The organism is Arthrobacter sp. SAFR-179, assembly GCF_059414945.1.
This window is the reverse complement of sequence record NZ_JBPFDM010000004.1, coordinates 113,999-168,661: the sequence shown is the minus strand read 5'-3', so window position 1 is coordinate 168,661 and position 54,663 is coordinate 113,999. Positions and strand designations below refer to the sequence as shown.

The 54,663-nt window shown below is 61.4% G+C and carries 59 protein-coding genes (2 of these 59 only partly in view); 21 read left to right on the top strand and 38 right to left on the bottom strand.

Annotation, left to right across the window (positions count from 1 at the left end):
• The 7 genes from ACR65K_RS09565 to ACR65K_RS09535 form a co-directional block, all read right to left on the bottom strand.
• Positions 1-865, bottom strand: partial view of a serine hydrolase domain-containing protein gene (locus ACR65K_RS09565; RefSeq protein WP_440152467.1) — the 5' portion only. 302 nt of this gene lie to the left of the window's left edge; 865 of the gene's 1,167 nt are visible here — the first part of the coding sequence; its start codon is at positions 863-865; the stop codon falls past the left edge of the window.
• A 24-nt stretch (positions 866-889) separates the two neighbouring features.
• Complete coding sequence (locus tag ACR65K_RS09560; RefSeq protein WP_440152466.1) at positions 890-1,876, bottom strand: alpha/beta hydrolase; 987 nt, start codon at positions 1,874-1,876, stop codon at positions 890-892.
• A 29-nt stretch (positions 1,877-1,905) separates the two neighbouring features.
• Entirely contained in the window at positions 1,906-4,386 is a 2,481-nt protein-coding gene (locus tag ACR65K_RS09555; RefSeq protein WP_440152464.1) for a beta-glucosidase family protein, read from the bottom strand.
• Between the two features lie 44 nt (positions 4,387-4,430).
• On the bottom strand, positions 4,431-5,291 hold the full coding sequence (locus ACR65K_RS09550; RefSeq protein WP_440152463.1) for an ATP-binding cassette domain-containing protein: 861 nt from the start codon (positions 5,289-5,291) through the stop codon (positions 4,431-4,433).
• Complete coding sequence (locus ACR65K_RS09545; RefSeq protein WP_440152461.1) at positions 5,288-7,135, bottom strand: dipeptide/oligopeptide/nickel ABC transporter permease/ATP-binding protein; 1,848 nt, start codon at positions 7,133-7,135, stop codon at positions 5,288-5,290. The genes ACR65K_RS09550 and ACR65K_RS09545 overlap by 4 nt, the downstream gene beginning before the upstream one ends.
• Positions 7,132-8,073 carry an ABC transporter permease gene (locus ACR65K_RS09540; RefSeq protein WP_440152460.1) on the bottom strand — a complete coding sequence of 314 codons (942 nt, stop codon included), beginning with the start codon at positions 8,071-8,073 and terminating at the stop codon, positions 7,132-7,134. Before ACR65K_RS09540 ends, ACR65K_RS09545 begins: the two co-directional genes overlap by 4 nt.
• A gap of 70 nt (positions 8,074-8,143) precedes the next feature.
• Positions 8,144-9,661 (bottom strand): ABC transporter substrate-binding protein, encoded by a 1,518-nt coding sequence (locus ACR65K_RS09535; protein ID WP_440152458.1) that lies wholly within the window; start codon positions 9,659-9,661, stop codon positions 8,144-8,146.
• Positions 9,662-9,844: 183 nt separating this feature from the next.
• Between ACR65K_RS09535 and ACR65K_RS09530 the strand changes: the two genes are divergently transcribed.
• Positions 9,845-10,483, top strand: coding sequence for a TetR/AcrR family transcriptional regulator (locus ACR65K_RS09530; RefSeq protein ID WP_440152456.1), 639 nt, complete (start codon positions 9,845-9,847; stop codon positions 10,481-10,483).
• A 43-nt stretch (positions 10,484-10,526) separates the two neighbouring features.
• Here the strand turns inward: ACR65K_RS09530 and ACR65K_RS09525 are convergent, their stop codons facing one another.
• From ACR65K_RS09525 to ACR65K_RS09490, 8 genes are all read right to left on the bottom strand, one after another.
• A complete protein-coding gene (locus tag ACR65K_RS09525) occupies positions 10,527-11,336 on the bottom strand; it encodes an alpha/beta fold hydrolase (RefSeq protein ID WP_440152454.1) in 810 nt (269 codons plus the stop codon).
• A gap of 131 nt (positions 11,337-11,467) precedes the next feature.
• Positions 11,468-12,223: an SDR family NAD(P)-dependent oxidoreductase gene (locus ACR65K_RS09520; RefSeq protein ID WP_440152452.1), complete on the bottom strand. Its 756-nt coding sequence runs from the start codon at positions 12,221-12,223 to the stop codon at positions 11,468-11,470.
• A 25-nt stretch (positions 12,224-12,248) separates the two neighbouring features.
• The gene (locus ACR65K_RS09515) at positions 12,249-13,265 is read right to left on the bottom strand and encodes a cyclase family protein (protein ID WP_440152451.1); all 1,017 of its coding nucleotides are present in this window, start codon (positions 13,263-13,265) and stop codon (positions 12,249-12,251) included.
• A 7-nt stretch (positions 13,266-13,272) separates the two neighbouring features.
• Positions 13,273-13,731, bottom strand: coding sequence for a VOC family protein (locus tag ACR65K_RS09510; RefSeq protein ID WP_255175269.1), 459 nt, complete (start codon positions 13,729-13,731; stop codon positions 13,273-13,275).
• A 53-nt stretch (positions 13,732-13,784) separates the two neighbouring features.
• Positions 13,785-14,942 (bottom strand): mandelate racemase/muconate lactonizing enzyme family protein, encoded by a 1,158-nt coding sequence (locus ACR65K_RS09505; RefSeq protein ID WP_440152448.1) that lies wholly within the window; start codon positions 14,940-14,942, stop codon positions 13,785-13,787.
• A gap of 36 nt (positions 14,943-14,978) precedes the next feature.
• Positions 14,979-16,340 carry an MFS transporter gene (locus tag ACR65K_RS09500; RefSeq protein ID WP_440152447.1) on the bottom strand — a complete coding sequence of 454 codons (1,362 nt, stop codon included), beginning with the start codon at positions 16,338-16,340 and terminating at the stop codon, positions 14,979-14,981.
• Positions 16,341-16,720: 380 nt separating this feature from the next.
• The gene (locus ACR65K_RS09495) at positions 16,721-17,776 is read right to left on the bottom strand and encodes a zinc-dependent alcohol dehydrogenase (RefSeq protein ID WP_440152628.1); all 1,056 of its coding nucleotides are present in this window, start codon (positions 17,774-17,776) and stop codon (positions 16,721-16,723) included.
• A 249-nt stretch (positions 17,777-18,025) separates the two neighbouring features.
• Entirely contained in the window at positions 18,026-18,943 is a 918-nt protein-coding gene (locus ACR65K_RS09490) for a LysR substrate-binding domain-containing protein (RefSeq protein WP_440152446.1), read from the bottom strand.
• A 176-nt stretch (positions 18,944-19,119) separates the two neighbouring features.
• Between ACR65K_RS09490 and ACR65K_RS09485 the strand changes: the two genes are divergently transcribed.
• From ACR65K_RS09485 to ACR65K_RS09445, 9 genes are all read left to right on the top strand, one after another.
• Positions 19,120-19,830, top strand: coding sequence for an SDR family oxidoreductase (locus tag ACR65K_RS09485; RefSeq protein ID WP_440152445.1), 711 nt, complete (start codon positions 19,120-19,122; stop codon positions 19,828-19,830).
• Between the two features lie 162 nt (positions 19,831-19,992).
• On the top strand, positions 19,993-21,195 hold the full coding sequence (locus ACR65K_RS09480; protein ID WP_440152444.1) for a thiolase family protein: 1,203 nt from the start codon (positions 19,993-19,995) through the stop codon (positions 21,193-21,195).
• 3 nt (positions 21,196-21,198) lie between these two features.
• On the top strand, positions 21,199-21,888 hold the full coding sequence (locus tag ACR65K_RS09475) for a 3-oxoacid CoA-transferase subunit A (RefSeq protein ID WP_440152442.1): 690 nt from the start codon (positions 21,199-21,201) through the stop codon (positions 21,886-21,888).
• 1 nt (position 21,889) lies between these two features.
• Positions 21,890-22,582, top strand: a complete 693-nt coding sequence (locus tag ACR65K_RS09470; protein ID WP_440152440.1) for a 3-oxoacid CoA-transferase subunit B — start codon at positions 21,890-21,892, stop codon at positions 22,580-22,582.
• Between the two features lie 700 nt (positions 22,583-23,282).
• Entirely contained in the window at positions 23,283-23,597 is a 315-nt protein-coding gene (locus tag ACR65K_RS09465) for a nucleoside triphosphate pyrophosphohydrolase family protein (protein WP_440152439.1), read from the top strand.
• Entirely contained in the window at positions 23,594-26,683 is a 3,090-nt protein-coding gene (locus ACR65K_RS09460; RefSeq protein ID WP_440152437.1) for an AAA family ATPase, read from the top strand. Before ACR65K_RS09465 ends, ACR65K_RS09460 begins: the two co-directional genes overlap by 4 nt.
• Positions 26,684-26,704: 21 nt before the next feature.
• Positions 26,705-27,235, top strand: coding sequence for a hypothetical protein (locus ACR65K_RS09455; RefSeq protein WP_440152436.1), 531 nt, complete (start codon positions 26,705-26,707; stop codon positions 27,233-27,235).
• 65 nt (positions 27,236-27,300) lie between these two features.
• Positions 27,301-27,585, top strand: a complete 285-nt coding sequence (locus ACR65K_RS09450) for a hypothetical protein (RefSeq protein WP_440152434.1) — start codon at positions 27,301-27,303, stop codon at positions 27,583-27,585.
• A 78-nt stretch (positions 27,586-27,663) separates the two neighbouring features.
• Positions 27,664-27,807 (top strand): hypothetical protein, encoded by a 144-nt coding sequence (locus ACR65K_RS09445; protein WP_440152432.1) that lies wholly within the window; start codon positions 27,664-27,666, stop codon positions 27,805-27,807.
• A gap of 179 nt (positions 27,808-27,986) precedes the next feature.
• On the opposite strand, the gene ACR65K_RS09440 is transcribed toward ACR65K_RS09445, so the two are convergent.
• From ACR65K_RS09440 to ACR65K_RS09405, 8 genes are all read right to left on the bottom strand, one after another.
• Positions 27,987-28,490: a single-stranded DNA-binding protein gene (locus ACR65K_RS09440; RefSeq protein WP_440152431.1), complete on the bottom strand. Its 504-nt coding sequence runs from the start codon at positions 28,488-28,490 to the stop codon at positions 27,987-27,989.
• Positions 28,491-28,547: 57 nt separating this feature from the next.
• Positions 28,548-29,630, bottom strand: a complete 1,083-nt coding sequence (locus tag ACR65K_RS09435; protein ID WP_440152429.1) for an ArdC-like ssDNA-binding domain-containing protein — start codon at positions 29,628-29,630, stop codon at positions 28,548-28,550.
• Positions 29,631-29,792: 162 nt separating this feature from the next.
• Positions 29,793-30,305 carry a hypothetical protein gene (locus ACR65K_RS09430; protein ID WP_440152427.1) on the bottom strand — a complete coding sequence of 171 codons (513 nt, stop codon included), beginning with the start codon at positions 30,303-30,305 and terminating at the stop codon, positions 29,793-29,795.
• A complete protein-coding gene (locus ACR65K_RS09425; RefSeq protein WP_440152426.1) occupies positions 30,292-31,920 on the bottom strand; it encodes a type IV secretory system conjugative DNA transfer family protein in 1,629 nt (542 codons plus the stop codon). Before ACR65K_RS09425 ends, ACR65K_RS09430 begins: the two co-directional genes overlap by 14 nt.
• A gap of 191 nt (positions 31,921-32,111) precedes the next feature.
• Entirely contained in the window at positions 32,112-33,557 is a 1,446-nt protein-coding gene (locus ACR65K_RS09420) for a putative type IV secretion/conjugal transfer ATPase (RefSeq protein WP_440152424.1), read from the bottom strand.
• Positions 33,554-35,047 (bottom strand): SCO6880 family protein, encoded by a 1,494-nt coding sequence (locus ACR65K_RS09415; protein ID WP_440152423.1) that lies wholly within the window; start codon positions 35,045-35,047, stop codon positions 33,554-33,556. Before ACR65K_RS09415 ends, ACR65K_RS09420 begins: the two co-directional genes overlap by 4 nt.
• Complete coding sequence (locus ACR65K_RS09410; RefSeq protein ID WP_440152421.1) at positions 35,040-36,401, bottom strand: type IV secretion system protein; 1,362 nt, start codon at positions 36,399-36,401, stop codon at positions 35,040-35,042. The genes ACR65K_RS09415 and ACR65K_RS09410 overlap by 8 nt, the downstream gene beginning before the upstream one ends.
• Positions 36,402-36,404: 3 nt before the next feature.
• Complete coding sequence (locus ACR65K_RS09405) at positions 36,405-36,692, bottom strand: hypothetical protein (RefSeq protein WP_141181334.1); 288 nt, start codon at positions 36,690-36,692, stop codon at positions 36,405-36,407.
• A 280-nt stretch (positions 36,693-36,972) separates the two neighbouring features.
• Between ACR65K_RS09405 and ACR65K_RS09400 the strand changes: the two genes are divergently transcribed.
• Complete coding sequence (locus tag ACR65K_RS09400) at positions 36,973-37,149, top strand: hypothetical protein (RefSeq protein WP_440152420.1); 177 nt, start codon at positions 36,973-36,975, stop codon at positions 37,147-37,149.
• A gap of 344 nt (positions 37,150-37,493) precedes the next feature.
• Here ACR65K_RS09400 and ACR65K_RS09395 read toward each other — a convergent pair whose 3' ends face one another.
• Positions 37,494-38,012, bottom strand: coding sequence for a helix-turn-helix domain-containing protein (locus ACR65K_RS09395; RefSeq protein WP_440152627.1), 519 nt, complete (start codon positions 38,010-38,012; stop codon positions 37,494-37,496).
• Complete coding sequence (locus tag ACR65K_RS09390) at positions 38,012-38,152, bottom strand: hypothetical protein (RefSeq protein ID WP_440152419.1); 141 nt, start codon at positions 38,150-38,152, stop codon at positions 38,012-38,014. The genes ACR65K_RS09395 and ACR65K_RS09390 overlap by 1 nt, the downstream gene beginning before the upstream one ends.
• 154 nt (positions 38,153-38,306) lie before the next feature.
• On the opposite strand from ACR65K_RS09390, the gene ACR65K_RS09385 reads away from it, so the two are divergent.
• Entirely contained in the window at positions 38,307-38,915 is a 609-nt protein-coding gene (locus tag ACR65K_RS09385; RefSeq protein WP_440152418.1) for a hypothetical protein, read from the top strand.
• A 2-nt stretch (positions 38,916-38,917) separates the two neighbouring features.
• Positions 38,918-39,070: a hypothetical protein gene (locus tag ACR65K_RS09380; protein ID WP_440152417.1), complete on the top strand. Its 153-nt coding sequence runs from the start codon at positions 38,918-38,920 to the stop codon at positions 39,068-39,070.
• Positions 39,071-39,286: 216 nt separating this feature from the next.
• On the opposite strand, the gene ACR65K_RS09375 is transcribed toward ACR65K_RS09380, so the two are convergent.
• Entirely contained in the window at positions 39,287-40,009 is a 723-nt protein-coding gene (locus ACR65K_RS09375) for a phage tail family protein (RefSeq protein WP_440152416.1), read from the bottom strand.
• 650 nt (positions 40,010-40,659) lie between these two features.
• Between ACR65K_RS09375 and ACR65K_RS09370 the strand changes: the two genes are divergently transcribed.
• Positions 40,660-41,160, top strand: coding sequence for a hypothetical protein (locus tag ACR65K_RS09370; protein WP_440152415.1), 501 nt, complete (start codon positions 40,660-40,662; stop codon positions 41,158-41,160).
• 404 nt (positions 41,161-41,564) lie between these two features.
• Here the strand turns inward: ACR65K_RS09370 and ACR65K_RS09365 are convergent, their stop codons facing one another.
• Positions 41,565-41,783: a hypothetical protein gene (locus tag ACR65K_RS09365; RefSeq protein WP_440152414.1), complete on the bottom strand. Its 219-nt coding sequence runs from the start codon at positions 41,781-41,783 to the stop codon at positions 41,565-41,567.
• Between the two features lie 111 nt (positions 41,784-41,894).
• On the opposite strand from ACR65K_RS09365, the gene ACR65K_RS09360 reads away from it, so the two are divergent.
• The 4 genes from ACR65K_RS09360 to ACR65K_RS09345 all read left to right on the top strand — a co-directional run bounded on the left by ACR65K_RS09360 (position 41,895) and on the right by ACR65K_RS09345 (position 43,299).
• Positions 41,895-42,098, top strand: coding sequence for a hypothetical protein (locus ACR65K_RS09360; protein WP_440152413.1), 204 nt, complete (start codon positions 41,895-41,897; stop codon positions 42,096-42,098).
• Positions 42,079-42,342: a helix-turn-helix domain-containing protein gene (locus tag ACR65K_RS09355; RefSeq protein WP_440152412.1), complete on the top strand. Its 264-nt coding sequence runs from the start codon at positions 42,079-42,081 to the stop codon at positions 42,340-42,342. Before ACR65K_RS09360 ends, ACR65K_RS09355 begins: the two co-directional genes overlap by 20 nt.
• Positions 42,343-42,353: 11 nt before the next feature.
• Positions 42,354-42,812: a hypothetical protein gene (locus ACR65K_RS09350; RefSeq protein ID WP_440152411.1), complete on the top strand. Its 459-nt coding sequence runs from the start codon at positions 42,354-42,356 to the stop codon at positions 42,810-42,812.
• Positions 42,813-42,981: 169 nt separating this feature from the next.
• Positions 42,982-43,299: a hypothetical protein gene (locus ACR65K_RS09345; RefSeq protein ID WP_440152410.1), complete on the top strand. Its 318-nt coding sequence runs from the start codon at positions 42,982-42,984 to the stop codon at positions 43,297-43,299.
• 843 nt (positions 43,300-44,142) lie between these two features.
• Here ACR65K_RS09345 and ACR65K_RS09340 read toward each other — a convergent pair.
• The 6 genes from ACR65K_RS09340 to ACR65K_RS09315 form a co-directional block, all read right to left on the bottom strand.
• On the bottom strand, positions 44,143-44,907 hold the full coding sequence (locus ACR65K_RS09340; protein WP_440152409.1) for a hypothetical protein: 765 nt from the start codon (positions 44,905-44,907) through the stop codon (positions 44,143-44,145).
• Positions 44,904-45,377: a hypothetical protein gene (locus ACR65K_RS09335; protein WP_440152408.1), complete on the bottom strand. Its 474-nt coding sequence runs from the start codon at positions 45,375-45,377 to the stop codon at positions 44,904-44,906. Before ACR65K_RS09335 ends, ACR65K_RS09340 begins: the two co-directional genes overlap by 4 nt.
• Before the next feature lie 319 nt (positions 45,378-45,696).
• Complete coding sequence (locus ACR65K_RS09330; RefSeq protein WP_440152406.1) at positions 45,697-45,984, bottom strand: helix-turn-helix domain-containing protein; 288 nt, start codon at positions 45,982-45,984, stop codon at positions 45,697-45,699.
• A gap of 321 nt (positions 45,985-46,305) precedes the next feature.
• Entirely contained in the window at positions 46,306-46,557 is a 252-nt protein-coding gene (locus ACR65K_RS09325; RefSeq protein ID WP_440152405.1) for a hypothetical protein, read from the bottom strand.
• 206 nt (positions 46,558-46,763) lie between these two features.
• Positions 46,764-47,597 carry a C40 family peptidase gene (locus ACR65K_RS09320; protein ID WP_440152404.1) on the bottom strand — a complete coding sequence of 278 codons (834 nt, stop codon included), beginning with the start codon at positions 47,595-47,597 and terminating at the stop codon, positions 46,764-46,766.
• A gap of 1,018 nt (positions 47,598-48,615) precedes the next feature.
• A complete protein-coding gene (locus ACR65K_RS09315; RefSeq protein ID WP_440152402.1) occupies positions 48,616-49,515 on the bottom strand; it encodes an RNA polymerase sigma factor in 900 nt (299 codons plus the stop codon).
• A 184-nt stretch (positions 49,516-49,699) separates the two neighbouring features.
• Between ACR65K_RS09315 and ACR65K_RS09310 the strand changes: the two genes are divergently transcribed.
• On the top strand, positions 49,700-50,029 hold the full coding sequence (locus ACR65K_RS09310) for an ArsR/SmtB family transcription factor (protein ID WP_440152401.1): 330 nt from the start codon (positions 49,700-49,702) through the stop codon (positions 50,027-50,029).
• 12 nt (positions 50,030-50,041) lie between these two features.
• Here the strand turns inward: ACR65K_RS09310 and ACR65K_RS09305 are convergent, their stop codons facing one another.
• The gene (locus tag ACR65K_RS09305; RefSeq protein ID WP_440152399.1) at positions 50,042-50,548 is read right to left on the bottom strand and encodes a hypothetical protein; all 507 of its coding nucleotides are present in this window, start codon (positions 50,546-50,548) and stop codon (positions 50,042-50,044) included.
• 80 nt (positions 50,549-50,628) lie between these two features.
• Here ACR65K_RS09305 and ACR65K_RS09300 point away from each other — a divergent pair, with 80 nt between their 5' ends.
• The gene (locus ACR65K_RS09300; RefSeq protein WP_440152398.1) at positions 50,629-51,045 is read left to right on the top strand and encodes an ArsR/SmtB family transcription factor; all 417 of its coding nucleotides are present in this window, start codon (positions 50,629-50,631) and stop codon (positions 51,043-51,045) included.
• Between the two features lie 41 nt (positions 51,046-51,086).
• Here ACR65K_RS09300 and ACR65K_RS09295 read toward each other — a convergent pair whose 3' ends face one another.
• From ACR65K_RS09295 to ACR65K_RS09285, 3 genes are read right to left on the bottom strand one after another with little or no spacing between them, the layout of a single operon-like run.
• On the bottom strand, positions 51,087-51,527 hold the full coding sequence (locus ACR65K_RS09295; protein WP_440152397.1) for a hypothetical protein: 441 nt from the start codon (positions 51,525-51,527) through the stop codon (positions 51,087-51,089).
• Entirely contained in the window at positions 51,517-52,554 is a 1,038-nt protein-coding gene (locus tag ACR65K_RS09290; RefSeq protein WP_440152395.1) for a hypothetical protein, read from the bottom strand. The genes ACR65K_RS09295 and ACR65K_RS09290 overlap by 11 nt, the downstream gene beginning before the upstream one ends.
• On the bottom strand, positions 52,551-53,039 hold the full coding sequence (locus ACR65K_RS09285; protein WP_440152394.1) for a hypothetical protein: 489 nt from the start codon (positions 53,037-53,039) through the stop codon (positions 52,551-52,553). Before ACR65K_RS09285 ends, ACR65K_RS09290 begins: the two co-directional genes overlap by 4 nt.
• Before the next feature lie 249 nt (positions 53,040-53,288).
• Here ACR65K_RS09285 and ACR65K_RS09280 point away from each other — a divergent pair, with 249 nt between their 5' ends.
• Positions 53,289-54,395 carry an alpha/beta hydrolase family protein gene (locus ACR65K_RS09280; protein ID WP_440152393.1) on the top strand — a complete coding sequence of 369 codons (1,107 nt, stop codon included), beginning with the start codon at positions 53,289-53,291 and terminating at the stop codon, positions 54,393-54,395.
• A gap of 47 nt (positions 54,396-54,442) precedes the next feature.
• On the opposite strand, the gene ACR65K_RS09275 is transcribed toward ACR65K_RS09280, so the two are convergent.
• Positions 54,443-54,663: the 3' portion of a hypothetical protein gene (locus ACR65K_RS09275; protein WP_440152391.1), read on the bottom strand. The gene runs 64 nt beyond the window's last position; the window shows 221 of its 285 coding nt (coding positions 65-285); its start codon lies off the right edge, out of view — the gene reads right to left on this strand; the stop codon is at positions 54,443-54,445.

Sequence of the window (54,663 nt, the reverse complement as noted above, 5' to 3'; positions counted from 1 at the left end):
CCCCCGTCAGGCCAATGGCTGCTGCGTAAACCTGCGCCAGCCCCCTTGCCGATCCGATACCGCCAACTGCGGCAGGGCCAGCCCCCCGCACTTCGCGGCGATTGGGTGAGTAGGGACCCAGGTTTGGCGGTACACGGCTGTTGACACCGTTGAACATCAGGGCGCCAAGACCATCCGGCGACATCTGGCTTGCGGACATGATTTCAAGCTGTTCGGTCGTAGGTTGCGCGGGACGTACTGCTTCGAACCGATCCTCTTCTGATTCCGGCAGGCCGAGCCAAAAGTCAATGTCCCGGGGTGCGCGGACAGTGTTCTCATAGAGTTCCTGCAAGGTCAGGCCCGTAATCCGCCGCACCAGTTCCTCGATGACGGATCCGATGGTGAGGCCGTGATAACCGAAGCTTGATCCCGGGCGCCAGTACGGCCGTTGCGCCGCGAGTTTGGGGGCCGCGCGGCGGGAGTCCAGTATGTCCGCGGTTTCCAGCCCCGCGTCCACGTTGATCAGTCCAGCCTGGTGCGACAAGAGCTCGCGGACAAGCACCCGTTCTTTTCCGTTGGCGCCAAATTCCGGCCAATAGTGAACCACCGTTTGATCAAGGTCCAGCTGCCCTGAGCTGACCAGCGTCGCCAGGGCTACTGCGGCGACGCCTTTTGTCGCCGAGAACGTTCTCGTCAACGTGTCGCGTTCCAGGCCGTCCCCACCGACCAGATCAACCACGAGGTGGTCCTTCCAGTACACGGCCAGCTGGGCGCTGTAGTTGGGGTCCTCGGCGAGATAGGCATCCAACTGGGCCCGTACGTCCTCGAACCGGGGAGCGACGGTGCCGGTGGACTGGTTTTTGGCAGGAGCCGTGACGGCTGACATATGGTGCGGACCTTTCCTTGGAAACTAGTGGTGGACCGGCGAATGGCTGCCCGGTGCTGCCGTCCGGGCGGCACCGCTGAGCCAGGCGAGCATTTGCTCAACGGAGTGTTTGGCTGGTCCTGTGTGGGGATGGTCCAGGTGTCCGTGCATGCTGTCGGGTTCCATCTCCATGCGGACTGGCACTCCTGCGGCTTCCAGTTGGGCTGCGAAGAGTTCCCCTGAGGCGCGCAGCGTGTCGGATTCGGAATTGATGATGTAGACGGGGGGAAAACCCTTGACGTCGCCCTCCCCGGCGAACGCATGCGCGTCCTTAAACGTGTCCTCACTGCCGGCGAAATTCAGGTTGATGTCCCGGATGAAGTCCGGCCCGAAGGCAAGGTCAGCGGGAACGCCGGCCATCTTCCCGCGTAGATCCTCGTTGAGCGGGGGAAGCTCGGCGTGGACGAGAGGGTATGCGAGCAGCAAGGAAGCAGGCATCTGCCCGGATTCGTCCCTCAGCCGTCCCGTCAGCGCGGCAGTCAGCGCGGCGCCGGCGCTTGCCCCGCCAAGGTGAAGGTCTCGCACAGTCCGTAACCCCAGAGATTCAAGATTCTCACTTGCCCAGCGCCAACCGGCGAGTACGTCGTTTGACGGGGCCGGATACTTCACGCCGTGAAGGGCCTTGCGATAGTCCAGTGACAGCACTGACGTTCCGTGCGAGGCGAGGTAGAGGCTGACCCAGTGCGCCTCGGGCATGTCCAGGTCGCCGGCAATGAAGGCCCCACCGTGGACCCAGACGAGGCCAGCCAGGGCTTCGCCGGGACAACGGTACAGGCGTCCGGGGACCCGGCCCTCGGGGGTCGGGACATCAATGTCGACTGCAGATACAGCGGCCAACTCCGGATAGATGGACACAAGTGACTGGTGGTCTGTGTCAGTTCTGGGGTCCGGGAAGGGCCCGTTCAGCTCCAGGCCGCGGATCAGCTGGCCGGCCATTGATGTACTCGAGATTTGCGTGCCTGTATCGGCCATGTCTTTGTCGTTCCTTTTCTTGAGGGGCCCTAGTCCTGGACAAGTTCCAGCGTTGCCTGCAGCGGGAGTTCGTTGACGGAGGTGCCGATGCGGAGGGTGTACATGCCCGGCTCGTAGGTCCAGCCGTTGTTCCAGTACGCAAAGAGCCGGGTGGGGACGTCCACACTGGCTGTAACGGTTTCGCCGGCCTCTGCCCATACAGGAACGGAGGCGACAAACCATCGGATAGGGCGGTCGACGGCGGAGTCTGGCCTTTCCGCGTACACCTGCACGACGTTCTTGCCGGCGCGGGCGCCGCTATTCGTAAGTGCGATGGTGACTGGAAGAGCTGTATCCGCCGTGGCTGTGGCCGGGGCATCCACGGAATCCAGGTTCCAGTGCGTGTAGCCAAGCCCGTACCCGAATTCGTATGCCGGCGTCCTTTCGGCCTTGAGCCAGGCACGGTAGCCGATATGGATCCCTTCGTCGTAGGTGAGGGTCCCGTCGGCCTCGGGCGTGACATTGATGACGGGCACGTCCTCCTGGCGTGCGGGCCATGTGGTGGGCAGTCGGCCGCCGGGCTCGGCTTCCCCCGTCAGGATGTCGGCAAGTGCATGGCCGAACTCTTGACCGCCGAAGTAGCCGATCAAGGTCGCCGCTACTTCGTCGCGCCAAGGCATCAGGACAGGAGAACCGGAGTTCACGATAACGACAGTGCGGGGGTTGGCAGCGGCCACGGCGTGGACCAAACGGTCCTGCGTGCCGGGGAGTTCGAGGGAGGAACGGTCGTATCCCTCGGACTCAACGCGGGAATTGGTGCCCACTACGACGACCGCAACGTCGGCAGCGCGCGCAGCTTCCACCGCTGCGGTAATGAGGCCGTTGGGGTCCGCATTGTCGGCTTCGGTACCAATCGTGATTCCGAGCGTGTTCGATAGTGCCCCTGCCGTCTTGCTGGTGAGTTCTACCCGTATGTTGAGTGGGGTGCCCTCGACCACGTCCACCGGAACCGAGGCTGCTGGCGGCGCGAGCAATGCCGCCCCCAGGTCCGTTCCAACAGCTTCAACCTTGGCGTCATGGACAAGTACGCCATTCACGAAAATACGGCCATGCCCCACGCTGGAGAAGCCGAGCCGAATGGTGCCGGTCTCGTGCGGTGTGTAGATGGTGTGGAACTGAACCGTCGATGCTGTCGAGATGGGTGCGTCTCCTCCGAACCAGACCAGCGATGTAGAGCGTCGGTCCTCGGCGAAGAGCTCGTGACCGTTGGCGTCCAAAAAGCGAACTCTGATGCCGGGGGCTCCGGTGACCGGATTGGTGATTTGTTCCAGGGGGAATTCCGCGATCCCTTCCTGCACTACCGCTCCCACGGTGTAACTGACGTTGTCTGGACCGAAAGCAGCGCGGATCCCGTCCAGGGGCGTGACTATTCTTTCGGGAACCACCGTGGCGGAGCCGCCGCCCTGCGTGCGGGCGTAGCGGGCGTTGTGTCCGATGACCGAGACCTTTCGGACCGCGGTTGGATCCAGTGGAAGCAGGCCGTCGTTTTTCACCATCACGGTACCGGCAATAGAGGCTTCCCGGGCGAACGCGACAAGGTCCTCCCGGTCCGCGGGTTCGGGCCGGACGGCCTCGAAGCCTTCGAGGGCACCCACCCGGGCGGCGAGCTGCAGGATCCGCAACACCTTCCGCTCGATCGCGGATTCCGGAATCCGGCCGGCTTTCACCGCCGCGACGAGGGCTTCACCCCAGGGGCCATCCGGCCCCGGCATAACGAGGTCCTGGGAAGCGGCGGCACTGTCGATGCTGCGGACTGCAGTCCAGTCGCTGATGACCACGCCGTCGAAGCCCCATTCGCTGTTCAGGGGGGTTTCCAGAAGGTCGTTTTCGGTCGCGGTGATGCCGTTAATGGAGTTGTACGCACTCATCACCAGCCACGCTTTCGATTCAACGATGGCCTTTTCGAATGCGAGAAGATAAAGCTCCCGCAGTGGCCGGTCCCCCACCTTTACATCGACGGTGAACCTGTCAGTTTCAGAATCGTTGGCCACGTAGTGCTTGGGGGTGGCGCCCACACCATTGCGCTGCACACCTGACACGTAGGCGGCCGCCAGCTCGGCTGTCAGCACCGGGTCTTCACTGAATGCTTCGAAGTGCCTTCCCCCCAGCGGGGAACGGTGCAGATTGATCGTCGGCCCCAGGACCACGTCCACTCCCTTGCGCCGGGCTTCAACAGCCGACGCGGCCCCAAGCCGGTCGGCGATGGCCGGATCCCACGAGGAGCTGATGGCGGCAGCTGATGGAAAGTTCATGGACGGCTCACGCTCGTCCCAGACTTCACCGCGGACGCCCGTCGGACCGTCTGAGAAGAGCATGCGCCGCAGCCCGATCTTTTCGAGTGGCCAGGTAGTCCAGAAATCACGTCCCGTCAGCAGTTGGATCTTTTCCGCAAGTGTCAGTTCAGCCATCAGGGACTTCAGTCGTGCGTCGGTGCTGTGGTCGGTTTTTGCTGCGTCGGTGAGGAGTTCCATGGTGGCTTTCTTGGCTGTTCTTGCGTTGATGTTCTTGCTGTTTTTCAGGCTACGCCGGCCTGGAGGTCCTGCTGATGCTGGAGTTCCAGGAGGCGTACTCTGTCGGCCCGGTGTTTGGCCTGCCGGTCGGGATCGGGAATCGGAGCGGCCATGAACAGCCGCTGCGTGTAGGGGTGTTCAGGTGCCCCGGTGACCTGATCGCCGTCGCCCCATTCGACGATCTCGCCGTGGTACATCACGGCAACGCGGTGGCTGAGGTGCCGCACCACGGCGAGGTCGTGGGAGACGAAGAGGTAGGCGACACCGGTGCGTTCCTGGATCTCGATGAAGAGTTCCATGACGCGGGCCTGCGTGGAGAGGTCCAGGGCGGAGACGGGCTCGTCGCAGACGATGAGCTTTGGATCCAGGGCGAGGGCCCTGGCGATGGCGACGCGCTGGCGCTGTCCGCCGGAGAATTCCCGCGGCAGCCGGTGCGCGGCGCCGTGCGGCAGCCGGACCTGGTCCAGCAGTTCGGCCACGCGCTGGTTGGCCGCCTTGCGGTCCACTTTGCGGACGGTGAGCGGTTCGGTGAGGATCTGCTCGATGGTCATGGAGGGGTTCAGCGATGTGTACGGGTCCTGGAAAACCACCTGGATCTCGTTGCTGAGTTCCTTGCGCTGGGCGCGGGTGGCCTTGGAGATCTCCTCGCCGCGGTATTTGATGCTGCCGCCGGTAACGGGCGCCAGCCCCAGCACGGCGCGGCCCAAGGTGGTCTTGCCCGAGCCGGACTCCCCTACGAGGCCCACAGTCTCACCCGGGCGGATGTCAAGGGAAACGCCCTTGAGCGCCTTGAACGGTTCCTTCCGGAAGCCCTTGAGCGGATATTCGACGACGACGTCCTTGACGTCGAGCAGGGTGTCGGTCATGACGTCACTCCTTTCAATTCCTGGGGCTTGGCTAGCTGCGCTGTGCCGGTGGCCGGGATGTACTGCCCGCGGGGGGTGGTGTCTTCGAGGATCGCGTCTAGCAGCTGGCGGGTGTACGGGTGCTGGGCATCGTTGAAGATGGCCCGGACAGGACCGGTTTCCACGACGCGGCCGGTCTGCATCACGGAGACGCGGTCGCAGAGGTCGGCCACTACCCCGAAGTTGTGGGTCACCAGGATGACGCCCATGTTCAGTTCGTCCTGGAGCTCGCGGAGCAGGTTCAGGACTTCAGCCTGCACAGTGACGTCCAAAGCGGTGGTGGGTTCGTCGGCGATCAGCAGATCCGGATTGCAGGACACGGCGCCGGCGATCAGGACGCGCTGGGCCATGCCGCCGGAGATCTGGTGCGGGTACGAGTTGAAGGTCCGTTCCGGGTGGGGGATGCCGACCTTCGCCAGCAGCGCCAGGGCACGTTTCCGGGCTTCAGCCTTGGAGATGCCCAGGCACACCCGCATGGGTTCCATTAACTGGCTGCCGATGGTGAACGCGCCGTCCAGGTTGGACATGGGTTCCTGCGGGATGTACGCGATGCGCTTCCCTCGAACCTTGGTCATCTCCTTCTCGGAGAGGTGCGCCAGATCCTTGCCCTCAAAGAAAATGGAACCACCTGTGATGCGCCCATCCTGGGGCAGGAGCCGCAGGATGGAGAACGCCGTCTGTGTCTTGCCGGAACCAGACTCGCCGACCAGGCCGTGCACCTCACCGCGCCGGACTGTCAGGCCCACGTGGTTCACCACGTGGGTGGTAGACCCGTCGGGCTGGTCGTAGCCGACTTCGAGGTCCGTGACTTCCAGCAGCAATTCGCCCGTGTCTGTGCCCGGCTCTTCAGAATGGACGACGGCGGCGTCTCCGCGCTTCCCGGCGGCACCTTCAGCGTCGGCTGCTGCAGCCGCTGCCGCGGCCTTGCGGCCCTTCTTCACCGGACCGCTGCTGCGCTCCAGCTCGTCGCGCATGGCGTTGGCCAGCAATGTCAGGGCGATGCAGACAAGACCGATGACCAGGGCCGGCCACAGCACCAGCGTGGGTGCTTTGAAGATGTTGATGAAGCCGTCGTTGAGCATGCTGCCCCACGTGGGCATGCTCCGATCGCCCAGCCCCAGGAATTCCAGTCCGGCCTGGATGGCGATGGCGATGCCCAGGACCATGGCTGACTGGATGATGACCGGTGCCCGGACCACGGTGAGGATGTGGCGGCCGATGATCCTGAAGTCGCTTAAGCCGGAGACCCGTGCCGCGTCCACATAAAGTTCGTTGCGGACTGCGGTGACGGACGCATAGACAAGCCGGAAGAAAGCCGGCGACAGCAGCACACCGAAGATCATCATGGACAACCACATGGAGGGACCAACTACTGCGCGGGCCGCCAGCAGGACTACCATGCCCGGCAGGGCCATCAACAGTCCGGTGAGCCAGGACGAGACCGCATCGAACCAGCCGCCGTAGTACCCGGCGATGAGCCCAGCCGTGACGCCGATGACCAGCGCCACGGCGAGAGCCACCACGGCGCCGGCGAGGCTGAACTGGCCGGCGAAGAGCAGGCGGCTGAAGACATCGCGTCCGGCGCTGTCGGCTCCCAGCAGATGCCCGGATCCGGCCTTGGCCAGCACATCCTTGAGGGTGGCCTCGTTGGGATCGTGCGTTGCCAGCACTGGGGCCAGGAGGGAGGCCAGTGCCACCAGGAACAGGACAAGCAGCGATGCCGCACCTGTCGGGTGTGTCACGAGCTTGCGGAAGAGGGAAATCTTGGCTGCCGTGGTGGGCAGTGCGGGAGGAGCGTCGATCATGACAGCCGAACTTTCGGATTGAGCCAGCCCTGGGCCAGGTCGATGATGAGGTTGACGGTCACCACGATGGCAGCGGTTGCAAGCACGACTCCCATCACGACCGGGATGTCACCCTGGCCGGTGGCGGCGACGGTGATCTGTCCGAGGCCGGGCAGAGCAAAGATCTGTTCCACGATGACGGCGCCCCCCAGCAGTCCAATGAACTGCACGGCAAGTACAGCCAAGGCCGGTCCGCCCGCGTTGCGCAGCACGTGCTTATAGACAACGCGGTTGAAGGACAATCCGCGGGCGCGCAGCGTGCGAACGTAGTCCTTGCGGAGCGCATCAATCAGTGAACCGCGGATCTGCTGCACCACGGCGGCGATGCATCCGATGGAGAGGGCGATGATCGGCAAGGTGACCGTCGCCGCCCAGCCGCCAAACGACGTCGTAATGGGTACATACCCTGTGGCCTTGAACCACTTGAGGTTGAGCGCGAACAGGGAGACCAGACCCAGCGCGATCAGGAACCCGGGGATAGCGAAGCCGAGGACGCCCACGAACTGGACTATGCGGTCGATCCAGCCGCGGCGGACTGCTGCCCAAACAGCCACGACTACCGAGATAAAGGCAGCGACGATGGTGGCGCCGAGGACGAGGGAAAGCGTGACCCAAACCCTGCTGCTGACACCGGTGCTGACGAGCTGGCCATTGAACCAGGAGTGGCCGAGGTCGCCGGTGACGGCTCCGGTTATCCAGTCCCAGTACTGGACAACGAGGGGACGGTCGAGACCCAGCTGGCTTGCCTTCATGGCAACCTGGGCGTCCGTGGCGGTGGGGCCCACGATGCGGCGGGCGATGTCGCCGCTCCCTGCGTATAGCAGCAGGTAGGCGACCGTGGTGATGACGAACAGCAGGAGGACGCCGGAAACCAGGCGCTTCAGCACGAATCGGTACATTCAAAAAATCCTTTGAAAACGTTGCTGAGGTTGCCGGACCGGGCAATGTCGCCGGTCCGGCAACCCTCCGCTACGAAGCGGGTGTGAACGACCAGATGTAGGGGTAAACGTTGCCGGTCTGAAGTTCGACCTTGGTCTTCGCGTCAGTTACGAAACTGTTCTGCGGGCGGTACCAGGGGGCAAACCAAGCCTGCTCCACGATGTACTTGTTCAATTCCTTCGCTGCCGACTTCTGCTCGTCCCCGGAACCCAGGTGGATCTTGTTGATGAGTTGGTCAACCGTCGGATCCTCGTACTTGTAGGGATTCCAGGCCGCATTTGGGGCAATCTTCATGTTGATGAGCTGCCAGTCCGACTGTTGCTCAAGAATCATGTAACTAGCGGCGTACTTTGCAGCCAGGAGATCGGCAATGAAGTTGTTGCCGGCATCGACCGTCTCCACTGTGACTCCCACTTCCTTGAGCTGCTGGGTGATCAAGGTGAAGATTGAGCTATTGACCAGGGGTGTGGACGGCATTTGCAGGGTAAAACCGTTCGCGTACCCGGCGTCGGCCAGAAGCTTTTTGGCCTTCGCAGGGTCATAGGCGTAGCGGGAGTCCAGGGAAGCGTCGTAAGCGTCCGAGGATGGCGGGAACACCTGGGTGGTGGTTGAACCGCGGCCCTGGTTCACAGCATCCAGCAGCGCTTTTGTGTCGAAGGCGTAGTTCAGCGCCTGACGGACGCGGACGTCCTTGAGGGCGGGGTTGGTCTTACCGGCGCGGTCGAACAAGATCAGCCCAGTCCAGTTGCCCTCGAAGGAGTTGTTTTTGTAGCCCGCTGCTTCAGCCTCCTGGATCATCGAAATATCGATGAGGGAGCCGTTGAGCGTTCCGGCCTTGACGGCATTGAGGAGTGACGTCTGTTCCGGGTAGACGTTCAGCACCATGTTGTCGTAATGGACCAGGCCTTTGTTCCAGTAGTCAGGATTGCTCTTGTACGAGTATGAGTTCCCGGTGACTGTGGCTGCGGTATCCAGGATGTAGGGGCCGGATCCGACAGGTTTGGTGGCGATGTCCGCGTTCCCGAAGGATGACGGGCTCTGCATGAACGATGCATCCTTGGACAGGTAGCCGAGGAATGCGGGGTCTGGGGCCGAGAGGGTCAGTTCCAGGGTCGTGCTGTCCACAGCAGTGGCTGTCTTGAGTGCTGCCAGGAACTGGGCGTCTGCCGACGTTCCGGCCTTGAATCGCTCCAGGTTTTGTTTTGCTGCGTCCGCGTTGAAGGGGGTGCCGTCGGTGAATTTGACGTCGTCGCGGAGTTTCAGGGTCAGGACGGTTTTGTCGTCGTTGTACTTCCACTCGGTTGCCAGCATGGGTACCAGCTTTCCGCCAGGTTCCATGCGGAGCAGGGTGTCGTACACGGCCTGGTAGAAAGGCGAAACGTTCGCAAAGTCGGAGTCGGCAGCAGCAAAAGATTTCGGCGCCATGAGGGTGCCCAGAGTGAGCGTTTGCGAGGAGTGCTCCGCAGTGCTTTCCCCACCTCCACCGCAGCCAGTGAGGCTCAGGGCAACGGCGGCAGCAAGTGCGGCCATGCGTGTAGGTCGGAACATCATTGGTCCCTTTCACGGTCAGTGGCGTCCACCATGGACAGCCATTGAAAGAGACCTTAACACGAAAACAGACCAGATGGTATGTTTTCGCTGTCGCTATCGATATTTCGCCAAATGTGACGCGCCGCACAGCCATTGACGTCCGCCCCGGCGTGCCTTGTCCAAGGTTGTTAGAGTTTCAAGATGACTGAAACAGCGACCACTGCCGCCGCACGTGGACCGCGGCGCGGCCGGCCGCGCGGAACTTACGCCAAGACGGAAGCGCGTCGGCAGGAAATTCTGACGGCGGCCTTTGAGGTTTTTTCCACGGCCGGCTATCGGGCAGGATCGATTCAGGACATTGCTGACAAGATCGGTCTGACGAAGACGGGCCTCCTCCACCATTTCCCGAGCAAAGAGGCCCTTCTCGAGGCCGTTCTGACCCTTCGTGATGAAGACTCGTGGTCGGCTGCCGGAATCGTCACCGACAACGGTATGGAAACGCTGAATGGCATTGTTCGGCTCGTGCACAACAACACCACTGTGCCGGGACTTGTTGCCTTGCATTGTGTGTTGTCGGCCGAATCAACAGACCCCACACACCCCGCCCACGAGTACTTCCAGCGACGTTACGACTGGGTGCGGGAAGTTGGTGGGCAGGCCTTCTCGGATTTGGAACGGCAGGGTAAGTTGCGGCACGGGGTAACGCCCGGGGCAGCCGCACGGCAACTGGTGGCACTCATGGACGGGCTGCAGGTGCAGTGGTTGCTGGACAACGAGTCCGTGGACATGGCCGGTGAGTTAAAGAACTTCCTGGGTTCCATCACTACCGAAGAGTTTTAGTGCCCCCGGCAGGAACGCATTCCTGCCGGGGAACCACACCGTTTTACAGGGCTGCCCTCAAGAAAGTGAGCAGCTCGCGGTTGAACTCTTCCGGCTCGTTCCAATGGGGGCAGTGCCCGCTGTTTTCGAAAACGGAAAGGGAAGATTTGGGCATGTTCTCTGCCAGCCACTGCATGCCTTCAAGCGGGAAAGACGGCGAGAAGCGGCCCGTGGCTACCCAGGACGGAACATTCACAGTCGGTGCAACGTCCCGCCAGTCTGCTGTGAAGTGATCCACCAGGAGCGGAAGTACAGCGCCATCGGGAAATTGCGTGAGGCCGCCCACTTCGGAAAAGAGTTGCGCTACGTGGGGCGGCGCTGGAGGCTCAAGTGCCGGATTGCCCCATTGAAAGCGCCCGTTAACGGAATCCCACACATTGGCCCATTCGACGGACCGGACACCCCAGGCCCACGATTCGTCGTTAACGATTTTTGGCGACTGATCGATTGCTACGAACGCGCGAACGCGGTCCGTTCCGTACAGGTCGAAATATGCGAGACAGACGGAGACGCCTAAGGAATGCCCAACGAGGGCTACGTCGCCAAGCTCCAGATGCTCGAGCAATTCCCCGACGTCCTTGCCCAGGCGGGAGACACGTTGACCGCTGCCCGGGAAGTCTGAGCGGCCGTGGAACCTAAGGTCGAGCGCAATGGTCCTGTAACCTGCGGCGACCAAGGCCTGGCGCTGGAAGGCCCAGTGTGCCGCCTGGCAGGTGAATCCGTGAACAAGTAACACCGGCGGCCCTGAGCCGAAGTCATCGTAAACCAGTTGTGCGCCGTCTGAGGTTCGAAAGGACCTTGTTTGACCAGTCATTGCTGCCTCCTTGGGCAATCGGTCGAAAGTGATGAGGTTATAGCTCTAAAAAGGAGACTCCAAAGGCCGGGCTGATTCGCGGGCAGCCCGGCCTCAGGAACATCCGGCGCTTTCAGCCCGGAAGTGGCGTTTCAGCCGAAGACCACGCCGCCGTTGACGTGGAGCACTTGTCCGGTGATTGTGCCGTTGCCCGGCGCCAGGAGGAACGCGATGGCTGAGGCAATCTCCTCAGGCTTGGAAAGCCTTCCGAGGAGGGACATCCCGGCGATTCGCTCGCGATCCGCATCGTTCAAAACATCAGTCATCGGTGTTTCAGTCGCCCCGGGAGCAACCATGTTGACGCGCACCTGATGGGGCGCGAGCTCACGGGCGTATCCGCGTACCAAGCCGATGAGCGCGGCCTTCGAGGTGGCGTAGGCACCGTTACCCATGAGCCCACCGCCTGTGAAAGCTGCGGCGCTGCCAAGGACGACCACCGACCCGAGCCGGCCTGCGCGTAGAAGGTGGGGCCCTGCGGCCGAGATCGTGTTCTGGACCCCGATGACATTGATGTCGAGTACCCGCCGGAATTCGGCAGCATCGATGTCCAGCAGCGCCGACCGGCTGACTATCCCGGCAGCGGCCACAACCCCGGTCAGTCCGCCACCTGCCGCGAATTCGTCGGCTGCGCGGCGCATGGCCCCAGCGTCCGTGACATCAGCGGCCACGGCGACGTGGCCTTCTCCGTCCAACGTCGCCACTGCATCTGCCGCGGCTGACGGGTTCACGTCGACAATAGCTACGCGTGCGCCCCTGGCCGCAGCCTGGCGGGCACAGGTGAGGCCGATGCCGGACGCACCGCCGGTGATGAGGACAGCTTCAGCTGTCCCGGATTCGTGGTCAGTCACGTCAATTACTCCTGAAGATTCATGTTTAGAGGATCGCCATTGCGTTGGCCGGGCTGCCAACTCCGCCCAGCAGGTTCAGCGGCTGGGCCGTGAGGAAGACGTCATACCGGCGTCGGGCGGCGCAGGCAGCTGCCAGCTCATCGAGCGCCCAAAGCTCGCCAATGCTCAGCCCAAGCAACGGGATCAGGATACGGTGCAGCATCCCCGTGTGGCTGGAGGCAGGCATCGCACCTGCTAGTTCCGCCTGGACGGTGAGCTTGGAATCCGTTGCCGGCCAGGCTTCCAGCGCGATGTTGTCGGAAGCCGCCACCGCTACTTGATGGTCCCAGAGCCACGCGGCCGATTCTTCGGTTTGGCTTAGGCCCGGCGAGCGGAGGGCGCCGTCCGAGCGGTTGGCGTCCGCCCGGAGGTGTTTGAGCCATCCTGTGCGGATCATGATGATGTCGCCCGGCCGGATGGTGCTCCCCTGCCATTCAAGCGTTGCATCCAGATCAGCCACCGGAATTTGTTCGTTGGTGGCCTGGTCGATCGGGCGGCCGACCGCGTCCCGGTAGGCACCGACGTCGATGAGCAGGCCACGGCCGGCGATCCCCCGTTCGGCCACGGCCTGTATTCCGAGGTCGGGTTTACCCGCCACCAGTCCGTTGGGATCGGCGTCATTGTAGAAGCCGTGGTCCGGATGCCCGAAGTGTCGCAACCCGTCAATTTGCGTCGACGCCTGAAGGAACAGATTGTCGATCCGGTCGTCGCGGTGGAAATCGTTAAGGCCGAACACGGTGTGTTGAATCGAACCGCGGTGGGCAATGATGGGCGCCTCGAATTCCGTCAACGGCAGGTTGAGCGGTATGACTTCGCCCGTCAAAATACTCTCACGGGCTTCAAGGACACGGGCCGGTGTGAGGTGGTTCAGGGTGCCCAGCTGGTCGGCCGGGCCCCAGAGGCCCCAGGCCGTTCCCCTCAGCCGGTCGGGGCGATCAAACAGCTGGTCATACCGGGGAAAGTCCCCGGCCGGGGAACGGCGTGAAGCTTCATGGGTGGTCATCGGGTGATTAGGCCTCGCCGTCCGTCATGACCTGGTGGATCTCGATCATGTTGCCGGCGGGGTCAGTGAGGAAGATCTGGTGCCAGCCTTCGACGGACCAGACGCCCCAGTCGTCAAACGGGATGTTGTTCTCGGTGAGGCGTGCCTTGATGGCCTCGATGTCATCGGTCCGGAACGCAAAGTGTCCTCCGATGAGCGGGTTGACCGAGTGTCCCTCCTGGGCTGCGAGGTACGGCTGGCGCTGGGTGGCATGGATCTGCAGTTCGTTGGGGTCGCCGGCTTCGTAGAACTTGGCGGCCGTATCCCACTCGGCGTCGCCGTCGATGTCGTTGTCTGCATTTTTGGACGTAGCGATCATCTTGGGCGAGGGGAGCTGGTTCAGTCCCAGCGCCTTTCCGTAAAAGTCCGTCAGGATCGACATGTTGTCTGAGGTGACGTTCACGTGGTGGAGGCGGAGGTATGCCATTGACTTTTCCTTTGATGTGATGGGTTGGTTATTGCGGACAAGTGTGACCGGAGTCAGAGGTCGACCCGATAGCGGGCCACTTTCTCCGGGTCGAGCTGGATGCCGAGGCCGGGGCCCTTAGGAACGCGCATGTATCCATTCTCAATAAAGAGCGGCTCATCCAAGAGATCATCGGCCATGTCCAGGTAGTTGGACAGTTCAGCTGCCGAACGTGACGTAATTTCCTGGGACGCACCGAAGACGAGGGAACAAACGGTTCCGACTTGCGCATCGATCTGGTTGCCGATGACCGCTTCGAGGCCCAGCCCTTCGGCCAGGTGGGAAACGCGCAGCGAACCTGAGAACCCTGTTCGGGCGGTCTTGATGCTCACAGCGGTCGCTGCTCCTGCAAGGATTTCGCGGGTAACGTCGGCCGGCGTGGGCGCACTTTCGTCCGCGACGAACGGCACAGGACATTGGGAAACAAGCCAGCGCCTGCTCAGCACATCGTCGGCGGGGCAGAGCTCTTCCACGCGACTCAGTCCGACATCTTCGAGGTCCCGAAGTGCCCGGGCCGATTCCGCCGCCGTCCAACCGCGGTTCCCGTCGATGTACAGCTCGGCGTCAGGGCCCAGGGCTTCCCGGACTGCCTTGCACACGTCAACATCCAAGTGGACGGGCCGGCGTCCGACCTTGATCTTGAAACTCGAAATGCCCAGCGTCTCCCTTAGCTCGACAGCCTCGGCGGCAACTGTGTCCGGGTCATCGAACCCGAGCATGTGGCTGACCTGCAAGCCATCGGTGAAGCCTCCAAGAAGGCGATGTACCGGCGTCCCGATGGTCTTGCCCCAGGCGTCCCACATGGCCATGTCAATGGCGGCTTTGGCAGTGGGGTTTCCTACCGTTCGAGCCAGGCGCGACCTTACCGCCTCGCGGTCGAGGATGGAGAGCCCGATAATGGCAGGGGCAAAGATCTTCTCGATAACGGCGACAATCGACGCCTGCGTCTCACCGTAGGTGTAAGGCCGCGGAGGGGCTTCGGCAAAGCCGACCACACCGTCGCTGGTGACCACTTCCACGAGCACATTGTCCGCTACATCAATCGATCCGCTGGCAAAACGCAGGGGCTTGCGGTAGGGAATCGCGTACGGGACTGTCCGTACTTCGGCGATTCGTGGTGCAACTGCACGCTCACCCGCGGGTGTTGTTTGAGTGGCTGGTTGAAGTAACAAAATTTGGTCATCCTTTGGTGTGGCTATTGGTGGAGGTCATCCCCGGGCGTGTGCCCCGGCAACATCTGTTTCGAGACTGGTAGTCCCACGGAGTCCGCCGGTCTTCCGGTCAGCCCACCCGATGAGGATGTAGACGAACACTGCCGCGAGGCCGAAGAAGCCCGACATCACCAGAAGGCCGGCGGAGCTTGAGCCGGTGAGGTCCGTGAGCCAGCCCTGGATGTAAGGGCCTACGAGGCCGCTGACGTTTCCGACAGAGTTGACGAGCGCGATGGACACTGCGGCGAGGGCCCCGGCATACACCTGGGCAACGGTCGCCTGGAAGGTGGACAGAGTCGCGAAGAAGCCCGCAGCGGCAATGCTGATACCGATAAGTGACAGGAACGGGTTTCCGGAGAGCACTCCAATGAGGAGTCCGAGTGCTGCGGCAACCATGGGCAGGGTGAGGTGCCAGCGGCGTTCGCCGGTTCGGGAGATGCTGCGGACGATGACAAACATGACGATGGCGGAGAATGCCCACGGGATCGCCGAGACGTAGCCGGACCCGACGACGTCCAGGTGGAACTGCTCTTTGACGATCGTCGGAAGGAAGTACGTAATCGACCAGAAGCCGATCAGGATAAAGAAGTAGGTGATGGCGAAAGCCCACAGCGACGGCCGACGGAGCGCGGCGGGAAGCTGCTTCAGTTCGTGTGCTCCGGAGCCCGAGCGCTGGGTGACATTCTCCGCCAGGTACGCCTTTTCCTCGTCATCGAGCCAGGCCGCTTTCGCCGGGGTGGAGGGCAGAGCAAAGAAGATGACGACCGCAAGGATGATTGCCGGAATACCTTCAATCAGGAATACCCAACGCCATCCGGCAAGGCCAGCTACGCCGTTCATGAGCATGATCGACGAGGTCACGACGGAGCCCACCGCCAAGGCGACCGGAACAGCGAGATTCAGCCAGGACATCGCCTTGGGCAGCAACCGGGCTGGGCACCAAAGCGCCAGGAAGAGCGCGGTCCCCGGCGAGTAGCCGGCTTCTGCAAGTCCGAGAAGGAACCGCATGATGTGAAGGCTGACTTCGTCCTGCATGAACGCCATACCCATCGTCACCAGGCCCCAGGTGATCATGATGCGGGCCAGCCAAATGCGCGCCCCCACCTTCGCAAGGAACATGTTCGAGGGGATCTCGAACAGCAAGTAACCGATGTAGAAGAAACCCGCGGCAAGGCCGAATGTCGCTGCTGTAAGCCCCAAATCTTTGGACAGCGGCCCTGCGATTACCCCAAGGTTGGCTCGATCGATGTAGGCAATGAACATGCCAAGCATGAGGATTGGAAGGACCTTCAGGGTAACTTTGCGGAAGACCCGAGCTTCAACGCTCAGATCTATCGGTGTGGTGTTTGTTTTCATCATGACCTCTCTTCGTTGAGGGGGCTCTGGGTTTGGTGCCGCCTTCAAAAAGGTTAGTGAGAGATTGTTCCGAAGAGAAATACCAATTCTCTCTCTTTTGATAGGCAACGCAGAAAGATCCTCTACTGTTACTTGGGCCTGCGGGCTCACCAAGCGCAGCCGGCCCTAAGGTCAGCTCGGGCTGAATGGCAGGCAGGCTCGAAGATCACTCGACGAACGTCGGGACCTTGCGATGGGAGTCGTCGTCGGTTTAAAAGGACCTGCGTGGCGGATCGCGACGACGCCCTCCAGACGGCCAATAATCAAATGACATCGGGTGCGAAGGGTGCCGTCGCGTCACGCCGGCCCTCGCGAATCTCTCGTTGGCGCCCGTCAGCCCGTCGTTACTGGCGGCGGTCGGGAAGGCCAGGAACCAGCAGCACCTTGCAGGCGTCTTGGGAGAGAAGCTCGATGGCTTCGTCGAAAGCCGACAGGGGAAGACGGTGGGTAATGAATTTGGAGAGGTTTAGTTCGTCACTCGCCACGAGCGCAGCAATTCGATCCCAGGTGTGCCAAAGGGACCGCCCGAAGCTGCCCGTGAGAGTCAGACCCTTCTTGATTAGGTACGCCGCGACGTCGATCTCGATTGGCTTACCGGGGATTCCGACGGTCACAACCGTCGCCTCCCGGCGGACCGCCTCCAGCAGCGGCGGCAGTGCGGCCGCTACCCCCGAAGCCTCAAATGCTACATCGAAGCCGAGCTTCTCCCCCGAGAGCTCCCGGCACACACTGATGACATCATCGTCGGGAAATAGGGCTATTGCTCCCAGTGCTTCGATAAGACCCTGCCGGTAAGCGTTGGGTTCCACGACGACCACGCGGCTGGCACCCAGGGCCTGGGCAATTGCAGCAATAAATAGGCCAACTGGACCGCCGCCGCTTATCACTACGTCAGCACCTTGAAGGTCAATTTTGGACCGCTGGATGGCATGCATGGCGACTCCAGCAGGTTCCAGGAGGGCGCCCTGCTCCAAGGGGAAGTCTTCCGGTAATTTGAAGCAAGCGGTCGCCGGTACCACGAGCCGTTCCGCAAAACCGCCATCGAGATGCAACCCGAGCAGCTCCATGTTCAGGCAGTTGTGGGCGTCACCGTTTCGACAGGGGTAGCAATCCCAGCAGGCAACATGGGATTCCAGGGCAACCCGGTCCCCCACCTGGAGCGACTCAACGCCCGGGCCAACTTCGACGACGGTGCCGGCACACTCGTGACCGAGAACCACCGGGGTATTGAGGTTGAATGCCTGCGCCATGGGTGAGTACTCGTAAAGTGCCCGGTCAGTGCCGCAGACCGAGGCCGCTGCGACCTGAATCTTCACAGTTCCGGCAGAGACCTCAGGCTCCGCATACGAAGCGTGGAACTTGACTCCGCGTTCTGGGCCGACCTTAACAATCGCACGCATGGTGCGGCGGGTATAAGCCGATTCACGTTCAGAAGCACTAAGGGACGTCATTGTGGACCTATCTGTTGCGCCCAAGAGACCAGCATCTCGTCGATGCCCGTGCGGGGCCGCCCGTAACTCGCCACCTAGGATCAAGGGCGGAGAGGCTGGGCCGGCTTTAGCTGAATCGGCTTGGGCAGGATTGGAGGGCAACTGGTGCGCCTCCAAAGATAGTTGGAGAGTCAGCCCGGCAGAAATACCGATTCACGCTCATCTGATAGCGAAGCCGGAAAGGTCGGGGGTGGGCAATGCCGCTTCCGAGACCTGAAGCACTGCAGCAAGTGCAGGAGATGTGTCTTCCTTTCGCCACGTCAAAGTAGCAAACATGTGACTGGGATGAATATCGTCCAATTCCCGGTAAACGATTCCGACGGACTGCGACGGAGTTACCGAACTGAGTGTGATGGTGATGCCGGCCCCGGCAGCAACGAGGGCAAGAGCAGTAGCGGAGTCAGGAGCCACTTGGACGATCTTCGGCCTGAAACCGGCAGTAATGCATAACGCAAACATGGTGGCCTGGAGAATTGAACCTGTATCAGCGGGCAGGCTGACAAACTCCTCGTCATGAAGGTCCGCCAAGGAAAGACTGGGCTGGGCCGCGCGAGCGTGGCCTTCCGGCAGGGCGCACAAAATTCTTTCGACTTCGACAACGCGGGACTCTAGCTCCTTCTGGGGGGTGGGAAGTCGCGCGAAAGCGAGATCCAATGATCCCTCAAGGAGCTTGTCCAATGCCGTGTAAACGTAGGTCTGGGACTCCAACTGCAACTCGATGCCCGGGTGGGACTCGCGCACCGCTCGGGTGAGGATTGGGAGGGCGCGCTGACTCGAAGCGCCGGCAAACGCGATCCGAACGCGTCCCTGCTCTCCCGCAGCGATTGACTCGGCCAGGTTCTGGACCGCAGACACTTGACTGAGAACCTTACGCGCCGGGATCAACAGCCTGGACCCTGCATCCGTAAGTGCCACCGTACGGGTGCTTCTTTCAAAGAGCTGAACGCCCAAACTCTGTTCCAGCTGCTTGATGCGTGCACTCAACGGCGGTTGCGACATGTGCAGCCGGGCGGCCGCCCTACCGAAATGCAGTTCCTCGGCCACCACGGCAAAGGCCTCAAGATCCTTTACTTCCACTTCCTCGCCCCTCCGCAACCTGCCCAATTATTCCGAATTTCAGATCATTCTACTCCGTATTGGTATCACATAGGCGCGTTATCCAGCCTTCCTTCCGGGCATACTGAAGAGAACGCGTTGCACCGCCGCAACCAAGTTCCGCGCATGCCGACGTGCGTGGAGGAAGGAAAATTGTCATGGTAGAACGTCTCCTCGTTACCGGGGGTGCCTCTGGAATCGGTCGTGCTATTGCTTCGCACGGCCTGGCGCAGGGGTGGGAGGTCGTGGTCATAGACAAACAGCCCACGGACCTCGGCCGTTCAATCACTGCGGATCTCTCCGACGTTGACAGCACAGCGGAAGCCCTCGAGGCTGCCCTGTGCGAAGGCCCAATCACTCGGCTGGTCAACAATGTCGGTGCAGTTTTCCCCGCCCCACTCCGTGAGCAATCCCTGACCCAGCTTGATCAATCGCATGCGTTGAACCTTCGGTGCGCCATACAGTGCACCCAGGGCGTCCTCGACGGCATGACGGAGGCTGGGTTCGGTCGGATCGTCAATATGTCCTCGCGTGCGGCACTCGGAAAGGAACTGCGGACTGCTTACGCGGCCGCCAAAGCCGGCCTAATCGGGCTGACCCGCACCTGGGCCTTGGAACTTGGCCGAGAGGGAATCACGGTTAACGCAATTGGACCAGGGCCCATCGCCACAGAACTGTTCATGAAGGCGAACCCGGAAGACTCACCGCGGACAAAAGCCATCGTTTCATCTGTTCCCGTCGGAAGGCTCGGCCAGCCGGAGGACATAGCCAACGCAGCGGGCTTCTTCCTGGACGAGCGCTCCGGCTTCATCACCGGCCAAACCCTGTATGTATGTGGCGGACTCACCGTCGGAACAAATCCTGTCTAACACCCACCTCGCCCAGCCGAGCCACATGCACCGGGCAGCTCTGCTAACTGGCATATGCGTTGCCCGCGTGGCCACGACCTACTTGTGACAGGTGCCGCGGTGCCAACACTTGCCTAAGCGGGCAGCTCTGAATGACAGAAATAGATTGAGATGGATAGAACCATGAACCAGGCTTTTGTGTACGACGCCGTGCGCACCCCCTTTGGAAAGTTCGGCTCCGGCCTCGCCGCCGTCCGCCCGGACGACCTTGCCGCGCACGTGATCAAGGAATCCGTCAAGCGGGCGCCGTCCCTCGACGTCGAGCGGATCGATGAGGTGGTGTTCGGCAACGCCAACGGCGCCGGTGAAGAGAACCGCAACATCGCCCGGATGGGCACGCTGCTGGCCGGGCTCCCGGTCTCCATCCCGGGCACCACGGTCAACCGGCTCTGCGGGTCCTCCCTGGATGCCGCCATCATCGCCTCCCGGCAGATCAACACCGGCGACGCCGACCTGATGCTCGTCGGTGGCGCCGAGTCGATGTCCCGCGCGCCCTGGGTGCTGCCCAAGACGGAGAAGCCCTACCCGGCCGGGGACATGACCCTGGCCTCCACCACGCTGGGCTGGCGCCTGGTGAACAAGGCGATGCCCAAGGAATGGACCATCTCCCTGGGCGAGGCCACCGAGCGGCTCCGCGAAAAGTACGGCGTGACCCGGGAGGCGCAGGATGAGTTCGCCGCCGCCTCGCACAACCTGTCCGCCGCCGCCTGGGACGAGGGCTTCTACGACAACCTGGTCACCCCGGTCCCCGGCACCGACCTGGTGCGGGACGAGGGCATCCGCCCCGGGTCTTCGGCGGAGAAGCTCGCCGGGCTCAAGACCGTGTTCCGGACAGAGAACGGGACCGTCACCGCCGGCAACGCATCGCCGCTGTCCGACGGCGCCTCCGCGGCCTGGATCGGCAGCGAGGCGGCCGCAGGGCTGCTGGGGCTGGACCCGCTGGCCCGCATCGCCGGGCGCGGCGCGCACGCCAACGATCCCCAGTACTTCGGCTACGCCCCCGTCGAGGCCGCGAACAAAGCCCTCGCAAAGGCGGGCATCAGCTGGGAGCAGGTGGGCGCCGTCGAACTTAACGAAGCCTTCGCCGCGCAGTCCCTGGCCTGCATCAACGCCTGGGGCATCGACCCCTCCATCGTGAACCGGCACGGCGGCGCCATCGCCATGGGCCACCCGCTGGGCGCGTCCGGCACCCGGATCCTGGGCACCCTGGCACGGTCCCTGCAGGCCTCCGGCGATCGCTGGGGCGTGGCCGCCATCTGCATCGGCGTGGGCCAGGGCCTGGCGGTCGTGCTTGAGAACGTCACCGCATCAAATGGAAGGGCCTAAGCCATGCTGAACTTCGTTGATACCGTCCAGGATGCCGTGGCCGGCATCAAGGACGGCCCCACCGTGATGATCGGCGGGTTCGGCAACGCCGGCCAGCCGTTCGAACTGATCGACGCGCTGCTGGACTGCGGCGCCACGGACCTGACCGTGGTGAACAACAACGCCGGCCAGGGCGACCAGGGCCTGGCCCTGCTGATCAAGGAAGGCCGGGTGAAGAAGATGATCTGCTCCTTCCCCCGGCAGTCCGATTCCTGGCACTTCGACGCCAAGTACAAGGCCGGCGAAATCGAACTCGAACTCGTCCCGCAAGGCAACCTCGCCGAGCGGATCCGCGCCGCCGGGGCCGGGATCGGCGGGTTCTTCACCCCCACCGGCTACGGCACTATGCTCGCCGAGGGCAAGGAGACCCGGTTCCTGGACGGCAAGTGGCAGGTGTTCGAAACCCCCATCCACGCCGACATCGCCCTGATCAAGGCCCTCAAGGCCGACGGCAAGGGCAACCTGGTCTACCGCAAGACAGCCCGGAACTTCGGCCCCATCATGGCCGCGGCCGCGAAACACACCATCGTCCAGGTGTCCGAGATCGTCCCCACCGGCGGACTGGACCCGGAGAACGTGGTCACCCCGGGAATCTACGTCAACACCGTCGTCAAGGTTGCCGGCAGCGGCCACAAGGAAGAAAAGGCGGCCTGAGATGAGCCTGCAGTCCAATCAAGTGCAGTCCACCGAAACCTCCATCAAGACCTCCGAAACTCCCCTGGGCCGGGACGACCTCGCCCGGCTCGTGGCGAAGGACATCGCGCCCGGATCCTTCGTGAACCTGGGCATCGGGCAACCCACGCTGGTGTCCAACTACCTCACCGAGGAACAGAACATCACCCTCCACACGGAGAACGGCATGCTCGGCATGGGACCCGAAGCGGTCGGGGACCAGATCGACGAGGACCTGATCAACGCGGGCAAGATCCCCGTCACCGAACTGCCCGGCGCCTCGTACTTCCACCACGCCGACTCGTTCGCGATCATGCGCGGGGGCCACTTGGACATCTGCGTGCTGGGTGCCTTCCAGGTCTCCGCCACCGGTGACCTCGCCAACTGGCACACCGGGGCACCCGGGGCGATTCCCGCCGTCGGCGGTGCCATGGACCTGGCCACCGGCGCCAAGGACGTCTTCATCATGATGACCCTCCTCACCCGCGAAGGCGCCTCCAAAATCGTGGAGGCCTGCACCTACCCGGTCACCGGCGTCGGCTGCGTTACCCGCGTCTACACGGACAAAGGCGTCTTCCTCACCGGACCCGACGGCGTCACGGTCCGCGAAACCTTCGGCTGCACCCTCGAGGAACTCCAGGAACTGGTCCCCGTCCCACTCACGGCCGCGTTCTAACGGCCGGAGCTAGGGAGTCGCATCGGCAGATCTTTCGATTTCCAGTCAGAAGTACAACCCAAGCTGAGGTCAGGAAACGCTGCAAAGTTCGTCAGAATAGAGTGCAAAAGCCCTATTTCTCCACATGCCAAGGGAAAAGTCTCAGATTCTAATCTGATGGCGGTCGCTGTCGCTTAGATTGTGTCGTCCCTGACAATTGCGCAACAACCTGTTGCGCAATTGTCCAGATGCCGTCTGGACAAATAACAATTTTGGCTGCAAGTGGCCGCGCCTGTCCGACCCTTGCCTGTTCTCGAATCTGCGGTAATAGTGCCACAGCCTATTGCGCTATTCAGCTGTCCGCCTCATCTTCCACACGCCCAGCCTCGATACCGATGCCACAGTTGTCGCAGGCCGCCCATGTACCCATCCGCCCCTCACACCTCTGGCATCCAAGGTCTTGACCGTGAGGACGCGTCGCGGCTCGTCATGTCGAGACGGATTGCCACACCGATGAACATCCGTGACCGACAAGAGCTGCGAAGAGTGTAGAACCTGTTTTATGCCGTCCCGGAGGGACCAGCGCTTCTGTTCCGTGCGCTGCGGCAACAGAAGACGAGATCGTCGACGGCGGCGCCGGCAAGGTGCAGATGGAGTGGCTGGCGCCGGCGGCGCCCTAATTGCGCCTCCCGGTGATGAGCTCCGAAATGCGGACCCTGGCATGGACATCAAAGCTGGGATCTGCCGGCGTCGTGTCGAGATTCTGGTGTCGAAACTGCGCTCACAGTCATACGAAATTGACCGGCTCGAGGCCGAAAATTCCGAACTACGACAGAGCAACAATGTCCTGCAGGGGGAAGTAGGCCGCCTCAAACGTGCACAAAGAACCAATGTGCAGGACCTCGCCCACGTCGCTGCATGGCTGGTTTCGGTGACCAATGCAAAGGGCGTCGCCCTCGACTCCACGACGCTGGACATTCTCAATCGCCGGGGATGGAACCCGAGTAAGCGCCGGTCCTCATCGTCACGGCTATGACCATGTCAATCGCCCGGCTGTCCGCGCAGTCAGGCCTGCGCTACCTGTTCAAGACCACGATGATGGACGACCTCACCACAACTCCCCCGGACGCCACAACGTACTACATAAAGGCCGGAACACCACAAGGCCACGGCGCCTGGGTGACCCTCGACTCCCGCACCCTCTACAAGGCCGCCGTCGCTGCCAGCGAACACTACAACGGACTCCTCTTCGACGCCCTCCACGAACAACTTGGAACCGACACGGACATCCGCGTCCCAGTCATCAGTACTCACAACCCTAGCCAGCAGCTCACCGGAATCGACGAAGACCTCATCCGGGAGTTCTCCAAGCGCTCACGCCTCATCAACCTGGAAACGGACCGACTAGTTGCGGAGTGGACAAAGGAACACGGCCAGCCGCCAACCACGGCCACAATCATCAAGCTTCGGCAGCAAGCTACCCTGACCACACGCGTCCCCAAGGCCGAACTCCCCACGCCCCTGCACCAGCTCTCAAGACAATGGAAGGCACGCGCCACCGCCAAAGGATTCCAGCCAGAGGACGTCATCGCGGCAACGGTCAATCGCTCCAAGATTTCCCCTTTCGGTTTCCAAGACTTCACCCCAGACTGGATCAGCGCCGTCGCAACCTTGACCCGTGAGCGCGTCGCCCAGAAACGCTCAACATGGAACCGCTGGAACCTCCTGGCGGAAGCCGAACGCGTCTGCGCCCAAGTACGCTGCCGGCCCGCGGCCGACAGGAGCGCGCTGATGGACGCCGTCGCCACCGCTGCCGAGCAGCAGTCCGTGCCGCTAAACGATTACCGATACACCGTTTCATCCGACGCCGGGGCAGACCTCCGGCTGGGAACGCGGAGCGTGTTCGATTTCCACGGATCACGCCTCTACACCGATACGTCGACGCTCGCCTGCGAGGACGCGATTATGGCGGCAAGGAACGACGACGGCGGCCCGGCAGTCCGCGCGGACGTCATCATGGACCTCCTCGACCAGGTCCAACAACCTGGAAGGCGTGCGCTTCACTCTGACCAGCAGGCCGCGGTTGCCGACGTGGTACTAACCGGTAACAGGCTCGCCGCCATCGTGGGGCCAGCCGGCACGGGAAAGACAACGACGCTAGCGGTCGTCAAGGCTGTGTGGCAAGCCGAGTACGGCACGGGCAGCGTTGTCGGGCTGGCTCCTGCGGCCGCAAGTGCGGAGGTGCTGGGCCGTGAACTTGCCATGGCCACTGAGAACGTCAGCAAATGGCTGCACGAATCCGCCGGGCAGGGCGCAAGTTCGAGGGCCGAGCGATTCTTCTACGTCCAGACGCAACTGACCGCAACTAACGTCGGCGAGCGCCGGAGCATCGCGTCAGCGCAGGAGGCTGCGCGGCTGGCCGCTACCCAGCAACGCTGGTGCTTCCAAGCGAATCAATTGGTCATTATTGACGAGGCTTCCATGGTTTCCACGTTCCAACTCGCCGCTCTGGTGCAGCAGGCACAGGACGCCGGCGCGAAGATTCTGCTCGTGGGTGATCCTGGACAGTTGGACGCCATCGATGCCGGCGGCGTTCTCGGCTGGCTGGACCGGCAGGGTAAGGCAACACGGCTCAGCACCATCTGGAGGTTCCATGAGGAGTGGGAACGGGCGTCATCGCTCAAGCTCCGGAAGGGCGACTACTCATCCATTAACGACTATGCAGCACATGGGCGAATCCGGCACGGAACCTACCTTAATATGGCTGACCAGGCGTACCTCGCCTGGCTGGCAGATACTCGGACGGGTAAGTCGTCGATCCTCATTGCTGCCGACAACGAAACGGTCAGCATGCTCAACGAGCGCGCCCAGGCGGACCGGGTGGCACAGGGCGAAGTAGACCCCGAGCTGACGATTCTGCTCAGCGACGGCCTTTGCGCAGGTTTCGGTGACACTGTGATCGCCCGCGGAAACAACCGAAAGCTCGTTGACAGTAACGGTGAGTTCGTCCGGAATGGCACGATGTTCGACGTCGAAGGCGTCAGCCAGCGTAATGACTCCCTGCTTGCGCGCCGTCGCGACACCGGCGCCAGCGTCGCACTCCCCCAGTCGTATCTTGAGTCGTCCGTCGAGCTCGGCTACGCGACCACGGCTCACCGTTCCCAAGGCATCACGGTGGACACCGGCCATACGGTGGTCACTCAGGGCAGGCTCACCCGCGAGCTGCTGTACGTCAGCATGACCCGCGGTCGGTCCGGCAACTTCGCGTATGTCAGCGAAGGTGACGACGCCGACCACGCTGCTGTCGACCCATCCCTGCAGCTCTCGTGGCGGGGGATCCTGGGCGAGGTACTCGCGGCTGAAGGTGCGGAGCGGACTGCCCACGAGGTGCGCGACGCGGAGCGAAAGAACGCCGACAGCCTTGAGCGACTCTACGCAGAGTATGACTACCTCGCGCAGATCGCCGCGGGGCTGGATCTGAAACAGTGGCTGGACGAGAACCTCCCCGGCGCATCGTTCGCATTCGAACAATCGCCGTCATGGGGCGCAGCCGTAGCTGCATGGCGCAAAGCCACAACTATTAGCCGGCAGGACACCGAACGTGTCCTCCAGCAGGTCTGCCAGGAAACCTGGAGCGCCAATGATCGCTGCGCCGTCCTCAGCACGCGTTTGCGTCGATTACCTAGGGGAACGACGGCGGCTGTGGAACCATTGGTTGAAAAGCTCACCATTTCCCGTCCCGACTTAGCGGAGATGGTTGAGCAGGTCAGGGCACGTATCATCCGAAGATCGGAAACCGTCAGCATGGCGGCTCTGACAACCGATCCTGAGTGGAAACGCTCTTTGCTCGATGCCTTCGGAGGCTCCGCCCGCGCCGAAACGTGGCAGCTGGTTCGTGACGTTGCCGTTTACCGGGACAGGTGGGCATTGCCCGATTCTCCCCTGCCCTTGGGGTTGGCACCCAAGGACTTCGAGTGGGAACAAGCGGCTCAGCGAGCACGTCTAAGCGAAGCAATCGAAGTCGCTCGGTTCAGATCTACGCCACCTGAATCAGGAACCGGTCACAAGGAATTGTCCTTGCCGCAGCAGGTCGTCCTTACGAGTGCTGGCTGGCAGTTCTAAGCTGGGAAGTGAGGCAAGACGATGGTGGAAAATCCGGTGGTCAAACCGCGAGTCGCGACAGTCGCGTTGGTATTGACCAGCGTGGGCGTCTTGATTCTCCTCGTCCTGTTCCTGGCTATCGTCCCCGCCACAAGTCTTCCGCTTTCGGTATCTTTGCCGCTGGTGGCTGTTTGGCTCGCAGCCGGACTATTGCTGGGCTGGCAATGGTGGAAGCGGATCACTCGGTCCCGTGAATGGCAGGCTTCGTCCGCCGCCCGCTGGAGGGCGTTCAACACCACCAAGCAGTCGAGCGGCACGACGACAGAAGTGACGCTCCTCAGTGTCGATGCCGTGCAGCCAACCGGTTCGTGGGTGACCATCCTGTGGAACCGTTTCGAACATGTGCAACCAGCCTGGCTTGAAGCGCTGCCGGAGCCGGTATGGCCAGGATCCATCCTGCTCCTCGCACCCGACCCAGCTCAGATAATGCCCGGCCTACCTTGGCCAGAGACGTACTTCATTCGCGCCGCTAACTGCTTGGCGTGGGCCCCCGCCCAAGGGTGGCGCGCTTAGGCTCCACCCATTGCCGCAAGACCCATCCGATCCAAGCATTCGAACACATGTTCTAATATTGCTTCATGATCAAATCCGGCTCCCCCGAAGATCTGGAGCGAATGATGATTCGCATGGACACTGAGGCGAATCGGCCGATCGATGATCCTGCGCCGCTGAGGGATTTCCCCAAGAATGGTCGGCCACTTGTGTTCGTGGGTGGAATTTACGGCAAGGCCGTGGGCTGGACGCAAAAGTACGGCCTCATAGAGTGGTTGGATCCTTCCGGGAAGTACCATATGGGCTGGGCGCATTCCTCAAGCATCAAGCGCGTCCAGCCCGGAGACTGGAAGGGCAGCAGTGCGCTTTAGTTGGCCGAGTAATCATCGGATAGTGCACCGCGCGTCGACGAAGCCGTCGGCGTCCAGTCGCGCCTAGGGGTCGTGGGCATGGAAAGGTACCCATCTGGGGAGCTGAAAGGGCAGACTTCGATCAACGACCTGCTCGACGAGCCGGTTGGCGCCGCGCCAGTCCAGCTCGCGCTGCCGATCCTGGTGCAGGTGAAGCCTGGACAGTTTCTTCGCTTGTCTTAGTACTGCCGCCAAAGGTTCTTGGTTGAGGGGCCCGTGCCGGGTTGGCGCGTAATCAGACCACCGCTGTCGTTAACGCCGAGCCTTTAGCCATCGGAAGCGTCCGAGCGCCGGGAAACATGCACAAAGAGACGGCCTGGTCCAGTCGAGGATCAGGCCGTCCCACCTCCAGCAGCAAACAGCTACATGCTCATGTCAGCTCGCGCTGGCCCGCCTAAAGGGGGCACGGCCACCGGCCCTTTCGTAGCGATGCTGTAGGCGGGCTGCGCCACTTCCGGCGTCGCTTGCAGCCCGGCGTCGAATCCAGCCTCCGCACCCGCGGCCGCGCGCGGCGAGCGCTGGTAGGCCGCCGTGCCGAACCGAAGGTCGGGACCAATGGTTTCGGCAACAATCCGGCGGGCTTCCCGCTTCTCGCCATCCTTTTCGAACGCGCGGAATTCGAGTTCACCCGACACCGTGACAGGGTCCCCCTTTTTCAGGGAGTTTGAGGCATTTTCTGCGAGTGCTCGGAACGCTGAGACATTGTGAAAGACAGGCTCGCCGTCGTGCCAGTATCCGTCGGCGCCTTGGATGCGCTGGTTTACAGCGACCCGTAGCTTTGCGTGGGCGACACCGGACTCACCATAGGTGAGCTCAGGGTCCGCGACGAGGTTACCGGCGATGTTGACCGGGATTTTTGTACTCATGTGTGCTGCCCTTTCATTTGCAGACGGGCCTCTCCCGTCCAACATCTCTTGGATCGCTTACGGACCCGATATTTCCAGGCCACGAGATGGCCCGCGTGGTGGCTGCGGGCCAACGTACGGATCCTGGCCTTGCGCTCGCGGTGAGACGTCGACGGCGGGGACTTTGCCCCCAAGACCAGGCGGGTCCGTGACTTCGAGAATGTCCTTGCTTGCCGCTGTAACGCGCCCCAAGACTGACTTCGCAATGTCGACTCGCGAAGCAGGCTGTTTCGGGGAACTGCCCCGCGCGCCCGCTGATTGTTCCGCTTCAATGACTGCGTCAGCCCAGCCCGAAAGGTAGCTTGCCGATTGCGGCCCGCGGTCAATCCCATGGGCCTTCAGCACCGTGTATGCGACTGACTCCGCCTCGACTTCAGCAAGGCCGCGGTGGTCCACGCTGCTCCCGTACAGCCTTCCAACTTTGTCGTCGGGCCCGTGAAGCAAAACATGGCCGAGCTCATGCGCCAGCACGGCGACACGTTCCTCCGCGTTGAGCCAGCCGCCCACCTGCACTTGCCGCTGAGAGAAGTCGGTGAAACCGCTCGTCAGGCCAAACTGCGCCTCCGTGACGTGGATCGAGAAGCCGTGCGCGCGAGCAACCTGAGTCAGTGGCTCCCACAGCTGGGGCGCATCCGCGGACGAAGCCGGACCGGGCCTGGGAACCAGCAACGGAGCGCCTTGCGTTTGCGAAACGTCGAAGACTGCCTGCCCGCGCCAACCCGTGATGAGGGTCTTCTTCCCCTCGTCGACTGCGCCCTTCGGAAGGTTGTCGCCCAGGGGAATGCGCTGGCGCGTGCCGTCAGGCAGCAGCATCTGCTGCACTCGTGCAGTCCGGGGTGCAATGACCCACAGGGCATGCTCGCCCCGAACGACAGTGCGGCCGTGTCGTTCCCATTCCTTGTACCCTGCGACGAGCGTCGGCTCATCCGTTCCCCGCTGCGCCATCTGCATCATCAGCAAGGCGACGTTGCCGCCCGAGTACCGCCACAAATTGGCGGATGCATCGAGCAAGACCTGCCAATGAGAGGGAGACTCGACAGCCTCCTCCAGGATCGAGTGTAGGCCGTCCATCAGTGAGGCGATGCGCTCCTCGGGCGCCATGCGGCGAGCGCCTTGCCCGGCTTCTGGGGAACGCGAGTCGGGCAGGTTGGTGGGAGGAACTTCAGGTATAGCGGCCACGACAGCCACCCTTCATGCTTCTTGGATCGCAGCGTTGCTGCGCAGACACCCGTTCATGGTTGAGCGCCGCAGGAGCGGCATGACTTAGAAGTCGGCGACCAGTTGATGGGTTGCCTTGCGCCATTCAACGAAGGCAGGATCGTCATTCGCCAGGATGCGAGGTGACGGCTCCTTGTGCGCCTGCAGTCCAACGCACCCGGCGGTCCTGGCATGTGTCCTCAAACGTTCGACGGCGTGAGGGAGCCTTTCGTGAAAGGCCAGCGGGCCAAAGCCCGGGTCGTCCTGCGTATAGGAGGCGAGCTCCGCGCGCTGGAGCGCGTACAACTCGGCCACAATCTCGGGGTGACGCCACCAGCAGTCCGGGACGACCGACGTCGTCAATTGGTAAGTGGCCACCAGCCATCGCACCCAGGGGAAGAGGGCACCCCAGACTTCCTGTGACTGTTCGGGAGTCATCTCCCGCCATCGGCGTGTCACGCTCTTGGGGGCGGCAGCTCCACCAAAGGCAGACCGAAAGAGCTGCGCGGTGATCTCGTCGTCCCCGAAGGAGCCTGCCGACGGGATGTCGAACTCATCGGTCCCGTCATGGCTGTGCATCGGGCGTCCCTTCCGCCTTCTGCTGGCGCTCCCTGTGCCCGTCAGCCAGGATGCGCTCCATTTCCGCCTTCAGCCGGCGCAGCTCCCCTGCATCCTTGCGCTTGTGCCACTCAAGCAGGTCCAGAAGGATAGGGCGGCTGCGCCGGCCCAGCATGAGCGCCGTGCCAGCAGGCAGGCGCCGGATCTCGTCGAGGGCGATCACAGGGCTGTCGCGGATCTGTTCGCCGTCCTGCCTTCCAGCAGAAGACCACGAGCGCGTGGTGAGGGTGAGGCTCCGCTCCCCCAGCAACCCGGCCAGCGAGCGCAGATCGCGTTCGTCGGAGCCGCCGCCAAAGATGACCTTGATGATCGCCGAATCCCAGATGGTCGACGCCTCTTCGATGGACCAGCCCGAACGGGCCTGCGACAACGACTGCAAGACGACGAGCGTCGAGATTCCGATGCCGCCGCCGTCGGACAACGCCACGGGCAGCCCGGGCCACGGGGCGAGATTGGCGATCTCGTCCAGGATCAGCGAGAGCGGCGGCTCCAGCCGGCCGCCCGGAGACACGAACGCCATCTCCCGGGCTGCGTTGTCGATGTCGTCGATCAGCGCCGACAGGTACGGCCCGGCAGCAGCGGCCCCGGCTCGGGTGCCGATTAGATACAGAGTCCCCCGCTCCCGGATGAAGGCTTTCGGGTCAAACTCCTCCGAGGCGTCCTGCGGATTCAGCGCGGCCAGTACCTTGGGCGATGACAGGGGTGCCACCGCCGCCGAAACACCAATCCAGGAGTTCGACGTATTCCGCGGGTCGTCCTCCAGGATGCCCATCAGGTCGGCCTGCCACCCGAGTGCAGCTGCGGGCGCGCCCAGTACCTCGAGCGCTTCCCGTGCCAGTACCGGGCTGGAGGACCAGCGCCGGAATGCCGCAACTCCTTCGCCGCACAGCGCCGCAGCGTGAAGAAGGCATTGCAGCACGATCAACGAACGCTTCTGCCAGGCCGCGTTCTCGCCCTTCATCTCGGTGTCCGCCGTAATGACTAACGCCCGCCGGGTCGCGATGTCCGGGTCTTCGCATCCGCGCACCGGCGACCAGCGAAGCGACGTCGGGATCCCCGACATACCTTGCGGGTCGAAGACCGTCACGGGCCTCCCACCAGAGGCCCGCGCCTTCATGGTCACCACCAGGTTGTCCGCCCTCGTCGACGTCGTTACGACGGCCCCCGGCGCATCAAGGATGGCGTTGATGACCACGTACAAGCCCTTGCCGGACCGTGGCGCACCCTGAATCACCATCGACTCCTCTGTTGAGACATGGACGGTGACGCCGCGCGATCGGCCCAGCGTCCAAGACACGTCCTGCACAGAGGGGTTCACAACTCCCGGCCGGGTGAACTTTCCCCGCTTCCGCACGGCCCTCGCCCCGAAGTCGTGGAGGATTTCTGCCCGGCGGGCAACCCCCTCGCGGTTCAGGATGTCCTGGCGCAGCCACCCTCCTGATTGCTTCCAGCGCCGCCAGGTAACAGCGGCGCCAATGGCGATCACACCCACCAGAAGGAGCACCGGAGCGAGCATCCACCAAACGGCGTCTGTGCCGATCACACAGCCGGATCGCGGCGAGATTATCCACTCCATGCGGTTAGCCAGAAGTCCGACGGCGGCACCTAGGTTGAAGGGCGACGGCGCCATCGTGCCACACCGCCACGACGCCGCCAGATGCCCGGCAGCTTGAACCACAGCGCAAAGGCAGACATAGGCCGCCCCCCCAATAAGGCCTGCGGTCACCAGCGGGTTGTCGCTTGCAGCCCGGGAACTGCCCGGCCGTCTCACAGCATCCTGTCGTCAGTGCCGAATACGGCCAGCTCATCAGTGGTCACGCGGTTGGCAACGATGAAGGAGCGGTTCCCCACTTTCCAGAGTCCTACGCCCTTCGGAAGGTTCTCGACGTGCTCGCACTCCGCTTCCGTCAGGCCGAGCGCTTCTTTGGTCAGGCGCATCGCGTCGTGTTTCTGGCGGTAGATGATGCGAGTGTCAGCCTCCGTCAGCAAACCCAATGCCTTCTGCCGGTGCCCGCTGGTGCTGTCGCCGATCTCGTTCAAGTCTGCGACCTTGTGCATGATCAACAGGTTCGCAATCCCGTACGTTCGGGCGAGCCGCCACTGCTCGCTCATCTTCGCCAACATGTATGGATCGGCGAGCATCCGCCACCCCTCGTCGTACACGACAAGCCGTTTCCCGCCGTCGGGATTTGTAATTGCCGCTTCCAACCAAGTGGCCCCGCAGGCGGCTGCCAGCGAAAGCGCCTGTTCCGAGGCGCCGATCAGAGCGGACGTGTCCATCACCATGATGGGCGCGTCAGCGTCGAAGGCCACCGTGGACGGCGCATCGAACATCCCTTCAAGATCGCCGGACACTGTGCGCCGGAGCGAGTGGCTGACTGCGGTCCCGCCCTCCGCGCCTACTAAGGCGATCATCTCCTTTGATGGCTTCAGGAGATGGTCCAGCACCATGGGCAAGGTGGGGTTCGAGTTTTCCGACATGGTCTCCATCAGGGCAATGTCCAAAGCCGTGTGCTCCACCGGTCTCAGCGGCGTGCCCTGCCGCATGAGGGAGACCAGCGCTACAAGGAGATACCGACGGCGTTGCCTCACGACTGCTTGCCACTGCGCCTCGGTGAGAGCGCTGGGGCGGGGACCCGCGTCGAGCGGATTGACGCGTGCCGGACGGCCGGGCCCGACTGAAATGACCTTGCCACCCACTGCCTTGGCGACGGCGACCCATTCACCCTTCGGGTCGGACGCGACGGCTGCCTTTCGCCCCAGGGTGATCGACCGTGTCACCAACGACTTACCGCACATTGATTTGCCGGTGCCCACAGTTCCGATCACAACAATAGACGGCCCGCTAATTATGCCCTTGTCGTAGAGGATCCAGGGATCGTAGGAGAAAGCGCCGGATCCGAAGACGTCGGTGCCGATGTAGGTTCCTTCGTGGCCAAGGCCGGACTCGGTGAGGAAGGGATAGGCGGCGGCGAAGGTCATGGTGGAGGCGCGGTGTGGTGCAGGACGCAGCCGGTGTGGGCCGCGCAGGGAGTTCGGCTCCTTGCTGCCCCAGTCGCCGCCGACGTGCAGGTCGCCGAGATCGAGGCGTTTGTCGGCGAGAGCCGCGTTGGTCCCAGTGGCCGCGGATGGCGAGGTCCGCCGTCGTGCTTTCTCTTCCCTCCGCTTCTTCCCGGACGGAAGGTACTCGAAGCTCGTCGTAGCCCGTTTCACCGCAGGCCTCTTCCGAACGGCAGTCCGCCGGCGACGAACGCGGCCCATTGTTGACCGTAGAGAAGGCGCAGCTCGACGAAGGCCCCCGCGGCAGCGGATTCGAGTTCCTGGCGGTGCCGGGCGAGGTCCTCCATCGAGGTCGCGGTGACGGTGATGTAGGCGGCCGGGCGTACGTCACCGTGGCCGGCGACGATCTCTTCCTCCCGCTGGATCACTTCTTCCTCCTCGGCCTTTTGCTCCCGGGTGAGTGGCCTGTCGAAGCGGGCGTTGATGCGGCGGCGGGTCTCATGGGCTTCCTGCGCCGATCGGATATCGCGCAGCGCCTCGGCTGTGGGCACCGCCCGGATGACTTCGGTGAAGGTGTGGCGGAACTCGCCGACGTAGATCACGGGATGCAGGAAGCCGGGGAATACTTTCTGCCGTGGCCATTCGGCGACCCAGAAGGTCTGGTGGAACCCGCTGTCGGTGCGCAGATAGGTCCAGTGTTCTTCGACGGCCATGGGGCCGTGGCAGTGGACTTGGTCTTTCTCCGTACGTGCTGGAGAGTCCGACAGCGGTGCTGCCGCCAGCGCGGTTTTGGCTGAGGGCACAGCAGCGGGGTCGAAGGCACCACGAATGACGCCAAGAAATCCTGTTTCGCCGACCCACTCCTCCACGTTCACGTTGTGAGTGCCAAGGGACGTCTTCATCGCCTCAACTTCCAGGCGGAGGACGCGCTCCAGGCCGGTCAACCCACCGCCCGACTCCTTGATCCGGCGTCGAGACTTGCTCGTGTCCAAGACAATCGCGACCAGAAGTTCATGGCTCATGGTCGACCCGGCCGCGCCCAGCAAGTCCTCATAGGCGCGTTGTCCCCAAGTCGGCTGCGTGCTTTGAGACTGTTGCGCGTTGTTGCGGTAGAAGTCCCATAGCGCGGACGACGGGTACGGCACGGTGTAATCCTGAACGGCGACCCTGGCCACTCCGGGCCGTTGTGCCATACCGGCCTGCACACGCGACCATGCTTGGACAGACCACGCCTTGTCGTCTGAGTCGAGGAGGGCAAAGGACCGGGTACTGCAACGCAGGACGGCGACCGCTTCCCTCCCCTGCCGGTCAACGATAAAGCATTCGCCTCTGGCCGTCGTCCGGATTTCCAGGTTGCCGAGGCCGCCGGGGAGGGCGAGCCGTCCGGCCAGTTGGGGCGCTGCCGGCCTAACTAGGAAACGCGTCTGTCCGGCCGCTGCGCGGTAGAAGTAAAGGGCGATCTGTTTTGCCCAGACTGGATATGGGATGCGGGAGTACTGGAGGAGCCCGAGCAGCATGAGCCCAAGCCATATAGGGCCGGAGGTGAACAGGCCAGCTGGGCCGCTAGTCGCAGATGCAACGATGGCGACTGCGCCTCCCCCGGCCACGATCAGCAGCTGGTACCACTTGAGACCGAGGAAGAATCCCCGGCGTTCGTACCTGGGAAACTTGACGGGTTCGAGGGCGCGAGCGTCTTCAGACACGCGGATTACCTCCGTTCCGAGGGTCGATGTTTGTTGGATGCGGTTTCGGTGGCCGGACCCGTGATGCGCCTGGCGGGCTAACGTTCTGCGGCGCTTGCGGTTCGGCTTCTCCTGATGGCGACTGCCGAGTAGGTGCTGGGGCTGCGCCCGTGTGTCTCTGCGGGGCCGGGGGTACGAAGCCAGGCGGCTCCGGTTCGTGCAGCGCGTGGTCCGTCGTAGAGGTTCCCGGGTTTAGGGCCAGCGGACCTTCGCCGGCGCCTCTGCCTGGTCGGGAATTGGTGGGCGCTATCACTTGCGTCGGTATAACGTTGCGGCTGGAACTGATCGGCCGGGTCATGGCCGAGCGACTCACCATGCTCGCGAGTGTGAGCCTTCCGCCGACCTGCCTGCTGATCTGCCGCGCTGCAACGCTGCTGCTGCGGGACAGGATATGACCTCCTCCGGCAGTCTGTGCCGCTGCGGCGAGTTCCCCACCGGCAAAGCTCACCAGGCGCATGGCCATCAGAGGCGCGCCACAGGCAAGAACCATGCCCACAGTTCCCGCCGCCAGCCCTGCAAATGATTTGGATTCCGCGAAAAGCTTTACGGCGACGGCCAACACGGTTCCGGCCAAGGGTTTGGCGATCACCAATGCAGTGACCACTTCACACCAACGTCGCGCCCAGGACTTGGTCTTGTCCCAAGGCAACAACATGAGGGCGACTGGAGCGACTGCGGCCAAGACAACGAGCGCGAAGGAGCGAAAGATCATCGAGCACATCAGGATGAAGGCCAGAATCCAAACGACAACAACGGCCATCAAAGTCACCACGACTGCGCCTACGGGACCACCGCTTGTCCCAGGCGCCAAAGAAACCAAGTTCCATTCCCGTCCTGCTCCTTCGGGCGCCCGCTCAAATCCGAAGAGCCTCATGAACACCAGGTAGGGGTCAGAACCTATCGATTCGAGCAGTGCCGCGGAAGCTTGATCACTGGCGCGCGTCAGTTGCCGGACTAGGTAGACGGCCGCACCGACTAAGGGAATTGCGGCCGCTCCCCCGAGCATCGCCCGGCCGATGCGTCTCGGTTGCTGACTCATCAGCCCCGACAGGACTTGCAGGATCATCACAACAACAAGAGGCGTCATCATGACAATCGACCACCAGTTCGTCAGCCCTTCAATGGAGAGCCACTGTGAGTCGTCCACGTGCGAGATAGTGAAAGCGCCGGTAATGAAGGCCCATAACCATGACGCCATGTTTTGGAGGATGTTCGCGAAGAGTGACGTGACGGCGCCGAGGGCGTTGTCGTTCGCCTGTGAAACCAGTCCGCAGCCGGGCGGCCACCATCCGTTGAGGTCGCACTCGACAGGCATGGGTCAGAACCCGAGAGGGAACGCCGTCTGCGACCATAGGATGTAGCCGTTGATGCCGCCGAGGATGGCAGCCACCGGCCCCGTCCAAAGGAGGATAACTCCCCCGCTGGAGGCAAGACGGGAGGATTGGCTCAGTTTGCCGGCCAGCAGCAAGGCCGCCCCGATGATGGCCACGATGGCGATGATGATGAAGGCGCCGACGAGGATGCCGCCGCCAATCTGTTTGAGCGATTCCAGGAAAGGAAAGCTCGCGTTAGGGGTGATCCCCGGGTCAACCGCTGCAAAGTACATGAGTGTTCCGTCCGTCTGGTTTCATGGGGTGAGCAGAAGAGCTCACGGATTCATGGAGCTTGAGAAGCACAGCGACATGATCGCTCGTAAATACTGGCCGGGCTGCAACTCATGCAGTAACAACGCAAGGATTCCTTGGCCCGCACCGAATCTCCAGGAAGCGGCGAAACAAAGGTCAGGTGGAGAACCACGAAGACAAGAGGCACCATCATTGTCATCGTTGTTGTTACTTTCCTCATGAGGAGAAGGGCAGGGCACAACGGTTAGGCAGGAAATGACGATGGATCAGCTCAAAGCAGCCTTTGCGGGCAAGCGGGTGCAATACGCCGGCATGAACGGCACGACGGATCGGCCTGTGGGGAAAGTGTGGCGGGTAACCCGGTACGGCGTGTGGGTCACCTTCGATGACGGATCCCGTCAGCAACTCCACCCCGAGGGCCTACGCGTAATCAACTAAAAGCCCTGCCACAATCCCTAGCAAACCCGCATTGATTGGTCTCAGCGGGCCTGCATTCACATACGAATAACTGGGGGATCTGTTGGGGATTAACAACGGCGGCGCTGGGCTGCCCAATGCAATCTGCACTCGAATACCTGACGAGCTGGGATACGCAGCAGCAACAAACGGTTACGAAATTTTCTAGGATGACCGACTAAATCCGATTCAGAGGAAGTGCGCCATCGTCCACGAACGCATCCACGTTGAGCTGGGGCACACCACTAGGCAGAAGGAATCGGTGGAGAGGGGCGTCAGGTTTGAAGCTGCCCGCCGACTCCTGCCTGTTGTGACCGGGCAATGCGCTAATGAGCCCACGTTTGGAAAAGGCCGCTAAAGCTATGACGGTCACTAAGCGCGTGCTTATGGACCGCACCGCAATGATGAACGACGCCGAGGTCAAAGCAGCAGCTTGCGCTGACTGCCAACTCTGCCCGGTCATGGCAGCTAGGTTCAACACCAATCCCCCACCTTCCGTTGACGATTGGCACGAGCAGGTCCGTTGGGTTAACTAGGGTCCCTAAAGCCCGGCTCCACCAAACCATGCCTTCTGTTGAAGTTTTCGGACCGGCGACGGGATGGCTTGGTCCCAATGTTCGTGGTCTTGCCTTTAGAGACACGTCTGCTCTGTGCATCGCCCGTATGGCCTCAACGTCTGACTGTTGGAAGCGGATCCTGGTCCCGTACTTGGAGTGTGGCCACCGCTCCTTCACCATGAGCGTCCGGATGCTGCTAGTACTGATCTGGAGCAGTTTCGACAGGTCATCAACGGTGTATAGCCGGTCGCTTGGGACCTGAGCTTCTTCGGTTCCACCGACACATATTAACCGGGCATGTACTCGTAGTCGGGTTCAACGTCCTCGTACGGTGAGCGCAGCTTGTACTGTTGCCGTTCCTTCTCGCGTTCTTCTGCTTCTATACGGGCCATCATCGCCGCGAACCCATCCGGGTCAAACTTCACCATGCCGTGAACCGTAAAGCGGGGCCCTGACACTGGGCCGACGTTACGGCGAAATCCACCATTGTTACTAATTGACTGGAGGTCCCGCTCATCGAATGTCGGCACCTTCATTTACGCTAATCGAACTCGCACAAATCTCACCTCTTGGGGGCAACAGTTGAAGAAAGCACTACTCACCCTGCCTGTCGCGGCGCTGCTTCTAGCAGGGTGTAGCGGTACGCCGCAGAGTTCACCAACGGCACCAACAGTCGAGCCGATTGGTAGCAGCTCTGCATCCGCAGCAAGCACGCCGGCACCGACCTCGTCCAAGTCGGCAAGGGGAAACATCGTCAAGCAATTCGGCCAGGGTGCAAACATCACCGACACACAGCATGACAATAAGGAGATCGTGAACTTCACGGTCAACTCCATCGCCCCCGCCACCTGCACCGGACAGTACGCGCAGCCCGCGGAGAACGGCCATCTCATTGCCGTGGACATAGCCGCTGAAACAAAGCCTGAACTCGCAGAAGCGGTGATGACCAGCTATCACCTGAGCCCCAGCTCCTTCAAATTCGTTGCAGACAACGGAACCACTTACAACGGAAACCTCGGCACAGCAGCAACCTTTAGCTGCCTTCCCGATCCAGAACTGTTCCCGTCTGCTGGACTGGGGCCGGGAGAAAAGGCCGCCGGAAAGATCGTTATCGACGTTCCCGCACCCAGTGGAATTCTCGTGCTTAAGGCTCCAGGATCTTCCACCAACGGCTGGGAATACAAGTTCTAGCCATGAGCACAAAGATCGACAAGATTGGGAACACCGGGTGGGCGCTTCGCTGCACTATTCACGGCCTGATCGCAAATGAAAACGACAAGAGCCTCATCGAAGACATGCAACGGCGCCATGAACAGACCTGCGCCGGGAGTAAGGGGACAAAGTGAGCTTCATTAGTTCAGCAAGTGACGCCGATAAAGCCGCGAAGGCAGCCCGCGAAGCGTTTGGGCGAGCTGAAGATCCTGGGGTAGCGAAGCTGGCTGAGTCCGTCGAACACCTAGCCAAGGCTGTTGCCGAACTGGCCCGAACCCATCATCGCGATTCATAGGACACAGACACAGAATCCCCCGCCAGTTGGTAAAGCTGGCGGGGGATCCCTTGTTCTAACAGGTGCGCCCGTTAGCTACGGTGGCAGCTTGGTTCATACCGGGATTCACGCGCCCATCAACCTGGGCCAGCAGGTACTCGCCCGTGAATGCGTTCTGCACGTAGATGTTTCCGCCAGCCCCCGTGGAACCAGATGTTGCGGGGGTAAATGCAGGGGAACCAAAGCCCGAAACGGTAGGAACCGATACAAGCCCGTTCACGCTGGACTGCACACCAGACCGTGAAGCGTCGATACTCTGCACAACGCCGGCACCGATCATCAAACCAACCTGGTCACGGAACACCCTTGATGGCGAATAGATTCCAAGGAAACCCTTGACTCCGTCAAGCATCGCCCCGCCAACATCAGTGACAGCCTTCACAGCGCTACTGATCATGCCCGAGACACCGTTAACAAGGCGGCCCTGCACGATGGTCCGGCCCACATCCACCAGCCAGGAACCAGCGCCCCATAGTGCGCCCATGATCTTCCCCGGCAGGCTGGCGAAAAAACCCACCAGTGTCCCAATGAACGCAGCCGTGTTGGCCCCTGCCTGGTTGAAGGCACTGATAAAGAAGTTCCCGATGTTCTCAAGAACCCCGCCAACAATGGTCTGGGTCATGACCATGGCGACACTCTTAAAGGTGTAGGCGTTGCCGCCTGCTACGGCGTTGAGGTTGCCTGCTGCTTTGGTTAAGCCGGTGTAGTCCTTAATCCCATTGGAGGCGAGCTGCGCCATCGTGTTCTGGATGGTAGGCAGGTCATAAACCGTCTGGTCTAGCGAACTCCTCACCGGACTTCGTAGCCTGACCAATCGCACTGGTATCCAGGCCAGCGAAATTCATGGTGGCCTTGAACTTGTCCGTGGCATCACTTGCCCTAGAGGCCTCAGCTATCAGGCTCCCGAAACCGATAGCCCCGATAGCAACAATCGCTGGCCCTGCTAAGCCCTTGAACCCGGACGCAAAGCCACCGCCAGCAGCCTTACCGGTGTTGCTACCCTCAGCACCTACACCGCTAAGCTTTGCGAATCTCGCCGGCTACCTTGCTCGTATCAAGGCCCACACTGATCCGGGCCGCGCCTAATTTAATCGACAATTCGAGTTCCTTCTTCCTGTTTTTGGGCACAAAAAGGCCCGCACAATGGCGGGTTCATGGTTCTTGTTATTCAGTTATGAGTAGGTGAGGCCCCCCTTCCCGCGGGCCCTTCAGCGGGCACTGGAAGCCCCTCTAAAGGGTTCTAGATGTGGAAATGGGACCGCGCGGGGGGATATTCATCGCTATGCCGGAGGTGCGACAGTGAGGGGTGGGGAGGGTGTACTCCCCACCCCCATTGACTGGGGCCGGTATGGTTTTGCTTATCTACGTCTTGATTTGGGGGAACCTGCTATGTCAGATGAAGCAAACGAGAATGTTGCACGCTTCGTGTCGAACTCATTGATGCAAGTGCCGGGCTGGGAGGCGCTAACCAAGACTGCTAACGGGGAAAACACAGCGCGGTGGCTCAATGCCCTGGTCTACTCCCTAGGAGGTAGCCCACTGTTGGCCTTCGATGGACTGCTGGTGGATACGACGCAAGCGGAGGCTGTTGCCATCAGCGAGGACCGCGTCATACGCGCCAGGGGCAGAGTTGACGGAAGCTTCCCTGTCATTGCGGTTTACCCGCGCCACTCCTTGAAAGCCTTGGAGATCATCGAGCCAGGTACTGCCATCGACACTTGGCAAATGGATGCAATCCCAAACCCCCGCGTTCGACTTACCTATGGAGAAGCAACGTTCAATCTCCCGCTTGGTGACTCGGCAAACCGGCTTGTTTCCCGTCAGGTGAACAACCTGCTGCCCGCACTGTTCGAGGATCTAGGGCAAAACCAGGCTGCTACTCAGAACTAATCAGGCGCTGGCTGCGAGTTGTTCGAGTGCTGAGTCAGGGCCGGCGTTGCGGATTTCGTCAGGGGTGAACATGTGGAATGTGGCTGCTTCGAAGATCAGGTCGCCTATTCCGTGGCTCGAGTTGGGGTTGGGCCGTTCGATGTCCCAGAGCTGTTCGAACTTGGCCTCGTAGTAGGGGTGGGCTTCGATGTAGGTGTTTGCGACGTTGGCCCACTGCGATTCGACGGCGCGTGTGACGAGGGCTTTTACGAGTACGTCGTCACCACTCAGTGTTGCACGGTTCAGGAGTTCGAGGGCTTTCTGATCATCGCGTGCATCGATCGCTGCGACTCGTTCCTGAGCGTCCCGGATGCTGATGGCGGTGTTGGGGTAGGCGGTGCCGGCGTGGCCGAACAGGTCGCGGCTTAGCTGGTTGATCGTGCGAGTCCGGTTGGCTTCTTCTTCGGCCTGGAGCTGTTCGACGTGCTTCTGGTAGCGAGGTATGTAGTGGCGATGTGGGCGCGTTTCCCTGCTGGGGTGAGGCGGGAATTTTTGCGGATGTTGTCGAGCTGGTAGCGCAGATCTTCCTTTAGCTGCGCGGCTTTCTGGCCCTGCGGGGTTTCTGCGGATGAGTACTTCGCCATGGTGTTTCTCCTTTGTTGGGGAAGGTCTATATGTTGATCATCCCGCGGCTTCCGGCGTGTGCGCGAGGGTGCTTCCGGTGACGGTAGGGAGCGGTGTGGCATCATGACGAAGTGCCTACTGATGAGTCGATAGAAGCTGCTGAGTACTACGCCGAAACTCTGCGTGCTTATGACCGGGTGAACTCGGCTTATAAGCGGAACGAGGCGAGCAGGGCGGATCTGGATGCTGCCTGGTTTGCGCGTGTGAAAGCGTTTGAGAACTTGAAGCGGCTGGAGCAGGCGGCAGCCTCGGAACGTGAGCACGCTGATGACTGAGGAACTTGCCAAGCGTCCAAGGTTCTTGACTGTTAGCCAGGCCGCGGAGGAACTAGCGGTTGGTGTTCCGACAATCCGGCAGTTGATTAGCACTGGTGAGTTGCGGGCGTTGCAGATTGGTGGCCGTGGGATCTGGCGAATCGGGGTCCAGGACCTTGAGGACTACATCGAGAAATCCTATCGCGAAACTGCTGAGCGCATAGCCATCGGTGATGTGGCTGACGAAGTTAGCTCTGAAGATTAGGCAGTTCAAACGTGGATCCGACCCTGTCATTTGTCATGGCCCTGATAGCCCTGGTGCTCACCGTCGTGAACATCACCGTGACCGTGGTGAACTTTAATAAGTCCGCCGGGCGAGTGGTGGTTGAGATGAATGCTGCGCTCCTCAACCCTGCACGCTCCCTTGTTGCAAATGACAAAGGCACATGGGGCTTAAGACTGCTGAATTACGCATCAACCGGCGTTGAACTGGTGAAAGTTGTCATAGAGAATCCCGGCAGAACCGCGGCGACCATCGCAAAGTTGGACTTCAGGGTGGAGGGATCCGCGGATGCAGACTTCGCCATGGGTGTAAAGCCGATCGCCATCAAGAATCTAAGCCGCACGCTAGGTGGAACATCGTCTGAGAACGAAATTGCCGCGCCGGCTCGAGCCGTACGATCAAGTGGTTTACCTGCTCGATTTCTGGGCCGTAGCCAATCACGTGTTCGCTGAGGAACCAAGGCTCCGTCAGATCAACATATGGGTGTCCGTCAAAGTCGCAGGGCAACCGCAGCCTTACGAATCCAAGAAGCACGGTTATTGGACTGTCAGAAGAGAATGGATTTCCTTTATTCCGCCCTACACCAGAAGGACTGCCCAAAGTCTTATCTTGACGAGCCTCATGACCCTCTTCGAGGAGCCTGGTCAGAATCCTTATTTGGTTGACTTGGCCAATAAGGTAGAAGAGCGAATATCACATAAAAGTTCCTCTTTGGAGATCACTTCCGAACTACAGAAAATCCTGGGACCCGGAGGTGAGTTCGATGGTGATCTAATCGGCCCCTACAACATTTGGGGCATTATCTCTTTTGGCTTCGACGTTAGGAGCCAACTGGATGCTTTTGGCCAAAACGTTACTTGGGCAAGCGACCACGGCGAGCAGGTGACAGCCAAGCATGACGCGGCCCACGGCGACTCTGATTTAGAGCCGGCAGACTGAAGCGTCAGGAGTCCCCCCAAGAGAACGCCTGCCCTCATGCTAATGGTTGACTAATCCCTGAGGACAGGCGAAGACCCCGAGGCCTTGGGGGTTGCTCGGGGTCTTCTGGCTCCTACCTTTACCCGGGGGAAGGTTGCGGTAGTCGCTTCGAAAAGGTTACTGCTGAGCACCCCCAGCAACTTGCGTTAATGCATCTGCGACCTGCGTTCATGCAGATTCGTATCTGGCCGCCGACGGCTCGTCGGTCGGCTTCACACGTACTCATCAGTTGAGTGAAGAGGACAGAAGGCCCCGCGCTAGTCACATTGCTGCGGGGCCTTCCTTCTATCGCCTAGGAACTTTTCCCAGGTCCTTAACTGCCGTTGGCCTGAAGGAATGCCACGTATTCGGCAAGGCTGACCTTCGCCACGTCCAAGCTGTGGCCATAGCCGCCAGCGTGTTTGGTACTGGCCGATGAGCCGATGGTAGAGGCAAGTCCTGTCACGGTTGCCTGCGGCACTGGGGTGTCGCTGAAGGCCTACCAAAACTTGGTGGGGATGCCAGCGAGGCTGGCGGCAAGGGTCGTTGGGTTGGAATCGGCGCCGTTGGCTGCCTGCGTCCATGTGCCGCCGTAGGCAGACGCTGCCCGTGGCGGACTTTGCGACGGTAGTGGGCGTGGTGGTGAAGTTCAGAGCGGCGACTCTGGAATAGGTGTAATCAACCAAAATGGATTCTCCTGTTGTTGGGTATAAAAAAGCCCGCTCCGTGGCGGGCTTGAAGTTACTTGTAGTGAGTTTTTCTGGGCAGGAAAAAGGCCCCAAGTCTTGAACTTCTTGGGGCCTTTCAGCGTGTTTCGTGGACGTACTAGGCAGCCTCAGCTTGAGCGAACTCATCGACCATGGCTGCCAGGCCATCTTCAAAGCGTGTGGAACTGACGTCTTCCAATGCTTGAATCTGCCAGTTTTCCCACTTCTTTACAGGTCCTTGAAGTAACGCAATCCTGTGTTCGGCTGGGATAGTAGAACTCGCGAAAAGAGATATCGTGTGATCAAAGCTAGCCATACGGTCGGAGGCACCCACCGCTTGGATGTAGTTCACGTTCTTAATACCTACGGAACAAGTAACCATTCGGTTTGCCCCGTACTTGCCTGGCATGATCGCCCTTGGTACGACGGTAAGTCTGCTGCCAAGTGTGCTCACGACACGCTCCGAGAAGGTCTTGGGCCTATATTGCGATGCCATTACCCGGAGTCCGTCCGCGCGGATAGCTGAGTCAGCAACGGCGCTCAGTGCCGTACTGAGGGATTCCCTGTCAGCAAACGCGCTCAGTTCCCAGTCCTCAGCCGATAAGGCGGGGCCGAAACCAATAGAGTTGCGAATTTGCTGCCAAGCCGCAGCAATCTGCTTGCGCCCAAGATCGACCCCGGCCATGTCTAAGTGATCAGACAACAGGCCCTGGTCGTTAATCTGCGCAGTCGTTCCCTCGAACTCCACCTGGAGTTGCACAGGTGTACCGTCATGGAGCGTCTGAGGCAACGTGAAGAGGAAGCCGCTGCCGTTAGGCTCGACGTGGATCTGACGGCGGTATTCGGAGACCAGTTCATCGACGAAGCTAGATGCGATGCTCATGTTCTCTTACCCTCCTTCCACGGGTCGTTCCATACGACGTTGCTGGCTTCTATTCTGTAGTGCTGAACGAAGTATTGGAACACTGATCTATAACTAGCTGGAGCCACTATTCCTTCCCGCGGGAAGTTCAGTGGCGGGCGCGGATCGCCGTCGAACGTTGATCTAGCCTCAGGATACGGCGTCTCCTGAATATGGGTGCAGTCGTAGAATTCAGGCCCTTCCCGGTGTTTCCCGTTTACGTCCAAGCGCAGCATGCACACGTCCCGCGTGATAAGCAGAACGTGTGGCGAATAGGGGCGTTTCGGGTTGATCTTCATCCGCAGTTCGATCTCACCCTGCGCTAGAGATGGATGCGTCGCCGGTATGCGAGTCGCGTACGAGGCCCCAGCCTTCGCCCAAGTCATCGAGCCAGAAGCCGTAATTAGTCCGCCGTCTCGAAGCATGAGGAACTCTTTGTACGAATACGTCATACCGTGTGAACCTCAACACGCAAACCAACCAGAACAGGTATGAGGTCTCGCGAAACAGCGCTGATGACGGCCCCCAATCCGTGAGAAGCTGCATCCCCACCCGTATAACGCAGCTTCCACAGAATACAGGACTCCGGAGTTGACCAGTCGCAGGAACCGTTAGTAGATCGCACCGCTACCGTTAGGGTGCGCTTGCGATCTGTTCGAGCATGCCTTCGCTACCGGGAAATTTCGGCTGGTGTCTGGATGGAGTAGCTCATGGCGTGGCTTTGATGGCGTGTGGGGTTTCGGATCCGGTGAGGTATGCCATGTGATGTCCTTATGCTGCTTGGGCCGCTTTGGCGGCGCTGAAGTGGGCGATGTCCTCGTTAGTGATACGCCAGCGCCCGTCCACGTTCGTGGCGGGTAGTCGGCCTTCCTTGATCGCGAGGCGCACAGCCCTGCCCGTGATCCCAAGTCTTATGCCGGCCTGGGTGGTGGTCTTCCACTGCCTAGAGGATCCCGTGACTTCCGGCTCCGCGGCCTGTGGGCTTCCTGTCGCGGTTTCCCGCCATGGCAGGGCTGCGAGACGTAGGGCCACCAATACGTTGTCGGCTTCCGGATCCATGCCGCGAGAGCCGATACGGACGCTATTAAGGTTTGCGTGACACTCCAACCATGTAGCGATACGCGCCGGCACAATCACAACTGGCGCCGCAACTCCGTGAACGTAGGCGGACGGTGGGCGTTCAGCCGTCAAGCCTGCCTCCGCTTCCGGTAGGGAGTAATGTCTCCGAGGATTATCGAGTCAGCTAGGCCACGGTTGACCAGGTCCCGCGCGAGAGCGGAACCGATGATCTTGCCGCTTGGTGCTGGGCGGCTCTTGCGTTTCTTCCAGCCGGTGCTGGGCGGCTCTTGCGTTTCTTCCAGCCGGTGCCATGCTTCTGCGTCATGCCGCAGCCTCCCTTTCGAAAATGTCCAGTATGTCGTGAATGCCGTCCGCCACCCTGCGGGCATCTTCCTCGGTAAGAACACCTACAAAACGGGTGCCCTGGATGATCGCTAATCCGTTGTCGTGGCCGTCATCGTCCGGGCGCATGAGTTGTGCCGGGATAACCCGTGTGGCCGTCGATGCTGCAAGGTTCTTCGTGTGGTGCTGTCGGCTCGCCCGGAAGCTGCGTGTCCTTACTTCGAGGGTCATGTGTTTGCTTTCGCGTAGTGGTCGGGGTCGATGTCCAGATGGAGCAGTTGCAGCCGGATAGAAGCCAGCCAGTCATCCTTATGAAGGTGCTTCAGGAGTTCGACTGTGACCTGACAGAGGATTTCGTTCGTGCCGGCCTCGTCAAGTGGCGCTACGGCCTCTGCATTCAAAATGCGGATTGAACGTGGTGGCTCCCGGTAGCCTGTCTAGCCCGGCAATAGGCTGAAATAGGCTGTGCCCTGATTCCAGCTGATTGGATGCAACAATGTCCCAACGCTAGGGTTCAGGGCACTCCACATCATCCCGTTACCGGCATAGATCCCAACGTGGCCCCAGTTGTCTGGTCCTTGCGGATTCTGAACGACTAAATCCCCCGGCTGCGGGTTATCTGTCCGCAACCCCACGCGCCACTGCTCCACCCGCGGCAGCTGGATTCCGACCTGTCTATAGATCCACTGTACGAACCCGGAGCAGTCCCATGCCTTGAAAGAGCTGCCGCCCCACACATATCGTCCGCCGAGGCCCTCCTGAGTGAATCGCAAAATGTCCTGACGCAGTTGGCTCAGGTTGCGCGTTGATCCGACCAGTTGGCTCGCTGGCTGCCGGCTGTCACAAGGAGTAGGAACAGTGTCAGCCTCCAGGGCATTGACGATCGCTGTAGCCGCCAACTCCCAGCGCGCATAGAGCTCGGGAAAGGCAGAGACCTGGACCGCCTGGGCGGCCATTCCCTTGTCCATCGCCTCCCAGCCACGTATATCAAGCAGCCCACGTGGACTTCCTCGGTTTGGTCCAGTCGGCCCACCGTAGAACGCCCGCGCGTTGTACGAGGGATCCATCAACTCGGCAACTGTGCCCCAGCCTGCCGTCGGGCGCTGTTGAGCTGAGCCAACAGAGTCGTGGTCCCGCCCGAGGCCGTCATTCGGGTAATTCAGGGAGTCCGGCACGACTGGATTGGCAAGCACGCGGAGGCTCGACTCCTGCAGCGCCATCATGATCGCGATGATGTACCCAGAACGGGGTAAGGCAAGCTGCTTGCCCACAGCGATGTACGTCCTTGCGACGCTCTCTTGCCGAGGCGTTAGAACGTAAAGTAACTGACCGGCAGCGCGGATCTCCAGGCCAGCGCCATTGACCTCTGTGTCAAGGCCAGATGGCGCACAGGCAACAGTGCGCTGACCGTCAATGCCCGTCAGTACGGCCAGCCCTCCCAAAAAAGCCATCCCCCCGACAAGCAGGACGGCCACCCCTGCCGCGGAAACACCCTTCAACAACGCCCGCCGTCGCGCGAGAAGACCGACGGCTGCTAGGGCTGCCATCAGTAAACAATCCGCTCTGAAGTCGCATAGAAACCGACCACTGCGCAGCGTCCAGCCGGAGCAGTGGCCGCTGGCGGACAATTGACCATGACAGTGACTGGTGCCGCGTAGGCGCTGTAACTCTTGCTCGACTCGTCCACGACCTGAACTGTCACAGTGCAAACGTGGAGGCCATCCCAAGGCGCTGGATACTCCTGCACTTTTGCCAGCGCAAGGTCGCAGCGCAGTGTTTGAGCAGTGCCGCTTCGCCTTGCAGACTGCTCAGCAAGCACGGTGAAGCTGCCAGCTGTCACCCCAGTAGCTTCAAACTCCCGAACCAGCGCTGACAAAGGGTTTGACCCATCTGGAAGAAGCTCCCACCAGGACCGCACACGAGCATAAATGTCGGAGTACGAAGAAGAACGGCTGTCCCATGTATAAATGCCCTGGGCTGCCGCCAGAGCAAGCGCCCTGTAATCCTGAGTGTGAGGCAGTGAGCCATTAGTAGGCTGAACCGGTACCTTGACTTCAGTAGAGGCAGCTGAGGGGCGGTTCTGACCTGACGAAGTATCCGATGGCTTGGGTGCAGCGTCCGGCGCCGTCGCAGAAGGCCGAGGCGCGGCATCCCCGCCAGAATCGGCGGGCCAAAGCAGGAAGACTGCGCTGACCATCAACAAGGCAACGAGTGCTGCGGCCAATAAGCGTTGGCGGCCAAACCTCCGAATTAAACTCATCGCTCCCCCGGGATTCTGAAAACCATGCTCTAGACAGCCGGCACATGTGCTTCATGCTGGATTACGCGCCAGGCCGCCCGGTACAGCTGCCGGGCGAAGCCAATGTTCACGGCAATGTACCTTTCCGAAACGCCTAGCTCACTCGCCAAGGCAGCCATCTGCGCGGATCTCTCCGGTCCACGTAAGCCCGGGCGGACTATCGACATGGCAACTCGCCGAAGCACCTTGGAGGGAAGGCAGTTGGCAGCCAATCGGCACAGGCCGTCCAGCCCTACCCCTGCCTCTGGGTGGCAGTTCAGCGCCGCATTGAGTGTCTTGGCGGTCTGCCGTACGACAGTGACCGCATGCCAGCGGCGGCGGTCCTGGGGAGACGGCGGGCCGTAATGCCGCGGGCTGACAAGGCTGGATATGGCGAGCTTCCAGGTTTCCTCAGTAACGCTTCGGTGAACCAGATCCAACATGGAATGTGCCCATGCCTGATCGATGCAGCCTTCCGCACTGCCCGAAAGGGCTGAGAAACCGATGACCGCAAGAACCTCCGGGGACCCTTCCGCCGCCGTGAAGTCCACGAGCAAAGGCAGCGTTTGATGAGCGAGCTCGCGTCGAATATGGGCGGCACAGATCTTGTTGCAGACTCCCTGCACCCAAGCTTCGAAAGGGATCCCCGGCAGTTCCCGGTAGCGGCCCTTCGCAACCCCGTCCCAGACAGCGACTCGGATCTCCTGCAGGACATCCTCCACGTCGCAGGACCGTCCTATCCGTCTCAGGCGAGAGTTCACGTAAGGGTGAACGCCATCCACCGCAACCAGCAGCCGGTCGATAGCGATGAGGGTTTCGCCCGGCGGGGGTGTACTGCGCAGCGAGATATCCACCGCGACAGAAGCCGTTGACGGGTTCTTCGTTTGCAACGCCTTAGATTCAATTTCCATGGCTTCACCGGCTTTGACTGTACAGATCAGTACTTCGCAGGGCCGCGCGAGTGCGGCCCCGGTGTGTGGATTTGGAGGCCCACAACGATCAGCAGAAGCTACACCAATTATTGTCGAAGATACTTAAAGTATCGTCAAGAGTGCTGTTCTTACTTTTTCCGGGATCTTCGGGAAGAATGGCGCTATGCCGAGAATTACGCAGCCGCATGACGAGGCCTGGTCGGCCGACGTCGAGGCCGCAGTCGCGACGTTCGGTAACAGGTCGCGCAATGAGATTCTCCGGTTCCTTACCGCGAGCGGGCCGGCAACCCGGGGCGACATCGTCGCCGCGGTCAGTGCCGGCGATCCCAGCGTAGCCAAGCACCTCGCCGCGCTAGAGGAAGCTGGCGTGGTGATGGTCGACGTCGAGCCCGGCCGCAGGCACGGACGGTCGCCCAGGTATTCCGCGAACCCCGTCCGGATCAAGGAGCTGCTCGACGCCCACCTGAAATACCTGCTGGAAGAACAAGAGTAGTCCAGCAGCGACCTATCCCTCCTGCTCCGGCGACTCCGGGGGCTCCGTTTGTGCATTCGCCGCCCGCTCTCCTTCTGGGCGCCTGCTGATGTCTTTGTTCAGGTATTCCGTAATTGCTCGAAGTGTTTCCGGCGACACGTCCCCGAGAGTGCGGGCAGCGAAAGTCTTCACCCTGGCAGCGCGCAATGACTTCACAAACTCAAGCTGCGAGTCGATGCGCTGGGGCAGGTCGGTCGAATCAGCATCCAGCAGATAAGCGGGATCCACATTGAAGATTTCGCATAAAGCACCCAGCAAGGCAGGGTCGCTTACTAGTCTTCCCGTACCGTCTTTCATGTAAAACCAACGGGCCCTGGACAGCTTGATCCCTTTGTCCGCCAGCTTCTCCTGAACCTCACGGAACGTGATCGGTTGCCCCCGCTCCGCCATCACGACGTCGAGCAATAGGTTCAGGCGGCGGGCCAGCTCAGCTTGAGGAGACAAACCCGTGGTCCCCGTGTGCTTATCGTTGCTGGCCACGACTCACCTCCCGAACGTTGCAAATACACCTGTCAGACTCGTGGTGATGCTCAGTATTCCGGGGGTTCCCCAATCACGCAATGAGTGCCGGCGCTCGCTTCCCTCAGCTCGCCCTAAGGCGTATCGTTTTTGCTGTAGACCCGTCTACAGCGGGCACAAAACTCTTCTCACTGGTTGTGGTCTCCATGCCAAACATCTTGATGCATAGGACGCGAAGCAAGATCATCCGCTTCCTGATGGCCCATGGTCCGGCAACCTGCGAAGACGTAGCTGCCGCTTTCAGCCGGTCAGCGCCCTCCCTCCAAGGGCAGCTGAGCCTCCTATACGAAGCCGGCTTCCTAACGTTTGAATCGGGCCGCTACAGGGCTCGACGAGACGAGATCGAGAGGCAGTTATCGGAGCTTGCAGCTCTGTTTCAGTCCGAGGACAGCGACTTCAAGGACCATCTAACGGAAGCATCCCACTTCTCGCCGTCGCCGTTCCGCTCCAACGAGTGACCCGGAAAGTAGAAACGTCCCGAGCAAGCACGCCCAGCAGCTTAGGAGTTCTCATCTCCCCTGGCGTGCTTGTCGATTACTTCACTCAGCTTGGCCAAGGTCTCGGGCGACAGTTCCTGCAGTTGCCTGGCAGCAAAGTTCTTGACTCGCGCTTCGCGCATCGATTTTAAAAGATCGAGCTGCGCCTCCACGAGCTCCGGCACCTCTGCCGAGTCATCAAGAAGATACCTGCGATCGACGCCGAAAAACTCAGCGAGGTTCTGCAGCAGCTTCTGGTCCGTAGCCAGAGAGCTATCACCACTCCGCATGTAGGCCCACCGTGAACGTGAGAGCGGCGTTCCTCGTTCGCTCATGCTGTCACTAATTTCCCGAAACGAGAGCGCGCCTCTCCCTTGGGATTCGTGCAGGTCGAGCAGGAGCTTAAGTTTTCTGGCGAGTCTGCTCTGGGGAGACTCAGGAAGGTGCGCTGCGTTATCTGTCATCTATGCCGCGCGTCCTCCCCCACATTGCCGGGCTGATTCGGCTTCCCAAGGCGCTGTGGTGCGATGCGAGGAAAACTTCTGTCCTGCTAACTGTTTGCCTATCAGCCTCATCCAGCAACTCAGCAGCGGATGGGTCCATCAATAGTGCGTCTTGAATCTCAACGAGCATCCTATGGAGTTTGCGCGTGGAAGCGTCTCCGCGTTCGATGCCTCGGGCCGCCATGACCAGACGGATGTCTTTGCGGTTGGCCGTCGCCTTTTCCCAAATCCCAGTAAGACTCTTCAGCAAGCCCTCGCGAGTCCTCACGTCAATGCGTCGAGAAATTCGGCGGGCGACCGGGGGTAAGGCCAAGCCGGCACACAGAAACAGCATCGCCCCGACGAAGCTCACGTCGTAGGCGACTGTCAGCCTCAACATAATGCCCAAGTCTCCAAGTACGTGTGCAATATCCATCCCCAGAACTGCGAACACGACTATAAGAGCCAGAGTGCAGCCAATGCCGATGAGGGTGAACGCGAGCCGGAAACGAATGGTGGCCATCCGCCGTCGAAATCTAAAGCAGACGTAGCCCGTCAAGCCCATCACGATACCGATGTAGGCGAACTGGATTGACGAATACAAGGCAGCCGCGGGCTGGCTTCCATAGTCAAGCATGAACCGGGTCGACGATACAGGCGCTTCAATACTGAAGAAAGCAGCAGCCAGTCCCACTACTACGCAGATCAGGATTGTCAGGCCAAGACCATCCCGGCGAACCGATGCATCGTTAAACTCGGCGGCCCGGAGTATCGCCTGGGAAAGAGAGTAGATACCTACAACCATCAGGACATTCGCGCAGAGATCCAGAAGATTGCGGCCGCCGAGCAGCGCATCGCCCGCGAGGTATATCGGGTCAACGTTCAGGGACAGTGCTGTAGCAATCGCCACCGCTGCGATAAGAATGGTGTGATCCTTCCTGCTGCGCACACCCGGCAAAATGCACAGAACGAGGCCCCAGATGACAGCAGCCGCGATTACCTGGATCATCCGAAAACCTGCTCAAATGATTTCGGTTCCAGGGCGCTGTCCCGGATCGCTGCAGCGAGGAGATCTGCGAGTGTTTCGGCGGCGGCCTCCATATCGTCCACGAAGCTGCTGCGTGCCAGGGCTCGGGACACCATCTCGCCGTCAAGATTTGGGAACAGGCTACCCGCGTATTGCGACGAAAGGCCCAATTCATCGTGACGCAGGATCATATGCCCAAGCTCATGAAGAATGAACTGCTGCCTGTGTATGAGTGAGTCGGATATCGCGTGCAGGATGATTTCCCGCGACTCGGTCGACAGCCACAGACCGCATACCGACGTCCCGTTGAGGATGTTCGTGGCCTCGACCTCGATGCGGCGGCGCCGCCGAGCCGCCACGATTGCAATAAGCCCGTCCAACGTCAGATGTGTCGGGAGCCGCAGAGCTTGAAAGGCTTCCGCCGCCACCTGTTCTGGTCCCGGTCCAATTGTTGTTTGCTGGTCCATACCGCCCCCTTTTGCAGCGGACAGCAAGGGTGGCTGTTGAACCACCGAGGCGCTCCGAGCGCCTCACGTCAATTGAACGCTTCTGCTCTGGACATGTCCAGAGTGCACCGCTGCGTCGTGGAGATCCAGCAGCCAGCTCTCGAATACTGGCCTGCGACCATCCCTCATGAAGACCAGCAGCGGCTGGATCGAGTCCCTCGTCACCGACGCCGAGGAGCAACCGAAGTGCCGAGGCGCTAGAGTACCGGTGTGAGAACCGCGCTGCTGTCAGGTGCCGTGGCCCTGGTATCAGTGGCCATAATCTCAGTACGCATCGCACGCACCCTGACCACCCCCTCTGGAGAACGCCCCGAGCGGGTCCAGATCCTGGGCACCGGCGAAGGCACGGTCACCCTTAAAGCCGATCCGGACACGCTGACACCAGGCGTGTTCAGCCTGTATTGGGGTAATCGCGCCGGGCATGCGCGAATAGGTACCATCCTCGCCCACGACCCCTCCGCCGGGACCGTTATCCGTATCGTCGAGCAGGTTTACACTGGCAGCCTTGAGCCCGGCACCACCGGCTACTGGTCCGGATACGCATACCCGTCACCGGACGCCATCGGACTGATAGCCGACGACGTCATCCTGCCCGGCCCTGCTCCTGCCTGGCTGATACGGGGACGCGACAGCGGCCGATGGGTCATCCATATCCACGGCCTGGGCGGCCGACGGGCCACCGGGGTCAGAACAACCCCACTGTTCGACAGACTCGGCTTTACCCAACTGCTGATCTCCTACCGCGGGGACGGCGACGCCCCCGCAACACCCGATGGCAAGCATCATCTCGGCCACACGGAAATGGACGACGTGGAGGCAGCACTGGACTACGCCGCGGCCAACGGCGCGACCTCCATCATCCTGTCAGGCTGGTCCATGGGCGCCGCCATGGCTCTCGCAGCAACGCACTCATCGCACCACCGCCGCCTAGTCTCCGGCCTTGTCCTGACGGCTCCCGTCCTGTCCTGGCGCCGAACTCTTGCCTTCAATACCGCCGCAGCCCGGCTGCCGGCCTTTCTAGCCGATGTGGCACTGTGGGTCCTCCGCAGTCCCCTGCACAGGGTCGCGGGAACCGGGCAGCCTCTCGACCTCCGCCCGCTGGACTTAACCCAAGCCAGGCCCCATGTGCCGGTTCTCATCCTGCACAGCGAGGCGGACAGCAGCACCCCGATCAGCATCAGCGCAGCCTATGCAGCGACATTTTCCGACCAAGTGCATCTGGTGCCATTTCCGGCTGGCAGGCACACCCAGGAATGGAATGCCGACCGGCGGCTCTGGGAAGACTCAGTCGAGGCGTGGCTGGCTGCGCAATCCTAGTTTGATCTCCAAAGCCTTCAACCTATGGCCCTGCAAGGTGGGGCCCGCTAATCAGGCAACGTGAAGTAGCTGGCCGGGTCGTCGGCACCAAGCAATTCGTGGTGGAAGGCAATGGCATCCACGGGACGGGTTTCGACGAACAGGACCGCGACCTGGCTTGAGTGGACGACTGTGTATCGCGTGAGACCTTGCAGCCAGGAATGAATGCCGGTGTACTCCTCGACGAACAACCCGTCAGCGAGCAGGCCCCGCTCCTCAAGCAGTTCGT

What these genes read in the sequence shown, in the direction of transcription:
- ACR65K_RS09560 (WP_440152466.1), bottom strand. Translation starts at nt 1,876, where the DNA reads ATGGCCGATACAGGCACGCAAATCTCGAGTACATCAATGGCCGGCCAG.
- ACR65K_RS09555 (WP_440152464.1), bottom strand. Translation starts at nt 4,386, where the DNA reads ATGGAACTCCTCACCGACGCAGCAAAAACCGACCACAGCACCGACGCA.
- ACR65K_RS09550 (WP_440152463.1), bottom strand. Translation starts at nt 5,291, where the DNA reads ATGACCGACACCCTGCTCGACGTCAAGGACGTCGTCGTCGAATATCCG.
- ACR65K_RS09545 (WP_440152461.1), bottom strand. Translation starts at nt 7,135, where the DNA reads ATGATCGACGCTCCTCCCGCACTGCCCACCACGGCAGCCAAGATTTCC.
- ACR65K_RS09540 (WP_440152460.1), bottom strand. Translation starts at nt 8,073, where the DNA reads ATGTACCGATTCGTGCTGAAGCGCCTGGTTTCCGGCGTCCTCCTGCTG.
- ACR65K_RS09535 (WP_440152458.1), bottom strand. Translation starts at nt 9,661, where the DNA reads ATGTTCCGACCTACACGCATGGCCGCACTTGCTGCCGCCGTTGCCCTG.
- ACR65K_RS09530 (WP_440152456.1), top strand. Translation starts at nt 9,845, where the DNA reads ATGACTGAAACAGCGACCACTGCCGCCGCACGTGGACCGCGGCGCGGC.
- ACR65K_RS09525 (WP_440152454.1), bottom strand. Translation starts at nt 11,336, where the DNA reads ATGACTGGTCAAACAAGGTCCTTTCGAACCTCAGACGGCGCACAACTG.
- ACR65K_RS09515 (WP_440152451.1), bottom strand. Translation starts at nt 13,265, where the DNA reads ATGACCACCCATGAAGCTTCACGCCGTTCCCCGGCCGGGGACTTTCCC.
- ACR65K_RS09510 (WP_255175269.1), bottom strand. Translation starts at nt 13,731, where the DNA reads ATGGCATACCTCCGCCTCCACCACGTGAACGTCACCTCAGACAACATG.
- ACR65K_RS09500 (WP_440152447.1), bottom strand. Translation starts at nt 16,340, where the DNA reads ATGATGAAAACAAACACCACACCGATAGATCTGAGCGTTGAAGCTCGG.
- ACR65K_RS09495 (WP_440152628.1), bottom strand. Translation starts at nt 17,776, where the DNA reads ATGCGTGCGATTGTTAAGGTCGGCCCAGAACGCGGAGTCAAGTTCCAC.
- ACR65K_RS09485 (WP_440152445.1), top strand. Translation starts at nt 19,120, where the DNA reads ATGGTAGAACGTCTCCTCGTTACCGGGGGTGCCTCTGGAATCGGTCGT.
- ACR65K_RS09480 (WP_440152444.1), top strand. Translation starts at nt 19,993, where the DNA reads ATGAACCAGGCTTTTGTGTACGACGCCGTGCGCACCCCCTTTGGAAAG.
- ACR65K_RS09475 (WP_440152442.1), top strand. Translation starts at nt 21,199, where the DNA reads ATGCTGAACTTCGTTGATACCGTCCAGGATGCCGTGGCCGGCATCAAG.
- ACR65K_RS09470 (WP_440152440.1), top strand. Translation starts at nt 21,890, where the DNA reads ATGAGCCTGCAGTCCAATCAAGTGCAGTCCACCGAAACCTCCATCAAG.
- ACR65K_RS09465 (WP_440152439.1), top strand. Translation starts at nt 23,283, where the DNA reads ATGGACATCAAAGCTGGGATCTGCCGGCGTCGTGTCGAGATTCTGGTG.
- ACR65K_RS09460 (WP_440152437.1), top strand. Translation starts at nt 23,594, where the DNA reads ATGACCATGTCAATCGCCCGGCTGTCCGCGCAGTCAGGCCTGCGCTAC.
- ACR65K_RS09455 (WP_440152436.1), top strand. Translation starts at nt 26,705, where the DNA reads ATGGTGGAAAATCCGGTGGTCAAACCGCGAGTCGCGACAGTCGCGTTG.
- ACR65K_RS09450 (WP_440152434.1), top strand. Translation starts at nt 27,301, where the DNA reads ATGATCAAATCCGGCTCCCCCGAAGATCTGGAGCGAATGATGATTCGC.
- ACR65K_RS09445 (WP_440152432.1), top strand. Translation starts at nt 27,664, where the DNA reads ATGGAAAGGTACCCATCTGGGGAGCTGAAAGGGCAGACTTCGATCAAC.
- ACR65K_RS09440 (WP_440152431.1), bottom strand. Translation starts at nt 28,490, where the DNA reads ATGAGTACAAAAATCCCGGTCAACATCGCCGGTAACCTCGTCGCGGAC.
- ACR65K_RS09435 (WP_440152429.1), bottom strand. Translation starts at nt 29,630, where the DNA reads ATGGCGCCCGAGGAGCGCATCGCCTCACTGATGGACGGCCTACACTCG.
- ACR65K_RS09430 (WP_440152427.1), bottom strand. Translation starts at nt 30,305, where the DNA reads ATGCACAGCCATGACGGGACCGATGAGTTCGACATCCCGTCGGCAGGC.
- ACR65K_RS09425 (WP_440152426.1), bottom strand. Translation starts at nt 31,920, where the DNA reads ATGGAGTGGATAATCTCGCCGCGATCCGGCTGTGTGATCGGCACAGAC.
- ACR65K_RS09410 (WP_440152421.1), bottom strand. Translation starts at nt 36,401, where the DNA reads ATGCCTGTCGAGTGCGACCTCAACGGATGGTGGCCGCCCGGCTGCGGA.
- ACR65K_RS09405 (WP_141181334.1), bottom strand. Translation starts at nt 36,692, where the DNA reads ATGTACTTTGCAGCGGTTGACCCGGGGATCACCCCTAACGCGAGCTTT.
- ACR65K_RS09400 (WP_440152420.1), top strand. Translation starts at nt 36,973, where the DNA reads ATGGATCAGCTCAAAGCAGCCTTTGCGGGCAAGCGGGTGCAATACGCC.
- ACR65K_RS09390 (WP_440152419.1), bottom strand. Translation starts at nt 38,152, where the DNA reads ATGGTGAAGTTTGACCCGGATGGGTTCGCGGCGATGATGGCCCGTATA.
- ACR65K_RS09380 (WP_440152417.1), top strand. Translation starts at nt 38,918, where the DNA reads ATGAGCACAAAGATCGACAAGATTGGGAACACCGGGTGGGCGCTTCGC.
- ACR65K_RS09375 (WP_440152416.1), bottom strand. Translation starts at nt 40,009, where the DNA reads ATGGCGCAGCTCGCCTCCAATGGGATTAAGGACTACACCGGCTTAACC.
- ACR65K_RS09370 (WP_440152415.1), top strand. Translation starts at nt 40,660, where the DNA reads ATGTCAGATGAAGCAAACGAGAATGTTGCACGCTTCGTGTCGAACTCA.
- ACR65K_RS09365 (WP_440152414.1), bottom strand. Translation starts at nt 41,783, where the DNA reads ATGGCGAAGTACTCATCCGCAGAAACCCCGCAGGGCCAGAAAGCCGCG.
- ACR65K_RS09345 (WP_440152410.1), top strand. Translation starts at nt 42,982, where the DNA reads ATGACCCTCTTCGAGGAGCCTGGTCAGAATCCTTATTTGGTTGACTTG.
- ACR65K_RS09340 (WP_440152409.1), bottom strand. Translation starts at nt 44,907, where the DNA reads ATGAGCATCGCATCTAGCTTCGTCGATGAACTGGTCTCCGAATACCGC.
- ACR65K_RS09335 (WP_440152408.1), bottom strand. Translation starts at nt 45,377, where the DNA reads ATGACGTATTCGTACAAAGAGTTCCTCATGCTTCGAGACGGCGGACTA.
- ACR65K_RS09330 (WP_440152406.1), bottom strand. Translation starts at nt 45,984, where the DNA reads ATGGATCCGGAAGCCGACAACGTATTGGTGGCCCTACGTCTCGCAGCC.
- ACR65K_RS09325 (WP_440152405.1), bottom strand. Translation starts at nt 46,557, where the DNA reads ATGACCCTCGAAGTAAGGACACGCAGCTTCCGGGCGAGCCGACAGCAC.
- ACR65K_RS09315 (WP_440152402.1), bottom strand. Translation starts at nt 49,515, where the DNA reads ATGGAAATTGAATCTAAGGCGTTGCAAACGAAGAACCCGTCAACGGCT.
- ACR65K_RS09310 (WP_440152401.1), top strand. Translation starts at nt 49,700, where the DNA reads ATGCCGAGAATTACGCAGCCGCATGACGAGGCCTGGTCGGCCGACGTC.
- ACR65K_RS09300 (WP_440152398.1), top strand. Translation starts at nt 50,629, where the DNA reads ATGAGTGCCGGCGCTCGCTTCCCTCAGCTCGCCCTAAGGCGTATCGTT.
- ACR65K_RS09295 (WP_440152397.1), bottom strand. Translation starts at nt 51,527, where the DNA reads ATGACAGATAACGCAGCGCACCTTCCTGAGTCTCCCCAGAGCAGACTC.
- ACR65K_RS09290 (WP_440152395.1), bottom strand. Translation starts at nt 52,554, where the DNA reads ATGATCCAGGTAATCGCGGCTGCTGTCATCTGGGGCCTCGTTCTGTGC.
- ACR65K_RS09285 (WP_440152394.1), bottom strand. Translation starts at nt 53,039, where the DNA reads ATGGACCAGCAAACAACAATTGGACCGGGACCAGAACAGGTGGCGGCG.